Source organism: Streptomyces sp. CC208A (assembly GCF_030010625.1).
Taxonomy (GTDB): domain Bacteria; phylum Actinomycetota; class Actinomycetes; order Streptomycetales; family Streptomycetaceae; genus Streptomyces.
Genome location: NZ_JASCXN010000005.1, coordinates 57,672 through 115,342, shown reverse-complemented (window position 1 = coordinate 115,342; position 57,671 = coordinate 57,672). Strand labels below are relative to the sequence as shown.

Below are 57,671 nucleotides of genomic sequence, written 5' to 3'. Positions count from 1 at the left end.
CCGGGGCCATGATCACGACGAAGGCCACGTCCGCCCGGCGCCGCAGCTCCTCCGCGTACGGCTGGAGCGCGGCGGACGGGTCGGCCGAGCGGACCGCCGCCACCACGGACGGCGACCCGGCGACGGCCGTCGCGGTCGCCCTGGACTGCCGGCGCGCGGTCTCCTCGGCCTGCGCCCGGTCCGTGACGTACGCGAAGACCGCACAGCCCGCCACGACCGCGGCCATCAGCACGACCTGCACGGCGAAGAGCTGGCCGGCCAGGCTGCGGGGGCGGGGGAGGAGGCGGCGGAGCGGGGGGCGCATGCGAGCAAGTGTGCACGCCGGGGGCGGCTCCGGCGCCCGGCGTGCCCGAATCGTGCCCTCCGCTCCCGGCCCCGCCGGGCGGACGGGGTTTCGGCCATGAACGAAACGTACGCAACGGTGACCCCGGTCACAGGCTGGTGGATAGTCGCGGAGTCCACCGGGACGTGGACGCCCCCATCAGCGCGAGGAGGACCCCGTGGCCGCACGCCGGGACCGTACCCACTATCTGTATCTGGCCGTCATCGGCGCCGTCCTGCTCGGCATCGCCGTCGGTTTCCTCGCCCCGGGCGTGGCCGTCGAGCTGAAGCCGCTGGGCACCGGCTTCGTGAACCTGATCAAGATGATGATCTCGCCGATCATCTTCTGCACGATCGTCCTGGGCGTCGGCTCGGTCCGCAAGGCCGCCAGAGTCGGCGCCGTCGGCGGCCTCGCCCTCGGCTACTTCCTCGTGATGTCGACCGTCGCCCTCGCGATCGGCCTCGTCGTCGGCAACCTCCTGGAGCCCGGTTCGGGCCTCCACCTCACCGAGGAGCTGGCCCAGGCCGGGGCCAAGCAGGCGGAGGGCGCGAGCGAGTCCACGCAGGACTTCCTGCTCGGGATCATCCCGAAGACCCTCGTCTCCGCCTTCACCGCGGGCGAGGTCCTCCAGACCCTGCTCGTCGCCCTCCTCGCGGGCTTCGCGCTCCAGGCGATGGGCACGGCGGGCGAGCCGGTGCTGCGCGGCATCGGACACATCCAGCGGCTCGTCTTCCGCATCCTCTCCATGATCATGTGGGTGGCCCCGGTCGGCGCCTTCGGAGCCATCGCCGCCGTCGTCGGAGCGACCGGCGTGGACGCCCTGAAGTCCCTCGCCGTCATCATGATCGGCTTCTATCTGACCTGCGCGCTCTTCGTCTTCGTCGTCCTCGGCGCGCTGCTCCGCCTGGTCGCCGGGATCACCATCTGGTCCCTCCTGAAGTACCTGGGCCGCGAGTTCCTGCTGATCCTCTCGACCTCGTCCTCCGAGTCGGCGCTGCCCCGCCTGATCGCGAAGATGGAGCACCTGGGCGTCTCCAAGCCGGTCGTCGGCATCACCGTCCCCACCGGCTACTCCTTCAACCTCGACGGCACCGCCATCTACCTCACGATGGCCTCGCTCTTCGTCGCCGAGGCGATGGGCGACCCGCTCTCGATCGGCGAGCAGATCTCCCTCCTCGTCTTCATGATCATCGCCTCGAAGGGGGCCGCGGGCGTCACCGGCGCCGGTCTCGCCACCCTCGCGGGCGGCCTCCAGTCGCACCGCCCCGACCTGGTCGACGGCGTCGGCCTGATCGTCGGCATCGACCGCTTCATGAGCGAGGCCCGCGCCCTCACCAACTTCGCCGGCAACGCCGTCGCCACCGTCCTCGTCGGCACCTGGACGAAGGAGATCGACCGGACGCGGGTGACCGAGGTCCTGGCGGGGAAGTTCCCCTTCGACGAGAAGAGCTTCATCGACGACCACGCCGACCACGCCGGGGAAGCCCCGGCCGCCGTACCGGACCCGCGTGACCAGGGTGAGGAGCGCGCCCGCGCCGGCGTCTGACCCACCCCACCGAACCTCCTCCCGGGACCCGGGCCTTGAGCCGGATCCGGGCACCGGGAGGAACCCGCCTCACGGAGAACGCCCTCGGCATTCGTCGAGGGCGTTTCGGTGCGCGGAGACGCGGCGGCATACAAAAAACCCCGGCTGAATTGACAGTCGGGGTGGTGCGGCGCCTCTGGGTGAACCTGGTACGGCACTGCGGGCTGCTGCCCGGCGCGGACCATGTGATATTCTTGGAAATCGACTCGAAGGTGAAACCTGTCCACGGCTACGCCAAGCAGGGTGCCGCCTTCGGCTACCGGAATTCATTCGCAGTGGCACCGGCTTTCAGGCCGGTGGTGAAGCGAATTCCCATAGTGGTGATGCAGGGCGTCGCGGTAGCGTTCCTGCGGAGCAGGACAACGCCGTTCGCGCGTGATGGTGACAGCCCGTACGGACGTTCCCCGTAGTGCTGGCCCGGGGTGTGTTCGTACGATCAGCGGCATGCAGCTTCGGTACGCCTTCAGGTTGTACCCGGAGCCCGGTCAACGGGGTGCGCTGGCCAGGGCGTTCGGGTGCGCGCGGGTCGTGTACAACGACGCCGTGCGTGCCCGCCGCGACGCCCATGCGGCGAAGGAGCCCTACCCGAGCTCCAAGAGCCTGTCCCGTTCCCTGATCACCCGGGGCAAGCTCCGCCGGGACCGGTACTGGCTGGGCGAGGTCTCCGCCGTTGTCCTGCAACAGGCCCTGCGTGATGCCGACGCCGCCTACGGCAACTTCTTCGCCTCCCTCAAGGGCGAACGCCATGGCCCACGTGTGGGTGAGCCACGGTTTCGGTCGCGGAAGGATTCCCGGCAGGCGATCCGGTTCACCGCGAACGCCCGCTGGAAGATCACCGGGACGGGGCGGCTGCTCCTGCCGAAGATCGGCGAGGTGCGGGTGAAATGGTCGCGCCCACTGCCGACGGTGCCGTCCTCGGTCACCGTCGTCAAGGACTCCTCAGGGCGGTACTTCGCCAGCTTCGTCATCGAGACCGACCCCGACACCGATGCCACCGCCCTGCCCGACGCCGCACCCGGCTCCAGTGTCGGCATCGACCTGGGTCTCACCCACTTCGCTGTCCTGGACGACGGCGCGAAGATTGACTCCCCGCGGTTCCTGCGCCGTGCGGAGAAGAAGCTGAAGAAGGCGCAGCGGGAGTTGTCCCGCAAGGAGAAGGGATCGAGAAACCGGGCCAGTGCCCGGCTGAAGGTGGCCCGTGCCCACGCGAAGGTTGCCGACGCGCGCAAAGAGTTCTGCCATCAGCTCTCCACGAGGATCGTCCGCGAGAACCAAGTGGTCGTGGTGGAGGACCTGGCGGTGAACGGACTCGCGCGCACCAGGCTGGCCAAGAGCGTGTATGACGCGGGCTGGTCCATGTTCGTGGACATGCTGCGGTACAAGTGCGAGCGGTACGGGCGCCTGTTCGTGCAGATCGGCCGGTTCGAACCGACCAGCCAGACCTGCTCGGACTGCGGCCACCGGGACGGGCCCAAGCCCCTGGACGTACGGACCTGGACCTGCCCGGTCTGTCATGCCGTCCACGACCGGGACGTCAACGCCGCACGCAACATCAAGGCCGCTGGACTGGCGGCATCAGCCTGTGGAGCGCAGGTAAGCCCCCGATCCTCTCGGGGCGGGGCACAGCGCGACGAAGCAGGAAGCCACGGAATCCCACCCACGGCCTGTGCCGCGTAGCGGTACAGCACCAGGTGAAGGACGACCGGAATCCTCGGGCTTCAGCCCGAGGAGCATGTCAAATCGGCAACGTGCTGCCCTCGCTCGGCGAGACCGGTGTCCTCCTCGCCACCCCCGGGAAGCTGTACCCCGGCGTCCGCGCCACCGGTACGGCCCCCCCCGCGGGCCGCAGCCGACCGCACCTGGGCCTTCGGCCACATCATCGTCGACGAGGCGCAGGAGCTGTCCGCGATGCAGTGGCGGCTCCTGATGCGCCGCAGCCCCACCCGCTCGATGACCCTGGTCGGCGACCCGGCGCAGACCGGCGACCCGGCCGGCGTCGGTTCCTGGGAGCGGATCCTCACCCCGTACGTGGAGGACCGCTGGCAGCACGTGCGGCTCGGGGTCAACTACCGCACGCCCGCCGAGATCATGGCGGTCGCCGCCGCCGTCCGCCGGGAGGACGACCCCGCCTTCGAGCCGCCGGGATCGGTCCGCTCCACCGGCGTCGAGCCCTGGGAGCGGACCGCCGAGGACCCGGTGAAGGAGACCGCCGACGCGGTCGCGGCCGAGTCGCGCGCCGAGGGCCGGCTCGCCGTGATCGCCCCGGCGGAGCTGCTGCCCGCCCTGGCCGAGGCCCTCCCCGACGCCGCGCACGGCCGCGAGCCCGACCTCACCCGGCCGGTCGTCCTCCTCGACCCCCGGCAGGCCAAGGGCCTGGAGTTCGACACCGTCCTCGTCGTCGACCCGGACGGCATCCGGGCCGGCGCCCCGCACGGCACGAACGACCTGTACGTGGCGCTGACCCGGGCCACCCAGCGGCTCGGGATCGTCAGGCGGGCCTGAGCCAGACCGTCGCCAGCGGCGGCAGCGTCATCCGGACGCTCGCCGCCCGGCCGTGCCACGGCACCGACTCGGTCTTCACCGGGTCGGTGCGGGTCACGTCCGAACCGCCGTACCGGGCCGCGTCCGTGTTCAGCACCTCGCCCCAGGCGGCGAAGGACTCCGGCACCCCGATCCGGTAGTCGTGCCGGACGACGGGGGAGAAGTTGCAGACGGCGAGCAGCGGCGAACCGAAGCCGTCGTACCGCAGGAAGGCGAGGACGTTGTCGTTGGCGGCGTCCCCGGCCACCCACTCGAAGCCCTCCGGCGCGGTGTCCCGCTCCCACAGCGAAGGCGTCGCCGTGTAGACCCGGTTCAGGTCCCGCACCAGGTCCCGCACGCCCCGGTGGTCGGCCTCCGCCCCGTACTCCGGGTCGAGCAGCCACCACTCGGGACCGTGCTCCGCCGACCACTCCGCGCCCTGCGCGAACTCCTGCCCCATGAAGAGGAGTTGCTTGCCCGGGTGAGCCCACATGAAGCCCAGGTAGGCGCGGTGGTTGGCGCGCCGCTGCCACCAGTCGCCGGGCATCTTCGACACCAGGGCCCGCTTGCCGTGCACCACCTCGTCGTGCGAGATCGGCAGGATGTAGTTCTCGCTGTACGCGTACACCATCGAGAAGGTCATCTCGTGGTGGTGGTACTTGCGGTGCACCGGCTCCTTCTCCATGTACTGGAGCGAGTCGTGCATCCAGCCCATGTTCCACTTCATGCCGAAGCCGAGGCCGCCGAAGCCGCCGGGGCCCACCTGGTCGGTCGCCCGGGTCACCCCGTCCCAGGCCGTCGACTCCTCGGCGAAGGTGACGATGCCGGGACAGCGGCGGTAGACGGTGGCGTTCATCTCCTGGAGGAAGGCCACCGCGTCCAGGTTCTCCCGGCCGCCGTACTCGTTGGGCACCCACTCGCCGTACTCTCGCGAGTAGTCCAGGTAGAGCATCGACGCCACCGCGTCCACCCGCAGGCCGTCGATGTGGAACTCCTGGCACCAGTACACCGCGTTGGCGACGAGGAAGTTCCGCACCTCCTTGCGGCCGTAGTCGAACTCCAGGGTCCCCCAGTCCGGGTGGTGCGAGCGGCGCGGGTCCGCGTGCTCGTACAGCGGCCGGCCGTCGAACTCGGCCAGCGCCCAGTCGTCCTTGGGGAAGTGGGCCGGCACCCAGTCCATCAGGACGCCGATCCCGGCCCGGTGCAGCGCGTCCACCAGGAACCGGAAGTCGTCCGGGGTGCCGAGTCGGGCGGTCGGCGCGTAGAAGCCGGTGACCTGGTAGCCCCAGGAGCCGCCGAAGGGGTGCTCGGTGACCGGCATGAACTCCACGTGGGTGAAGCCGAGTCCGCTGACGTACGCGGGCAGCTCCTCGGCCAGCTGACGATAGGTCAACCCGGGTCGCCAGGACGGCAGATGGACCTCGTAGACGGAGATCGGCGCCTCGTGCGGCGGCCGGGCGCCGCGCCGCTCCATCCACTCCGCGTCGTCCCACTCGTAGTGCGACTCGGTGACGATCGAGGCGGTGTTCGGCGGGCACTCGGTGCGGCGGGCCATCGGGTCGGCGCGGAGGGTGTGCGAGCCGTCGGGCCGGGCGATGTCGTACTTGTACACCGCCCCCTCCCCGATGCCGGGCACGAACAGCTCCCACACGCCGCTGGAGCCGAGCGACCGCATCGGCAGGCCCGTGCCGTCCCAGCAGGTGAAGTCGCCGGTGACCCGCACGCCGCGGGCGTTCGGCGCCCACACGGCGAAGCGGGTGCCGGTCACCCCGCCATGGGTCATCACGCGGGAGCCGAGCGCCGTCCACAGCTCCTCGTGCCGGCCCTCCCCGATCAGGTGCAGGTCCAGCTCGCCGAGGGACGGCAGGTGCCGGTACGGGTCCTGGACGGCGGTCTCCTCGCCGTCGTACCGCACGCGCAGCTCGTACACCGGCACCTTGCGCAGCAGCGGCACGAGGGCCGAGAACAGGCCGTCGCCCTCGTCGCGCAGCTCGACCCGCCGCCCCTTCGGCAGCACGGCCGACACGCTCCGCGCCCAGGGCCGCAGCGCCCGGATGACGATCCCGCCCTTCACCGGGTGGGCGCCGAGCAGCGCGTGCGGATCGTGGTGCTCACCGGCGAGCAGCCGCGCCCGCTCGGCGGGGTCGATCGGGGGCGCCGTGCGGGGCGTCTTGGCGGTCACCGGAAGCCTCCTGAAACATTGAAAAGGGTACGAACAAGGCAACTCCCGCGCGGGGCGCCAGGAAACTCCGCCGAACGGGCCATCTCGCCTCCCGGGGGCCGCGCGCTCATCGGGGAGCGGTCAGACGCTGGATGGCGGACATCGGCACGGGGAGCCAGTCGGGGCGGTGGCGGGCCTCGTAGACGACCTCGTAGACCGCCTTGTCGGTCTCGTAGGCGCGCAGCAGCGCCGGATCCGTCCGGGGGTCGGCGCCCGACACCTCCGCGTAGCCCGTGCAGTACGCCGCCCGGCACCGCGCGGCCCAGTCCGCGTTCCAGGGGCGGTGGGTGCGGGCCGCGTAGTCGAAGGAGCGGAGCATGCCGGCGACGTCCCGGACGGTCGGCTGCGGGCGGCGGCGCTCGTCGAGGGGTTTCGCGGGCTCGCCCTCGAAGTCGATGACCGCCCACGCGCCGTCGGAGCCGCGCAGGGTCTGCCCGAGGTGCAGGTCGCCGTGGATGCGCTGGACCGCGCCCGCGCCCTCCGCGTCGCCGGCCGCCGCGAAGACGGCCCGAAGGCCGGGGACGTACGGCAGGAGGGCGGGGACGGCCTGGGCGGCGGCGTGCAGCCGCCGGTCCATCGCGGCCGCCAGGCCCTCGGTCTCGGCGCGCGGCAGGCGCTGGGTGGGCAGCGCCCGGGCGAGGGCGAGGTGCACCTCGGCGGTGGCCCGGCCGAGTTGCCGCGCCTCCGCGGTGAACTCCCGCCCCGCGGCCAGCGCGTCGAGCGCCAGCCGCCAGCCGTCCCGCGAGTCGCGCAGGTACGGCTGGAGGACGCCGAGCGTCGCCGCGCCCGCTTCGAGGCCCGACTCGAACCAGGCCACCGGCGCGGGGACGCGGGAGCACCCCGCCCGGTCGAGGGCGAGCGGCAGTTCCAGGTCGGGGTTGGCGCCGGGGCTGACCCGCCGGAAGATCTTCAGGATGTACGCGTCGCCGAACACCAGTGAGGAGTTGGACTGTTCGGCGTCGAGGACCCGGGGGGCGAGCGCCCCGGGCAGGGCGCGGGTGGCGTGGAAGCGGAGCGGTCCGGTGCGGCCGGGGGTGCGCAGCCGCTCGTACAGGAGCCCGGCGAGCCGCGGATCGCGCAGCCCCTCGTAGACGGCGCGGCCGGCCAGCGGGCCCTGCCGGACGCGTCCGATGAGGGCGGGGGCGAGGCGCGGCGGCAGCTGCGTCCGTACGCCGAGGAGGAGTTGGTAGCAGTCGGCGGGCGTGCCGGCCGGGTGGCCGGGCTGTTCGACCCGCAGGAGGAGATGGAGGAGTCCGGGTCCGGCGCCGTCCAGGGGCAGCAGCTCGGTGGCCGCGTCCAGCGTGAATCCGGTGACCCGGCGACCCTTGCCCGCGAACCAGCGCTGCCGGGGCAGCCATTCGTGGAGCAGGGGTGCGAGGGACGGAAGGAGGGCGTCCGGGGCCCGGGTGGTGGATGCGGTCTCCGGCATGGCATCGCGTCCTTTCCCCGGGGCGCGCAGTTGGCTGTCGTAGGCGTTCAAATGCGCAGATTGTCCCGGATGGCGGCTGGGGCTGTCCGGATGTGCGGGACGTGTCGGAAAGGGAAGATCCGTATGGATGGACCCGGATGGGGCTGAATCGTGTGTGGGACACAGTTCCCAGAGTGGGACGGCGGAAACCGTCCCACCCCGGCGGAGGCCTGAACGGCCTTCCGTCAGACCTTCTTCACGCCTTCTTCATGCGGAACCAGTAGAAGCCGTGGCCCGCCAGCGTCAGCAGGTACGGCAGTTCGCCGACGGCCGGGAACTCCACCCCGCCGATCAGCTCCACCGGCCGCATCCCGGCGAAACGCCGCAGGTCCAGCTCGGTCGGCTGGGCGAACCGCGAGAAGTTGTTCACGCACAGGACGAGATCGGCCTCGCCCCCCTTCACGGCGGGGGTCTCCCGCAGGAAGGCGAGCACCGCCGGGTTGGACGCGGGGAGTTCGGTGTACGTCCCCGTCCCGAAGGCGCGGTTCTGCTTGCGGATCTCGATCATCCGCTTCGTCCAGTGCAGCAGCGAGGACGGCGAGGCCATCCCCGCCTCCACGTTGGTCACCTGGTAGCCGTGGACCGGGTCCATGATGGCCGGCAGGTAGAGCCGGCCCGGATCGCAGGAGGAGAAGCCCGCGTTCCGGTCCGGGGTCCACTGCATCGGGGTGCGCACCCCGTCCCGGTCGCCGAGCCAGATGTTGTCGCCCATGCCGATCTCGTCGCCGTAGTACAGCACCGGGGAGCCCGGCAGCGAGAAGAGCAGCGCGGTGAACAGCTCCATCTGCTTGCGGTCGTTGTCGAGGAGCGGGGCGAGCCGGCGCCGGATGCCGATGTTGGCCCGCATCCGCGGGTCCTTGGCGTACTCGGCGTACATGTAGTCCCGTTCCTCGTCCGTGACCATCTCGAGGGTGAGCTCGTCGTGGTTGCGGAGGAAGATGCCCCACTGGCAGCCGGAGGGGATCTCCGGCGTCTTCGCCAGGATCTCCGAGACCGGGTGGCGCGACTCGCGCCGCACGGCCATGAAGATCCGCGGCATCACCGGGAAGTGGAAGGCCATGTGGCACTCGTCGCCGCCGGAGCGGAAGTCGCCGAAGTAGTCGACGACGTCCTCGGGCCACTGGTTCGCCTCGGCGAGCAGCACCGTGTCCGGGTAGTGGTCGTCGATCTCCTTGCGGACCTGCTTGAGGAAGGCGTGGGTGGCCGGCAGGTTCTCGCAGTTGGTGCCCTCCTCCTGGTAGAGGTACGGCACCGCGTCGAGCCGGAAGCCGTCGATCCCCAGGTCCAGCCAGAACCTCAGCGCCGACAGGATCTCCTCCTGCACCGCCGGGTTCTCGTAGTTGAGGTCCGGCTGGTGCGAGAAGAAGCGGTGCCAGTAGTACTGCTTGCGGACCGGGTCGAAGGTCCAGTTGGAGGTCTCGGTGTCGACGAAGATGATCCGGGCGTCGGCGTACTGCTTGTCGTCGTCGGCCCAGACGTAGTAGTCGCCGTACGGTCCTTCCGGGTCGCGCCGCGACTCCTGGAACCACGGGTGCTGGTCGCTGGTGTGGTTCATGACGAAGTCGATGATCACGCGCATCCCGCGCTGGTGCGCCGAGTCCACGAACTCCACGAAGTCGGCGAGGTCGCCGAACTCCGGGAGGACCGAGGTGTAGTCGGCGACGTCGTATCCGCCGTCGCGCAGCGGGGACTTGAAGAACGGCGGCAGCCAGAGGCAGTCCACGCCGAGCCACTGGAGGTAGTCCAGGCGGGACGTGATGCCCTTCAGGTCACCGACGCCGTCGCCGTTGCTGTCCTGGAAGGACCGGACGAGGACCTCGTAGAAGACGGCCCGCTTGAACCACTCGGGGTCGCGGTCCTTGGCGGGGGTGTCCTCGAAGGTGTCGGGGACGGGATCATTGACAGTCATGAGGTGGGTGACCCTCCGGTCTGCGGGGACGGTCGCAGGACGAGCACGTGCGCGGGCGCCACGCCCGGTTCCAGTCGCACGTAGGCGTTCCTGCCCCAGTGATAGGTGGAGCCGGTGAGCTCGTCGCGCACCGGCACGGTCTCGTGCCAGCCGAGGCCGAGTTCCGGCATGTTCAACGAGACCGTCGCCTCCTGGGTGTGGTGCGGGTCGAGGTTGACGACCACCAGAACGATGTTCGAACCCGACTTCTTCGAGTACGCGATCATCTGCGGGTTGGTGGTCTCGTGGAAGGTCAGGTTCCGCAGCCGGTGGAGAGCCGGGTGACGGCGCCTGATCCGGTTGAGGGAGGTGATCAGCGGAGTGATCGTCGCGCCCGAGCGCTCCGCCGACTCCCAGTCACGGGGCCGGAGTTGGTACTTCTCCGAGTCCAGGTACTCCTCGCTGCCCTCCCGCAGCGGGGTGTTCTCGCACAGCTCGTACCCGGCGTAGATCCCCCAGGTCGGCGAGAGCGTCGCCGCGAGCACCGCCCGCACCTCGAAGGCCGGCCGGCCGCCCTTCTGGAGGTAGGCGTGCAGGATGTCCGGGGTGTTCACGAAGAAGTTGGGCCGCATCTGCGCCGCCACGTCCCCGGACAGCTCGGTCAGGTACTCGGTCAGCTCGTCCTTGGTGTTCCGCCAGGTGAAGTACGTGTACGACTGCTGGAAGCCGATCGCGCCCAGCGTCCGCATCATCGCCGGCCGGGTGAACGCCTCCGCCAGGAAGATCACGTCCGGGTCCGCCGCGTTGATCTCCCCGATCACCCGCTCCCAGAACACCACCGGCTTGGTGTGCGGGTTGTCCACGCGGAAGATCCGCACCCCGTGGTCCATCCAGTGCCGCAGCACCCGCACGGTCTCCGCGACGATCCCGTCCATATCGGCGTCGAACGCGATCGGGTAGATGTCCTGGTACTTCTTCGGCGGGTTCTCCGCGTAGGCGATCGAACCGTCCGGCCGGTGGTGGAACCACTCCGGGTGCTTCTCCACCCACGGGTGGTCCGGCGAGCACTGGAGCGCGAAGTCGAGGGCGACCTCCAGGCGCAGCTCACGGGCGCGCGCCACGAAGGCGTCGAAGTCCTCGATCGTGCCCAGGTCCGGGTGGACCGCGTCGTGCCCGCCCTCCGGCGAACCGATCGCCCACGGCACGCCCACGTCGTGCGGGGCCGCCGACAGCGCGTTGTTGGGGCCCTTGCGGTGGGTCTCGCCGATCGGGTGGATCGGCGGCAGGTAGACCACGTCGAAGCCCATCGCCGCGATGGCCGGGAGCCGTTCGGCGGCCGTGCGGAAGTTCCCCGGCACCGTACGGCCCTTGACCTTCCGCACGCCCTCCGAGCGCGGGAAGAACTCGTACCAGGAGCCGTACAGCGCCCGCTCGCGCTCCACCAGGAGCGGGAACGCGGGGGAGGAGGTGACCAGTTCGCGCAGCGGGTACCGGTCCAGGGTCTCCGTCACCCTCGGCGCGAGCGCGGCGGCGAGGCGGGCGGCGGCCGGCCGGGACCCGTCGCGCAGCGCGTCCGCCGCCGCGAGCACCGCCTCCCGCCCGCCGCCCTTCTTCGGGACGCCCTTCGCGGCCCGCTCGTGCAGCTCCGCGCCCTCGGCCAGGACGAGTTCGGAGTCGATCCCGGCCGGGATCTTGATCTTCGCCGCGTGGCGCCAGGTCGCCAGCGGGTCGCTCCACGCCTCGACGGTGTACGTCCACAGGCCCTCGGCGTCCGGGGTGACCTCGGCACCCCAGCGGTCGGTGCCCTCGGCCAGCTCGCGCATCGGGGTCCACGGCCCCGGCCGGCCGGTCGGGCCGGTGAGTACGACATTGGCGGCGACCGCGTCGTGACCCTCGCGGAAGACGGTCGCCGACACCTCGAAGGTCTCGCCGGTCACCGCCTTCGCGGGGCGCCGGCCACAGTCGACCAGCGGGCGGACGTCCAGTACGGGAATGCGTCCCATGAGCGGATTCACAGCATCACCTGACGGGTTACGGGGGTGCGGGTGGTGGTGCGCTCTTTCTAGTGCCGCCGGGGGCCGGTGGGCCGCGGGCATCGCCGCGCCCCTCCGCGTTCACCCGGATGGCGGGTCCACGGGGATGAAGACGGATGCGAGGACGGGTACGGAGCCGGGGGGAGAGACGGTACGGAGACGGGGGCGGGACGGGGGTGAAGACGGGGACGGGGAGAACGGATTCGGGGATACCGGGGGAGAGCCTTCCCCAGGTTCTCGGGTGGGCAATCCGGCCCTTTGTTAACTACTAGGGCGTAGGGGGGCGGACAAGGGTCCGGCCCGGACAAGAAACCCACCCGGGCACACCGGGACACACCGGAACCTTCGTCCCCGCTCGTTACGCTGACACCGCGTCGTCACCGACCGCGGAAGGTGCGTGACCCATGGAAGCCGTCGCCGCGCGGGCCGTCCTCCACTACGTGCTCGCGGGCCGGTGCGGGCTCACCGTCACCGGGCTCCGCGCCCTCGAACTCGCCCGCGGCGACCTCGCGCTGCTGCCGACCGGCGCCCGCCACCGCCTCTCCGCGGGACCCGGCGACCCCGGTGTGCCACCCCCCGTCGGCCTGGCCGGATCCGCCTCCCTCGTCCACGAACTCGTCCACGAACTCGACGGCCCCGCACCGCCCGTGCGGCTCCTCAGCGCCCGCACCGGGCGCCCCGCCCCGCCACCCCTCGCCGCCGCCCTGCCCCGCGCCCTCGTGCTCGACCGCACCCGCGTCGAGGCGGCCCCGCTGCTCCGCGACACCCTCGCCCTGCTCGCCGCGCCCGGCCGGCGCCCGGGTCCCGGCGACCGGCTGCTCGCCCAGCGGGTGTTCGAGGCGGCACTCGCCCTCGCCGCCCCCGCGCCCCGCCCGCCGGACGGCCCGTACCGGCACCCCGGCATCGACCGCGTGCTCGCCGCCGTCGAGACCCGTTTCGCCGAGCCGTGGACCGTGGTGAGCCTCGCCCGCGAGGCCGGCATGTCCCGCTCCGCCTTCACCGCCGCCTTCCGCGAGACCGTCGGCACCTCCCCCGCCCGCCACCTGACGGCCCGCCGCATACGGGAAGCGGCCCGCCTCCTCGCCGAGACCGCCCTCCCCCAGTCGGCCGTCCCCGCCCGCGTCGGCTACCGCAGCCGGGTCGGCTTCCACCTCGCCTTCCGCACCGCCTACGGCACGACCCCGGGCGAGTACCGGGCCGCCGCCCCCCGCCCGGTACGCACCTCCGGACCGCACCGCCCCGCGTGAGCCCTCCGACGCGCCCCCGGTGCCCCGTCCGCGCCCCCGGGCGCCCCGCACGGGCCCGGGGACAGGTCCTACGCTCGGTGCGGCACGCCGGGCGCACAGCGTGGTGCGTCCGCTCCGTTCCGTCACCGGCCTGCGAAGGTGGGACACGTGAAGGCAATCCGTCGATTCACCGTGCGTCCTGTCCTCCCCGACACCCTCCGACCCCTCGCCGCCCTCGCGGCGAACCTGCGCTGGTCCTGGCACGAGCCGACCCGCGCCCTCTTCGACTCCCTCGCCCCCGAGGGGCTCCGGGGCGCCGACCCGGTGCGGGTCCTCGGCGCCCTGGAGGCCCCCCGGCTCGCCGCGCTCGCCGCCGACCGCGACTTCCTCGCCCGGCTCGCCGAAGCCGCCGAGGACCTCGACGCCTACCTCCACCGGCCCCGCTGGTACCAGCGGGAGAGCGGCGACGGCGGGGGTGAAGGACCCGCCGCCCTCGCCTACTTCTCGCCCGAGTTCGGCGTCGCCGCCGCCCTGCCCCAGTACTCCGGCGGGCTCGGCATCCTCGCCGGCGACCACCTCAAGTCCGCCAGCGACCTCGGCGTCCCGCTGATCGGCGTCGGACTCCTGTACCGCCACGGCTACTTCCGGCAGTCCCTCGGCCGCGACGGCTGGCAGCAGGAGCAGTACCCCGTCCTCGACCCCGGCGAGCTGCCCGTCACCCTGCTCCGCGAACCCGACGGCACCCCCGCCCGCATCACCCTCGCCCTGCCCGGCGGCCGCAGCCTCCACGCCCACCTGTGGACCGCCCAGGTGGGCCGGGTCCCGCTCCTTATGCTCGACTCGGACGTCGAGGAGAACGCCCCCGGCGAACGCACCGTCACCGACCGGCTGTACGGCGGCGGCAGCGAGCACCGGCTCCTCCAGGAGATGCTCCTCGGCATCGGCGGCGTCCGCGCGGTCCGTACGTACACCCGCCTCACCGGCCACCCCGAGCCCGAGGTCTTCCACACCAACGAGGGCCACGCCGGCTTCCTCGGCCTCGAACGGATCCGCGAACTACAGTGCAGGGGGCTCGACTTCGACGCCGCCCTGGAGACCGTCAGGGCCGGCACCGTCTTCACCACCCACACCCCCGTCCCCGCCGGCATCGACCGCTTCGACCGGGAGCTCGTCGCCCGCCACCTCGGCGACGACGGCGCCCTGCCCGGCCTCGACACGGCCCGGATCCTCGCCCTCGGCGACGAGACCCCGCTCGGCGGCGACCCCACCGTCTTCAACATGGCCGCGATGGGCCTGCGCCTCGCCCAGCGCGCCAACGGCGTCTCCACCCTGCACGGCTCCGTCAGCCGCGCCATGTTCGCCGGACTCTGGCCGGGCTTCGACGCCGAGGAGGTGCCGATCACCTCGGTCACCAACGGCGTCCACGCCCCCACCTGGACCGCCCCCGAGGTCGGCGCCCTCGGCCCCGACGCCTCCGACGTCTCCGACGGTGACCTGTGGGAACTGCGCCGCACCCTGCGCACCCGGCTCGTCGCCGACGTCCGCGAGCGGCTGCGGGCCTCCTGGCGGCAGCGCGGCGCGGCCGCCGCCGAACTCGGCTGGACCGACTCCGTCCTCGACCCCGAGGTCCTCACCATCGGCTTCGCCCGCCGGGTCCCCTCGTACAAGCGGCTCACCCTGATGCTCCGCGACAAGGACCGGCTGCGCGCCCTGCTGCTCCACCCCGAGCGGCCGGTGCAGCTGGTCGTCGCCGGCAAGGCCCACCCGGCCGACGACGGCGGCAAGAAGCTCGTGCGGGAGCTGGTCCGCTTCGCCGACGACCCGCGGGTCCGGCACCGGATCGTCTTCCTGCCCGACTACGGCATGGAGATGGCCCGCGGCCTCTACCCCGGCTGCGACGTCTGGCTCAACAACCCCCTGCGCCCCCTGGAGGCGTGCGGCACCAGCGGCATGAAGGCCGCCCTCAACGGCTGCCTCAACCTCTCCGTCCTCGACGGCTGGTGGGACGAGTGGTACGAGCCCGAGTTCGGCTGGGCCATCCCCACCGCCGACGGCGCCGCCGCGGCCGACGAGGAGCGCCGCGACGACCTGGAGGCCGCCGCCCTCTACGAGCTGATCGAGCGCCGGGTCGCCCCCCGCTTCTACGACCGCGGCGCCGACGGCGTCCCCGTCGCCTGGACCGCCATGGTCCGCCGCACCCTCACCGCCCTCGGCCCGAAGGTGCTCGCCGACCGGATGGTGCGGGAGTACGTGGAGCGGCTGTACGTCCCCGCCGCCGGCGCCCACCGGGCGCTGACCCCGGAACGGGCCCGGGAGCTCGCCGCCTGGAAGGCCCGGGTGCGGGCGGCCTGGCCGGGCGTCTCGGTGGACCACGTGGAGATCGGCGACGACCTCGCGGAGACCGCGGCCGAACTCGGTGCCACGCCGCTGGTCCGGGTCCGGGTCGCGCTCGGCGGCCTGACGCCCGACGACGTCGAGGTGCAGGCGGTGACCGGCCGGGCCGCCGCCGACGACACCCTCACCGACACCCGCACGGTCACGCTCAAGCCGGCCGGCGGCCCGGACCTGGACGGCCGGCAGCCGTACGCGGGCACCCTGGAGCTGAACCGCACCGGCCCCTTCGGCTGCACGGTCCGCGTGCTGCCCGCCCACCCCCTCCTCGCCCACCCCGCCGAACTCGGCCTCCTCGCCCTGCCGGAGGACCCGGGGAACGAGGGGGCGGGGGTGCTGATGCGGTAGGACGACAGGCGGGCGCCCGGAGGGGGGAAGTCCCTCCGGGCGCCCGCTGCATCCGCTTCCCGGTTTACGGGAAGGTCAGCTTGAAGCTGTTGATGTAGCCGGTGTCGTAGCTGGCCTTGTCCTGGACGCGGAGCTTCCAGACGCCGTTGGCGACCTCGGAGGAGGCGTTCACGGTGTAGGTCTGCTTGATGTTGTCGGCGCTGCCGCCGGAGCGGTTGTGGAGGTTGTAGACCGAGCCGTCGGGGGCGATGAGGTCGACGACGAGGTCACCGATCCAGGTGTGGACGATGTCCACGCCGACGGCCAGGTTGCTGGGCGCGTTGCCGCTGATGCCCGTGACGGTCACGGAGGAGGTCACCGCGGCGCCGGGGGAGTCCGGGATGGCCACGTCGGTGTCGTTGGTGAAGACCTTGCCGACGGGGTCGGGGTCGCCGCCGCCCGGACGGGAGCCGACGTTGACCCCGGCCCAGGCGTGCTGCACCGCGAGCACCTCGGGGCTGTTCGCGCCGTACAGCTCGGTGGCCACCGCGACGGTGCCCGTGCGGGCGCCGGCGTAGTTGGTGCTGGAACCGAACTTCGTGGTCAGCGCCTTGAACCAGATCAGGGACGCCTTGTCCCGGCCGATGCCGGTGACGGGCAGGCCGTCGGAGGTCGGCGAGTCGTAGTTCACGCCGTTGACGGTCTTCGCGCCGCTGCCCTCGGAGAGCAGGTAGTACCAGTGGTTCGCCGGACCCGAGGAGTAGTGGACGTCGACGTTGCCGATGCCCGAGTACCAGTAGTCCTTCGACGAGCCGTCCCGGCTCGGCTTGTCCATGTAGCGCAGCGGGGTGCCGTTGCCGCGGATGTCGATCTTCTCGCCGACGAGGTAGTCGCCCGGGTCGTTCGAGTTGTTGGCGTAGAACTCGACGGCCGCCGCGAAGATGTCGGAGGTGGCCTCGTTGAGGCCCCCGGACTCACCGCTGTAGACCAGGCGGGCGGTGTTGGAGGTGAGGCCGTGCGTCATCTCGTGCGCGGCCACGTCGATGGACGTCAGCGGCTTGGAGTTGTTGGCGCCGTCGCCGTACGTCATGCAGAAGCAGGAGTCCGACCAGAAGGCGTTGACGTACGCGTTGCCGTAGTGGACCCGGGAGTAGGCGCCGACGCCGTCACCGCGGATGCCGGAACGGCCGTGCACGTTCTTGTAGTAGTCCCAGGTGAGGGCGGCGCCGTAGTGCGCGTCCGCGCCCGCCGTCTCCATGTTGGACGGCAGCCCGTTGCCCCAGACGTCGGTGCTGTTGGAGAACAGCGTGCCGGTGCCGGAGGTGCCGCGGTTGAGGTTGTACGTCTTGTGGTTGCCGCGGCCGGTGTCGGTCAGGGTGTACGAGGGCGCGGTGCCGAGCGTCACCTGGCCGCTGTACATCGTGTTGCCGGTGCCGGTGTGGACCGCCTGCCACTCGTAGAGCTTCGCGCCGGTCTTCGCGTCCGTCACGACGTGCAGCTCGTTCGGGGTGCCGTCGTGCTGGAGGCCGCCGACGACGGTCTCGTACGCGAGGACGGGCGCGCCCTGGGCCATCCACACGACCTTGCGCGGGGCGCGGTCGGCGGCGGTCTTCTTCGAGCCCTCCGCGGCCGCGGCGCCCAGGGCCTGCTTCTCGGCGGCGGCCGGGGCCACGGTGGCGGCGAGGTCGACGTTCTTCAGTTCGGCGCGGGAGGACTTGGTGACCGACTGGGTGGCCCCGGCCCTGGACTCGGCGACGATCAGGTCGCCGCCGAGGACGGGCAGTCCGGCGTAGGTGCGCTCGTAGCGCGTGTGGGTCGTGCCGTCGCGGTCCTGGACCACGTCACGGACGACCAGCTTCTCCTGGGCGCCGAGGCCCAGCTCCTTGGCCGTCTCGGCGGTGTCGGCCTGGGCGGCCTTGATCAGCGCGGTGCGCTGGCCGGGGGAGAGGTCGGCGGGGAGCTTGCCGGGGTTGGCCTTGCCTGCGGACTGCGCCTGCGGGGCCGGCGCGAAGGTGTCGGCCGAGGCGGCGCCGGTCTGGACGCCGACGGCGATCATCGCCGCCGCGGCGATCAGGGCACCGGTCGCGGTGGCACGGCGGCTGGGCGTGGATCTCACACGGACTCCTTTTGCGAGGGGGGTACCGGGCCGCTGGGTGGGCGGACCGGGCGGAGCAAAAGAGCGGTGACGCACGAACGGGTGAGGTGACGAACGCGATTGCGAGGAACCGGGGAGAGACTGGCAGCTACCGGCGGTATCTGTCAGGACCGCGTCAACAACTTGGCCGGAAGTCGTCCGGTGCGCGTACGGACATGTTCGTTAACCGGACGTTTCATCGATCATGAACAGCCCGCCATCCCGCGTTCTCCGTGCGGGAATCCCGCCGCCGACGGATATGAGGACTCGCCTCCTCCGCCCGCTGTCCCGCCCCTCGGACGCCGGCCGCCTTTACCGAACCGATGGCTGGATCCGTACGGCGTGAACCGAGCCTTCCGCGTACGGCACCCCTCCCCGCGCGCCTCGGTCAGCCCGCCAACGAGTCGCGCCAGGCGCGGTGGAGGCCCGCGTAGCGACCCTCGCCGTCGACCAGGGCCGCCGGAGCGCCGTCCTCCACGATCCGGCCCGACTCCATCACCAGAACCCGGTCGGCCACCTCGACCGTGGACAGGCGGTGGGCGATGACCACCGCCGTGCGGCCCGCGAGGACGGTGTCCATCGCGTGCTGGACCGCCCGTTCGCCCGGGACGTCGAGCGAGCTCGTCGCCTCGTCCAGGATCAGGACCGCCGGATCCGCGAGCAGCGCCCGCGCGAAGGCCACCAGTTGGCGCTGGCCGGCCGAGATCCGGCCACCCCGCTTGCGTACGTCGGTGTCGTAGCCGTCCGGAAGGCCGGCGATGAAGTCGTGCGCGCCGATCGCCTTCGCCGCCCGCTCGATCTCCTCCCGGGTGGCGTCCGGGCGGCCGATCGCGATGTTCTCCGCGACCGTCCCGGAGAACAGGAACGCCTCCTGCGTCACCATCACCACCCCCCGCCGCAGCTCCGGCGTCGACAGCTCCCGCAGGTCCACGCCGTCGAGCAGCACCCGGCCCTCCGTCGGGTCGTAGAAGCGGGCGAGCAGCTTCGCCAGCGTCGACTTGCCCGCGCCGGTCGCCCCGACCACCGCCACCGTCTGCCCCGCCGGGATCCGCAGGTCGAAGCGGGGCAGCACCTCGCCGCCCGTCCGGTACGCGAACCGCACCCCGTCGAAGACGACCTCCCGGCCCGGCGCCGTACCCTCCCGCTCCGGCAGCGCGCGCGGCGCCGCCGCCTCCGGCACGCCCGGTTCCTGCGCGAGCAGCCCCGCGATCTTGGTGAGCGAAGCGGCCGCCGACTCGTACGAGTTGAGGAACATGCCGAGCCGGTCGATCGGGTCGTAGAGCCGCCGTACGTACAGCACCGCCGCCGCGAGCACGCCGAGCTCCATCGAGCCGTCCGCCACCCGGGAGGCGCCCCACAGACACATTCCGGCCACCGCCGTGTTGGCGACGAGCCGCGAGCCGACCACATAGCGGGCCATCTCCAGGAGCGCGCCGCCGTTGCTCCGCTCGTGCCGCCGGTTGAGCCCCGCGAACTCCGCGTCGTTCACCCGCTCCCGGCGGAAGGCCCGCACCGGCCGGATCCCGTTCATCGTCTCCGCGAACTTCACGATCACCCCGGCGATCGCCGTCGACCGCACCGCGTACACCGTCCCGGCCCGTCGCCGGTACTGCCGCACCAGCAGGTACAGCGGCCCGAACGAGGCCACCGCCACCGCCCCGATCCCCAGGTCGAGCCAGAGCAGCACCAGCGAGATCGACACGAACGACAGCACCACCCCGATCAGCTCCTGGAGCCCCTCCGACAGCAGCTCCCGCAGCGACTCCACGTCCGTCGTCGACCGCGAGATCAGCCGCCCCGAGGTGTACCGCTCGTGGAAGTCCACGCTCAGCACCTGCGCGTGCTGGAAGATCCGCCCCCGCAGGTCGAGCAGCACGTCCTGGTTGATCCGCGCCGAGCCCCGTACGAAGGCGTACTGGAGCGCCCCGGCGCCGACCGCGCACAGCAGATACCCGACCGCCACCGCGACCAGCGGCCCGTGGTCCCCGGCCCGGAAGGCCGGCACCCCCCGGTCGATCGCGTACGCCACGAGCAGCGGGCCCGCCTGGACCGCCGCCTCCTTCACCAGCAGCGTCACCGCCGCCACCGCCACCCGGAACCGGTGCGCGGCCAGCAGCGAACGCAGCAGCGCCCCGGTCGCCCCGCGCGGCGCGGGCAGATCGTCCCGGTCGAACGGATCGGCGGGACCGGACCCGTCCTTCCGCTCGTCCTCCGGGACGCCCTTCTCCGGCTCCGCGAGCGTGGTCTCCGTCATCGCTCCCCGTCTCCCTCGCCCGTGGGGCCGCCCGACATCAGCCAGGCGTACTCGGCGCTGCTCCGCAGCAGTTCCTGATGGGTGCCGACCGCCGCGATCCGGCCGCCCGACAGCAGCGCCACCCGGTCGGCCAGCATCACCGTCGACGGCCGGTGCGCCACGACCAGCGCCGTCGTCTCCTTCAGCACCTCGCGCAGGGCCGCCTCCACCCGCGCCTCGGTGTGCACGTCCAGCGCCGACAGCGGATCGTCGAGCACCAGGAAACGCGACCGGCCGACCACCGCCCGGGCCAGCGCGAGCCGCTGCCGCTGACCGCCCGACAGGCTCAGCCCCTGCTCGCCGACCTGCGTCCCGGCCCCCTCCGGCAGCCGCCCGACGAAACCGTCCGCCTGCGCGATGCCCAGCGCCCGGTCCAGCTCCGGCTCCCCGGCCGCCGGGCCCGCGCCCATCAGCACGTTCTCCCTGACGCTCGCGGAGAAGAGGGTGGGCTCCTCGAAGGCCACCGACACCAGCGTGCGCAGCCGCTCCCGCCCCATCAGGGCGATGTCCTCGCCGTCCAGGAGGATCCGGCCCCCGGTCGCCTCGTGCAGCCGGGGCACGAGCGCGGTCAGCGTGGTCTTGCCGGAACCGGTGGCCCCCACCAGGGCCAGCGTCTCGCCCGGCCGCACGTGCAGGTCGATGCCGTCCAGGACCGGCGGGGCGCCCTCCGGCGCGTCCGGGAAGCGGAACGACACGCCCTCGAACCGCAGCCCGTCGGCGGCCCCCTCCACCGGAGCCGGGGCGACCGCGTCCCGCTCCTCCTCCGCGTCCATCACCTCGAAGTACCGTTCCGTCGCCGTCACCGCCTCCTGGCTCATCGCCAGCAGGAAGCCGATCGAGTCCACCGGCCAGCGCAGCGCCAGCGCCGTCGACAGGAACGCCACCAGGGTGCCCGCCGAAAGGCCGCCGTCCGCGACCCGCACGGTGCCGAGCACCAGCGCGGCCCCGATCGCCAGCTCCGGCAGGACCGTGATCAGCGCCCAGATCATGGCAAGCAGCCGCGCCTTGGACAGCTCCGTCGAACGCAGCAGCCCCGCCAGCCGGCGGAAGGCCTCCGCCTGGCTGCGGTGCCGGCCGAAGCCCTTGACGATCCGGATGCCGAGGACGCTCTCCTCCACCACCGTCGTCAGATCGCCGACCTGGTCCTGCGCACGCCGCGCCACCACCCCGTACCGCCGCTCGAAGTACGAGCAGAGCACCACCACCGGCACCACCGGCGTCAGCAGCACGAGCCCCAGCGACCAGTCCTGGACGAGCAGCAGCACACAGCCCGCCACTATCGTCACCCCGTTGACCACCAGGAAGGTCAGCGGAAAGGCCAGGAACATCCGCAGGATCATCAGGTCCGTGGTGCCGCGCGAGAGCAGCTGCCCCGACGCCCACCGGTCGTGGAAGGCGATCGGCAGCCGCTGGAGCCTCCCGTACAGGTCCTCCCGCATCCGCGCCTCCACCGAGGACAACGGCCGGGCCACCAGCCACCGCCGCAACCCGAACAGCCCCGCCTCGGCCACGCCGAGCAGCAGCAGGTACAGCGCCCCCAGCCACACCCCACCGGGATCCCGCTCCGCGACCGGCCCGTCCACCAGCCACTTCAGGACGAGCGGGATGATCAGCGACAGACAGGAGGCGGCGATCGCGACGACGGCGGCGGTGAAGAACCGCGCCCGCACGGGCCGGACGTACGGCCAGAGCCGCAGCAGCACACGGACGGCGGAGGGGCGGGCGGGGCGGTCGTCGGGGGAGGCAGGTTTCTCGGGCATCAGGCCCGACCCTACGAGTCACCACTGACACCCCTCACCCGATTTTCGGACGGCCCGTAGGATTCCTGCCCAGTACACGCACCAGGGGTGGGGAAGACACATGAGGATCCGGAAGAGATGCCGCGCGGCCGTCGTCGCGCTGCCGCTGCTGCTGGCGGTCGTCGGCTGCGAGAGCGGCGCGGGCGCCGAGCGGGCGGGAGGCCCCGGCGACGACGGTGGGAGTCCGTCCGCCTCCCCGTCCCGCCTGTCCGTCTTCGACGTACCCGTGCGCAGGCAGCCCACCGCCGCGGGCGCCGCGCTCGCGGACAGCGGATCCGCCCGCTTCACCACGACCGTCACCTACGTCTCGGCCGGCAAGAGCGCCGTGGAACGGACTGACGGCGTCCTCGACTGGCGGAAGGACGCCGCCCGCGCGGAACGGGTTCTCCGGGTGCCGGCCGGTTTCCCGGCCGGCGCGGCGGAGGAACTGGGCCTCACGCCCGGCCGTACGGACCGGCAGAGCTACGCCGTCGAGGGCAACGAGGTCGCGTACCGCACGAAGGGAGGCACCTGGCTGCGGTACTCCGCCTCCGACTCCAAGAAGTTCGCCGACCGGGTCGGCGGCCTGCTGAACCAGGCGGGCGACGCCGCCCCGTGGGGGCGGACCCTCGCGGAGGTGCTGAAGGTCTCCTCCGCCGACGGCGGGTACGAGGCGCTGCCCGGCGGCGGGCGCCGGTACCGGGCGGCGGTCGACGGGTACGCGATGCGCGTCGCGCTGCCTTCAGCCGTCGGCCGGTACGTGGACGGGCGTGGCTCCCACCGGACGGTCGTCGTCGACCTCGACCGGGAAGGGCGGCTCGTCAGGGCGGAGGCCGACCTCAAGAGCCTGCTCGCGGAACTGCACGGGCAGGGGGAGCTGCGCGGGCTGACCGAGCTCCGCGTCGAGCTCTCCCTCACCGGACACGGCCGCCCGGTCACCGCTCTCGTCCCCTCGACCGAACGGTTCGAGGCCGCACAGAAGGTGCTCACGGCGCTCGACGAGGTCGAGCCGGGCTCCTGCGCGTCCATCGACACGGGCCTCGATCACCCCGGCCTCGTCCGCTCCGTTCCCTGCGGAAGCGGCGCGGACCTGCGGGTCTTCAGCCAGCAGCGGATCGACAAGACCGTCCGCGACACGAACCCCGAGGGGCTGGGGCGCCGGCTCGCCACCGAGGGATGCCGTCGGGACTTCCGCGAGGTCCCGGCCGCCTGGACCTCCGGGGCTCGGCCCGCCGGCGGCTATCAGATTTCCGGGAAGGAGAAGCTCAGCTACGCCTACACCGGCCCCGACGCCACCGTCCGCGGCGACTTCACCTGCTACGTGACCCTCCGCTGACGCCCCACCGCCCCCTCACCCCGCCACCCGCAGCAGCACCACCGACCGCGCCCCCACCGGCAGCACGGACCCGCCCGGGTGGAGCGTGCCCGGGGGCGTGGTCTGGTCGTCCGCCGCGGTGTCCAGGACACGTTCGTACGACTGGGCCCACGGCGGCCCCGGGAGGCGGAAGTCCAGGGGGGCGGGGCCCGCGTGCAGGACGGCGAGGAAGCTGTCGTCGAGGACCGGGGCGCCGCGCTCGTCGCGGCTCGGTATGTCGCGGCCCGACAGGTAGAGGGCGAGCGTGGCCGAGGGGGCGTACCAGTCCCGCTCGGTCATCTCGGTGCCGTCGGGGCCGAACCAGGCCAGGTCCCGCAGCCCGTCCGCGCCCTGCGGCCGGCCGGAGAAGAAGGCGCGGCGGCGCAGCACCGGGTGGCGGTGGCGCAGGGCGAGCAGACGGCGGGTGAGGGCGAGGAGCTGGGCGCGGCCGGGGTCGTCCGGCAGCGACCAGTCCAGCCAGCTCGTCTCGTTGTCCTGGCAGTACGCGTTGTTGTTGCCGCCCTGCGTGCGGCCCATCTCGTCGCCCGCGACGAGCATCGGCACGCCCGTCGACAGGAGCAGCGTGGTGAGCAGGTTGCGGAGCTGCCGCAGCCGCAGCGCGTTCACCTCCGGGTCGTCGGTCTCGCCCTCCGCCCCGCAGTTCCAGGAGCGGTTGTCGTGGGTGCCGTCCCGGTTGCCCTCCCCGTTGGCCTCGTTGTGCTTGCGCTCGTACGTCACGAGGTCCCGGAGCGTGAAGCCGTCGTGGGCGGTGACGAAGTTGACGGAGGCGTACGGGCGCCGGCCGCCCCAGGCGTACAGGTCGCTGGAGCCGGAGAGCCGGTAGCCGAGGTCGCGCACGTCGGGCAGGGCGCCGCGCCAGAAGTCCCGTACGGCGTCCCGGTAACGGTCGTTCCACTCGGTCCACAGCGGGGGGAAGGCGCCCACCTGGTAGCCGCCGTTGCCGACGTCCCACGGTTCGGCGATCAGCTTCACGCGGCGGAGGACCGGGTCCTGGGCGATGACCGCGAGGAACGGCGACAGCATGTCGACGTCGTGCATCGACCGTGCCAGCGCCGCCGCCAGGTCGAAGCGGAAGCCGTCGACGCCCATCTCGGTGACCCAGTACCGCAGGGAGTCGGTGATGAGGCGGAGCACCTGCGGCTGCACGACGTGGAGGGTGTTGCCGCAGCCGGTGTAGTCGGCGTACCGGCGGGCGTTGGACTGGAGGCGGTAGTAGCCGCGGTTGTCGATGCCCTTCAGCGACAGCGTGGGGCCCAGTTCGCCCGCCTCCGCCGTGTGGTTGTAGACGACGTCGAGGATCACCTCGATGCCGGCCGCGTGCAGCGCCCGCACCATCCGTTTGAACTCGCCGACCTGCTGGCCGGTGGTGCCGGACGACGAGTAGCCGGCGTGCGGGGCGAAGTAGCCGATCGAGTTGTAGCCCCAGTAGTTGCGCAGGCCACGCCGCAGCAGGTGGTCCTCGTGGGCGAACTGGTGGACCGGCAGCAGTTCGACCGCCGTCACCCCGAGCCGTACGAGGTGGTCGATCGCGGCCGGGTGGGCGAGGCCCGCGTAGGTGCCCCGCAGGTGCTCGGGGACGCCGGGGTGGCGGGCGGTGAAGCCCTTGACGTGCAGCTCGTAGATGACCGAGTCCGGCCAGGGCGTCTTGGGCCTGCGGTCGTCGGACCAGTCGTCGTCGTCCCGCACCACGACGCCCTTGGGGACGTACGGGGCGGAGTCCCGCTCGTCGCGGACGGTGTCGGCCACGTGCTGCTGCGGCCAGTCCCGTACGTGCCCGTACACCTCGGGCGGCAGCGTGCTGTAATCATTTCCTTTGGCGCCGTCGACGGCCCGCGCGTACGGGTCGAGGAGCAGCTTCGCCGGGTTCCAGCGGGCGCCGGTCCACGGGTCCCAGCGGCCGTGCACCCGGTAGCCGTACCGCTGTCCGGCGCCGACACCGGGCACGAAGCCGTGCCAGATCTCGTGGGTCAGCTCGGTCAGCGGCAGCCGGGTCTCGGTGCCGTCCGGCGCGAAGAGGCAGAGCTCCACCGCCTCGGCGCCGCCCGCCCACAGCGCGAAGTTGGTGCCGCGGGTCCCGTCGGGCCCGGTCCGGCAACGGGCCCCGAGGGGGGTGGGCGCCCCCGGCCACACCGGGGGCGCGGTCCGTCCCGGGGCATGCTCCGGTACCGCCTGCTGTTCGGCTGCGCTCGACACCGCCCTGGCCTCCCGCGGCTCCGGCGGGCCCGCGTGCCGGGGCGGAGGGCGTCCCTGCCCCGGCCCCGCGCGTCCTCCCGCACCCTCGTGTTCTCCCGGTCTTCTCTTTGTTGTGCCCGCGCGGCCGTCCCCCCAACATGGCCCGCACGCACGTTTCCCCTGGAGGGGGGTCGTCGTTGGGCCACGCGTGACACGTGTATGGAAAAGGGCCGGGCACCTCCTCGCGGTCGCGGGGCTCCTCGTGGGTCTCGCCGGCTGCACCGCGTCGGACGGGGGAGGCGGCGGCGGTCCGCTCCTTCCGGGCAAGGCACGGGCCCCCGGCGACGTGATCAGGGTCAGCCCGGAGGACGGCAGCAGGGGGGTGCCCGCGGAAGGCCCCCTGGAGGTACGGGTGGACAGCGGGCGCCTCGAAAAGGTGACCGTGACCCAGGTGGCGGACGGGAAGCGCTCGGCCGTGCCCGGCGTGTTCTCCGCCGACGGGCTGAGCTGGCGGCCCGCCGACGGCACCCGGCTCGCGCTCGCCGCGAAGTACAGCGTGGACGCGGTGGCGCTCGACGCGCACGGCCGGACCTCGGCCCGGCACACCACCTTCACCACGGTGGTGCCGGAGAGCCGGTTCATCGGCTACTTCACACCGGAGAACCGCTCCACGGTCGGCGCCGGCATGATCGTCTCCTTCGGCTTCAACCGCCCGATCGAGAACCGGGCCGCGGTCGAGCGGGCCATCCGGGTCACCGCCGACCCGCCGGTGGAGGTCGTCGGCCACTGGTTCGGCAAGGAGCGGCTCGACTTCCGCCCCGCCGAGTACTGGGCGCCCGGCACGAAGGTGACGGTCGAGCTGGGGCTGCGGGACGTCGAGGGCGCACCCGGCGTCTACGGCATCCAGCGCAAGACGGTCGGCTTCACCGTCGGCCGCTCCCAGGTCTCCCTGGTGGACGCCGCAGCCCACACCATGGAGGTGCGGCGGGACGGGCGGCTGCTCGCCACCCTGCCGGTCACCGCGGGCGCGCCGAAGACCACCACGTACAACGGGAAGATGGTGGTCACCGAGCTGTACGACGTGACCCGGATGAACGGGGCCACCGTCGGCTTCGGCGGCGAGTACGACATCAAGGACGTGCCGCACGCGATGCGGCTCACCGACTCCGGCACCTTCATCCACGGCAACTACTGGGCCGACCCCGCCACCTTCGGCTCGGCCAACGTCAGCCACGGCTGCGTGGGGCTGCGGGACGTGAAGGGCGGCGGCTCCGACACCCCGGCGGGCTGGTTCTTCGACCGGAGCCTGATCGGCGACGTCGTCGAGGTGGTCAACTCCAAGGACCGGAAGGTCGCTCCGGACAACGGCCTCGGCGGCTGGAACCTGGACTGGGCGGGCTGGAAGGCGGGTTCCGCGCTCCACTGACCCGCTTCCTGAGCTCGCCGCCCCGTTTCCCGCCCCTGCCCCCGTCCCCGTTCCCGTGTCCGTCCCAACTGGGACTGAACGGTGACATTCGCGTGGAACTTTCGTGTCTTCCGGTGTGATTATCTAGCGCCGTATGCGCGGGAGGTGCGTACGGGGGTGGGGCCCGGCCGGACGCCGGGTCGTGCGAGGGGAGAAGGCCATGGTGAACGGGCAGCCGACAGCGGGGACGCCGGCGCGGCGGCGGAGCGTCCGCCTCGGGGCGCTGGCCACGGGGGCGCTGCTCCTCGTCCTGACCGCCTGCGGCGGCGAGGAGCCGTCCGCGACCGCCCCCGGCACCGGGAAGGGGGGCGCGGGCCAGGCCACCACCGCCCCCGAGAACGCCGCCTCCCAGGCGGTCGTGACGGTCCTGCCGAAGGACGGCGCCGACTCGGTCGCCACCAGCGGGGCCCTCAAGGTCACCGCCGAGCAGGGCAAGCTGACGACGGTCACCGTCACCGACTCCGAGGGCGCCCCGGTCGAGGGGAAGGTCTCGGCGGACGGCGCCAGCTGGGAGCCGCTGGCCCACCTGTCGGCCGGCACCCAGTACAAGGTCCACGCGATCGCGAAGGACGCCGAGGGCCGCGAGTCGGCGAAGGACACGACCTTCACCACCCTGGTCCCGAAGAACACCTTCATCGGCCACTACACGCCGGAGGCCGACACGACCGTCGGCGTCGGCATGCCGGTCTCCATCAACTTCACCCGGGGCATCACCGACCCCGAGGCCGTGGAGAAGGCCATCAAGGTGACGGCCGAGCCGGCCGTCGAGATCGAGGGCCACTGGTTCGGCAACGACCGCCTCGACTTCCGCCCGAAGGAGTACTGGAAGGCCGGGACGAAGGTCACCGTCGCGCTCAACCTGGACGGCGTCGAGGGCCGCCCGGGCGTCTACGGCAAGCAGAAGAAGACGTACTCCTTCACCATCGGCCGCCGCCAGGTCTCCACGGTCGACGCCAGCGCCAAGACGATGAAGGTCGAGCGTGACGGGCAGATCATCAAGACCCTGCCGATCACCGCGGGCGCCCCGTCCACGACCACGTACAACGGCCAGATGGTCATCAGCGAGAAGTACAAGGTGACCCGGATGAACGGGGCCACCGTCGGTTTCGGCGGCGAGTACGACATCAAGGACGTGCCGCACGCCATGCGCCTGTCCACCTCCGGCACCTTCGTGCACGGCAACTACTGGGCCCCGAAGTCCACCTTCGGCTCCCAGAACGTCAGCCACGGCTGCGTCGGCCTCTCGGACACCCGGGGCGCGGGCGACAGCTCCACGCCGGCCGCCTGGTTCTACGACCGCTCGATCATCGGCGACGTCGTCATCGTGAAGAACTCCAAGGACAAGCAGATCAAGCCGGACAACGGCCTGAACGGCTGGAACATGAGCTGGGAGGAGTGGATCGCGTAGGTCCGCTTCCCGCGAGGGGGCCCGGTGCCGGTCGCTCTGTGAGCAACGGCACCGGGCCCCCTCGCGTTAACGGACACTAACCTTCCCTCCATGACTGTGAACCTCGAAGTCGCCGACGGCGTCGGCACCATCCGTCTCGACCGTCCCCCGATGAACGCCCTGGACATCGCCACCCAGGACCGGCTGCGCGAGCTGGCCCAGGAGGCCACCGACCGCGACGACGTGCGGGCCGTCGTCCTCTACGGCGGCGAGAAGGTCTTCGCGGCCGGCGCGGACATCAAGGAGATGCAGGTCATGGACCACGTGGCCATGGTCGAGCGGTCGCGCGCGCTCCAGGACTCCTTCACCGCCGTCGCCCGCATCCCCAAGCCGGTCGTCGCCGCGATCACCGGCTACGCCCTCGGCGGCGGCTGCGAGCTCGCCCTCTGCGCCGACTACCGGATCGCCGGCGACAACGCGAAGCTGGGCCAGCCCGAGATCCTGCTCGGCCTGATCCCCGGCGCGGGCGGCACCCAGCGGCTCTCCCGCCTGGTCGGCCCCTCGCGGGCCAAGGACCTCATCTTCACCGGCCGGATGGTGAAGGCCGACGAGGCCCTCACCCTCGGCCTGGTCGACCGGGTCGTCCCGGCCGCCGAGGTGTACGAGCAGGCGCACGCCTGGGCCGCGAAGCTCGCCCAGGGCCCGGCGGTGGCGCTGCGCGCCGCCAAGGAGGCGATCGACCAGGGCCTGGAGACCGACATCGACACCGGTCTCGCCCTCGAACGGACCTGGTTCTCCGCGCTGTTCGCCACCGCGGACCGCGAGACCGGCATGCGCAGCTTCGTCGAGGAGGGCCCGGGCAAGGCGAAGTTCGCCTGACACGCACCGATCCGACGGTCCGTCACGGCGACACGCCGTCCCTCGGGGGTCATTCCACCGGAACGGCCCCCGCGGGGTGCCTCCTGCGTCCATGATGGAGGGCATGGCGGGCCTGGAGAGCAGGGAACAACCACGGCAGGGTGTCCTCCCCGCCGCACGGTGGACACCGACCGCGGAGGACGAAGAGGCCCTCAAGGCGATGGACGTGTACGGCAACCCGTCGGAGACCGATGTCCGCCTGCCGTCGCTGCCCCAGTCCGCGCGGATCGCCCGGCGGATGACCCAGTACGTGGTGCTCCGCCAGTGGGGCCTCGGCCCGACCCTCGCCGAACACGCGGTCCTGCTCGTCTCCGAACTGGTCGGCAACGCGGTCCGGCACACCGGAGCCAGGGTCTTCGCACTGCGCGTCCAGCGGCGCCCCGCCCGGATCAGGATCGAGGTGCGCGACCCCTCGCGCGGGCTGCCCTGTCTGATGCCGGTGAGCGAGCTCGACGTCAGCGGCCGCGGCCTCTACCTCGTCGACAAGCTCTCCGACCGCTGGGGCGTGGACCTCGGGCCGCGCGGCAAGACGACCTGGTTCGAGATGCGGGTCACCGACCGCTGACCGGCTGCTGACCGGCCGTGGACTGGCTGCGAACGGGCTGCGAACTGGCTGCGGACGCACGGAAGCCCCCGTGCGCCGTGGTGGGGCGAGCTGGGGGCTTCCGTGTGAGGCGCCGTGGACGGGGGGGGGTGTATCCACGGCCGCTTGGACGACCTGGCCCGGGTCAATGGGGGTCGTGACACCGACTATGACAGACGGCGGCCCTCGCCGCCAAATGCCCATACCGGACTAAATGGGGCAGAAGGTCGCACTTTCACTGTGAATCGTTGGTGACGTGTGGCACTCACCTTGCAAACCATGAATGACTATGCGGTTCACCGGCTGTTTCCCTCGATCATCCACATGATGGACGGCCTCAAGAGGCTCACCGTGCGATGAGCAGCGCCTCCGACGCCACCGGCCGGTACCCCGCCGCCTGGAAGGTCCGCACGCTCCGCGCGTTGCCCGGCGACTGCTGCGCCCACACCACCGGGCCCGGGGTCAGATGACGCGCCGCCGTCGCCAGCGCCCGGCCCAGACCCCGGTGCCGCACCTCCTCCTCGACCTCGATCGCCGCCTCCCAGCGGCCTGCGACCCTGCGCCCCAGGATCAGCACGCTGCCGTCCGCCGCCCACACCCGTACCTCGTCGCGGTACTTCAGCGCCCGCGCCACCCGCGGGTGCCCCGGGTCCTCGATCTCCCGCAGCTCCACCGGCGGCGGGCCCGGCAGGGCGTCGGCGACCGTCAGCAGGTCGACGGTGTTCATCGCCCGCCCGGTCCGCTCCATCAGCCGCACCAGGAAGCGGGGGTTCATGCTCGCCGCGAGCGGATCGCTCCCGGTCGCCGCCAGCTCGGCCCGTACCCACTCCGGATCGACGTCGGCGAAGACCACCGAGTGGGCGGTGAAGGCCAGCACACCGGCGTCCCGCCGGTTCGGCGCCGGGACCACCGCCGTTCCCCCGTCCATCGCGGGGAACTCCCCGCGTGCCGCCGCCGCCAGGATCCGTGTCACGTCACTGCTCATACCGCAATGATCCGGCAGCCGCCGGCCAAGCTAATCTGACCCCCGTCAGAACAGCACCGAGAAGGGGCGGAAGCAGTGGCGGACATCGAGTCGGCACGCACGGCATTCAACCGGTACGACGTGGACGGGGACGGCTACATCACCGCCGCGGAGTACAAGAGCGTCATGGCCCAGCTGGGCGACTTCAACGTCACCGAGACGGTGGCCGAGGCCCTCATCAAGCAGCGCGACGACAACGGCGACGGCCGCCTGTCCTGGGACGAGTTCTGGTCCCACCTGAGCAAGGCGTGACCCTGCCCTGACCTGCGGGGACCGGGACCGGGCGGCGCTCACCCCGAGTTGCCGCCCGCCCCGGGCCCGGTGACGATCGTCCGGTGACGCTTCCCGGACCCCTCGGCACCCCGAGCCGTCGAGGCGCCGCGGCCCTCGCGGCCGCCGCCGTCCTCGCGGTCGCCCTCCTCGGCACCGGCGGACTCCTGATACCGGCGGTCGGCACCCCGGCCTTCCTCAGGGCCCTTCTCCTCGCCGGTCTCGCCGTCGCCGTCGGCGAACTCGCCGGCACCCGGCTCGCAGGCCCCGGCCCCCTGCCGCAGCCCCTGGCCACCCCCGGCGCCCTGCTCGCCGCGGCCGCCACCGCCGGCCTCCCGCTCCTCCCCGCCGCCGTTCACGGGCCCCGCGAGAACCGCCTGCTGCTCGTCACCGCGTACGCCTGCCTGCTCGCCGCGGTCTGCGCCGCCTCCCGGCGCCCAGCCCTCGCCGCCCTCCCGCTCACCGCCGCGATCGTCGCCGAGGCACTGCGCGCCCACCCCGAGACCGCCGGCTTCGGCATCGGCACCGGCCTCACCGTCGTCCACCTCACCGCCGCCTCGCTGTGGACGGGCACCCTGCTGTACGTCCTCCGGGTGCTGCGGCTGCGCGGCGGCGGACGCGAGGTCCTCCTCCGCTACGCCAGGATGGCCGCCTGCGCCTACGCGGCCCTCGCCGCCACCGGCACCGCCTCCACACTCCGCCGCCTCCCCCCGGAGGCCGCGCTCGCCACCGCCTACGGCAGGATCCTGCTGCTGAAGCTCGCCCTCTTCGGCGGCGCCAGCCTGCTGGCCCTGGCGGCCCGCTCCCGCCTGACCTCCGGCACCGACGCCCGCCCCCCGGCCCGAGTGGAACTCGCCGTCCTCGCCGCGATCGTGGCCCTCTCGGCCCTGCTCACCGTGGTGCCGACCCCGTAGGCCGCGTCAGCACTCGATGATGTTCACCGCGAGCCCGCCGCGCGCGGTCTCCTTGTACTTGACGCTCATGTCGGCGCCCGTCTCCTTCATGGTCTTGATGACCTTGTCGAGGGAGACCAGGTGGCTGCCGTCGCCGCGCATCGACATCTTCGCCGCCGTGACGGCCTTGACCGCCGCCATGCCGTTGCGCTCGATGCAGGGGATCTGGACCAGGCCGCCGACCGGGTCGCAGGTCAGGCCCAGGTTGTGCTCCATGCCGATCTCGGCCGCGTTCTCCACCTGCTCGGGGGAGCCGCCCAGGACCTCGGCGAGGGCGCCCGCCGCCATCGAGCAGGCCGAGCCGACCTCGCCCTGGCAGCCGACCTCGGCGCCGGAGATCGAGGCGTTCTCCTTGAAGAGCATGCCGATCGCGCCCGCGGCGAGGAGGAAGCGGACCACACCGTCCTCGTCGGCACCGGGGACGAAGTTCATGTAGTAGTGCAGGACGGCGGGGATGATGCCGGCCGCGCCGTTGGTGGGGGCCGTGACGACCCGGCCGCCGGCCGCGTTCTCCTCGTTCACCGCCATCGCGTAGAGGGTGATCCACTCCATGGCGTGCGCCGCCGGGTCGCCCTCGGAGCGCAGCTTGCGGGCGGAGGTCGCGGCCCGCCGGCGGACCTTCAGGCCGCCGGGCAGGATGCCCTCGCGGGACATGCCGCGCGAGACGCAGGAGCGCATGACCCGCCAGATCTCCAGGAGCCCGGCGCGGATCTCCTCCTCGGTGCGCCACGCCTTCTCGTTCTCCAGCATCAGCGAGGAGATCGACAGACCGGTCTCCTTGGTGAGGCGGAGCAGCTCGTCACCGGTGCGGAAGGGGTACTTCAGGAGGGTGTCGTCCGGGACGATCGGGCTCTGGCCCTCCACCGCGTCCTCGTCCACGACGAAGCCGCCGCCGACGGAGTAGTACGTCTTCTCCAGGACGGACCCGCCCTCGGCGTCGTACGCGAAGACCGTCATGCCGTTGGCGTGGTACGGCAGCGCCTTGCGGCGGTGCAGGACCAGGTCGTCGTCGAAGGAGAACGGGATCTCGTGCGTCCCGAGCAGGCTGATCCGGCCGCTCGCCTTGATCCGCTCGACCTCGTCGTCCGCCGTCTCCACGTCCACCGTGCGCGGCGAGTTCCCCTCCAGGCCGAGCAGGACCGCCTTCGGGGTGCCGTGGCCGTGGCCGGTGGCGCCCAGCGAGCCGTACAGCTCAGCCCGGACCGAGGCGACCCGGTCGAGGAGCCCCTCGTTCCGCAGCCGGCGGGCGAACATCCGGGCCGCGCGCATCGGGCCCACCGTGTGGGAGCTGGACGGGCCGATGCCGATCGAGAACAGGTCGAAGACCGAGATGGCCACGGGGGACTCCTTGTGGGGCTAGACGCCGTTGTCTGCCGGGGTGGTGCAGAAACAAGCAGGAAGAAGCAGGACGGGGAGGTGCGGGAAGGACGGGAAGGACGGGACAAAGGGGCGGGGCACCGCGCTCACTGTCCAGTGTGCGCGGTGCCCCGGAAGCTTCGTACGAACAAAAGCGTACGAAATTACTTCAGGCCGGGGTACAGCGGGTGCTTGTCGGCCAGAGCGGTCACCCGGGCCTTCAGCGCCTCGGCGTCGAAGCCCGGCTTCAGCGTCTCGGCGATGATGTCGGCGACCTCGCGGAAGTCCTCGGCCTGGAAGCCGCGGGTGGCGAGGGCCGGAGTGCCGATGCGCAGACCGGAGGTGACCATCGGCGGGCGCGGGTCGTTCGGGACCGCGTTCCGGTTGACCGTGATGCCGACCTCGTGGAGACGGTCCTCGGCCTGCTGGCCGTCCAGCTCGCTGGCGCGCAGGTCGACCAGGAGCAGGTGCACGTCGGTGCCGCCGGAGAGCACGGAGACGCCGTGCTCCTTGACGTCGTCCTGGACCAGGCGCTCGGCGATGATCCGCGCGCCCTCCAGGGTGCGCTGCTGGCGCTCCTTGAACTCCTCCGAGGCCGCGACCTTGAAGGAGACGGCCTTGGCCGCGATCACGTGCTCCAGCGGGCCGCCCTGGAAACCGGGGAAGACCGAGGAGTTCAGCTTCTTCGCGAACTCCTTCTTCGCCAGGATGATGCCGCCGCGCGGGCCGCCGAGCGTCTTGTGCGTGGTGGAGGTCACCACGTCCGCGTACTCGACCGGGTTCGGGTGCAGACCGGCCGCGACCAGGCCCGCGAAGTGGGCCATGTCGACCCACAGGTACGCCTCGACCTCGTCGGCGATCCGGCGGAACTCCGCGAAGTCCAGCTGACGCGGGTACGCCGACCAGCCGGCGATGATCACCTTCGGGCGGTGCTCCTTGGCGAGGCGCTCGACCTCGGCCATGTCCACCAGGCCGGCCTCGTCCACGTGGTACGCGACCACGTTGAACTGCTTGCCCGAGAAGTTCAGGCGCATGCCGTGGGTGAGGTGGCCGCCGTGCGCCAGGTCGAGACCGAGGATCGTGTCGCCCGGCTGGGCGATCGCGAAGAGCGCGGCCTGGTTGGCGGAGGCGCCGGAGTGCGGCTGCACGTTGGCGTACTCGGCACCGAACAGGTCCTTGATCCGGTCGATCGCGATCTGCTCGGCCACGTCGACGTGCTCGCAGCCGCCGTAGTAGCGGCGGCCCGGGTAGCCCTCGGCGTACTTGTTGGTGAGGACGGAGCCCTGGGCCTCCATGACCGCGACCGGAGCGAAGTTCTCCGAGGCGATCATCTCGAGGGTGGACTGCTGGCGGCGGAGCTCGGCGTCGACGGCGGCGGCGACGTCCGGGTCCAGCTCGTGGAGGGGAGTGTTCAGAAGCGACATGAAGCGATCCCTAGGGGGTCTCGGTCAGCCTGCGGTGAAGGCGGTGTACTCGTCGGCGGTGAGCAGGTCGCCCGGCTCCTCCGCGATGCGCACCTTGAACAGCCAGCCGCCCTCGAACGGAGCGGTGTTGACCAGCGCCGGGTCGTCCACGACGTCCTGGTTGGCCTCGACGACCTCGCCCGAGACGGGGGAGTACAGCTCGCTCACGGACTTGGTCGACTCCAGCTCGCCGCACTCCTCGCCCGCGGTGACGGTGGCGCCGACCTCGGGGAGCTGGACGTACACGATGTCGCCGAGCGCGTTCGCCGCGTGCTCGGTGATGCCGACGGTCGCGACGCCGTCAACGGCGTCCGTCAGCCACTCGTGCTCCTTGCTGTAGCGAAGCTGCTGGGGGTTGCTCATGGCCTGATTCTCCTGGATCGGGGGAGTGCTGATGTACGTGGTCTTACGGGGTGAGACGCGTCCTGATACGGATGTGTCACTTCTGCGTCACTTGCGGCGCTTGCGGCGCGTCACTTCTGCCGCTTGTAGAACGGCAGCGCGACGACCTCGTACGGCTCGTGGGAGCCGCGGATGTCCACCCCTACACCCTCGGTGCCGGGGGCCGCGTGCGACGCGTCGACGTACGCCATCGCGATCGGCTTGCCGATCGTCGGGGACGGGGCGCCGGAGGTGACCTCGCCGATGACCTCGCCGCCGGCGACGACCGCCATGCCGGCGCGCGGGACGCGGCGGCCCTCGGCGACCAGGCCGACCAGCTTGCGCGGCGGGGCGGTCTCGGCGCGCTCGGCGGCGGCCTCCAGCGCCTTGCGGCCGACGAAGTCGCCCGGCTTCTCGAACTTCACGACCCGGCCGAGACCGGCGTCGAAGGGGGTGAGGGAGGTGGTGAGCTCGTGCCCGTACAGCGGCATGCCCGCCTCCAGGCGGAGCGTGTCGCGGCAGGACAGGCCGCACGGGATCAGGCCGACGCCCGCGCCCGCCTCGGTCAGCGCCTTCCACACGCCCTCGGCGTGCTCCGGCTTCAGGAAGAGCTCGAAGCCGTCCTCGCCGGTGTAGCCGGTGCGGGCGATGAGCGCGGGGACGCCGGCGACGGTGCCGGGGAGGCCCGCGTAGTACTTCAGACCGTCCAGGTCGGCGTCGGTGAGCCGCTTCAGGATGCCGGGGGACTCGGGGCCCTGCACGGCGATCAGGGCGTACGCGTCGCGGTCGTCGCGCACCTCGGCGTCGAAGCCCTCGGCGCGGGCCACCAGGGCGTCCAGGACGATCTGGGCGTTGGAGGCGTTGGCGACGACCATGTAGTGAGAAGACGCAGCCTCCGTCTCGCCGAGGCGGTAGACGATCAGGTCGTCGAGGATGCCGCCGTCCTCCTGGCAGATCATCGTGTAGCGCGCGCGGCCGACGCCGATCGTGGAGATGTTGCCGACCAAGGCGTAGTCGAGCAGTTCCGCGGCCTGCGGGCCGGTGACGGTGATCTCGCCCATGTGGGAGAGGTCGAAGAGGCCGGCCTTGGTGCGGACGGCGTTGTGCTCGTCGCGCTCGCTGGCGTACCGCAGCGGCATGTCCCAGCCGGCGAAGTCGGTCATGGTCGCGCCCAGGGAACGATGCAGGGCATCGAGGGCGGTCAGGCGGGGGGCAGTGCTCATTGGAAGGTGGCTCCCGGGTCCCAAGGGCGTGATCGGTGACGAAAACACATGACGGGCGAGGACGTCCTCCCCATCTGTCATGGAACCTGAGAGGTTCACCGGGGGCATCCCCAGCTTGCACCTTGGGTGGGACCGCGACGACGCGGTCCGCTTTTCAGATCTGCCTCATCCGCGCGGTACGGGGCCTGAGAGATTCAAGGGAGGGTCTTGCTCCTTCGGCGCCCGGACGGCCGAAGGGGCCGGTCCGGAACTCTCCCGCGCGGATTCGAGCGGCCGGTATGCGGTTGTACGGCGCGGAACGCGCCTGGCGCGCACATCATTGCACGCGGTGTCGGCGCCGCAAATCGCTTGTCTCGGATTACCGTTTCTTTACACTCCGTGGGCAAGGGTCTCCTGAGGTCTCCCAAGACGTCCGCGGGGGCCCGAGGGGGGAGCAGCGATGAGGATCCAGCACACCGGCGTCTTCGCGACCGACGCCGCCATACCCGCCCAGCCGACCGAACGTGCCCGCGCCCGGACCCGTGCGCACGCGCGCGTGGTGCGGGACCTGCGCGAGCGCGGCGGGCGCGGCCCGCGCGCCCTGCTCTTCGCGGCCGGTGACGTCGTGGTCGTCTCCGGCCTGCCCGGCAGCGGCAAGTCCACCCTGCTGCGGCGGGCGGCCGAGGGCGGCGGCATCGACTCCCAGGACGTCCGGGAGCGCTGGGAGGCCCGGATGCCCCGCCTCCTGCCGTACGCGCTCTACCGTCCGCTGGTCCGGATCGCGCACTACGCCGGGCTGTACCGGGCCCTGCGCTCCGGCGCCGGGGTCGTCGTCCACGACTGCGGCACCCAGTCCTGGGTCCGCGGCTGGCTCGCCCGCTCCGCCGCCCGCCGCGGCCGCGCCCTCCACCTGGTGCTCCTCGACGTCGACCCGGCCACCGCCAGGGACGGACAGCGCGAGCGGGGCCGGGGGGTGTCCGCGTACGCCTTCGCCCGGCACCGCCGCGCCGTCGGCCGCCTGGTCGCCGCCGTCGAGGCGGGCCGCCCGCCGCGCGGCTGCGCCTCCGCGACCCTCCTCGACCGGGAAGCCGCCGCCGCGCTGCGCCGTATCGGCTTCCGCCAAGCCGCCTGAGGGCCGTCTGAGGGGCGGGTTCTGGTCACGGGCGGGTCGGGGCGGCGTTAGGGTGCTGCGGGACGGCCGGGACCGGGGCCGATGGGCCGGTGCCGTACGGCCGATGGGCCGGTGCCGTACGAGAAGGGGCCGTACGAGAATTGGGGACGGAAAGCACCGTGGACGTGACGTGGCCGGGCAACGAGCTGGAAGAGGCGCTCGTCGCCGCGCTCGGGGAGCCCGCCGCCGGGGGCCGGCTCATCGAGGTGCTCGGCCGCAGCCAGGTCTGGGTCCCGCTGCCCAACGGCGGCGGCCCCGACAGCGCCGACCTGGACCTCGCCACCATGGAGATCGGCGGCGCCGCCTACGTCCCCGTCTACAGCTCGCAGGAGCAGTTCCTCGCCTGCGTCGGCACCCACATGTCCTTCGCCGTCGCCCCCGCCCGTGACTTCGCCCGCGGCCTGCCGCCGCAGCTCGGGATCGCCGTGAACCCCGGCGGCACCGTCGGCGTCCCGCTGCCCCCGCCCGCCGTCGCCGAGCTGTGCCGGGTCGGCCGCACCGCCCTCGACGGGCCCGCGAGCGGCGGCCGGGTCCGGCTCTTCGAGCCCGACTGGCAGGACGACCCGGTCGACTTCCTCGCCGCCGCCTCCGCCGAGTTCGAGGCCACCGGCGTGGTCGCCACCGCCCGCCGCACCCTCGCCAGCGTCGAGGGCACCGAACCGGCCCTCTTCATCGGCGTCCAGCTCACCGGCTGGGACGGCGTCGACCGCAACGCGCCGCTGGACGCCCTCGGCCGCGCCCTCGGCCGGGTCGAGGTCGCCTGGCCGGTCAACCTGATCCTCCTCGACATGGCCCAGGACCCGGTCGGCGACTGGATGCTGGAACAGGTGCGCCCCTTCTACCAGCGCGCCACCGGATGACCGCGGGCCCTGCCCGAGCCGTCGGCCCTGTCTAAGCTGGACCGACCGAGACCGAACCACCGAACCGAGCCGTACGACACAGAGGACAGAGGGGCGGGACCAGGGTGAGCGCGTCAGGCGGCGCCACGACCGGCCAGGTCGAGCACATGCTGCGCCAGGTGGCGCCCGGACGCTACGACGCGTACGAGGGCCTGCTGCACGCCCTGGCCGACGGAGAGCTGTACATGCTGCTCTGGCAGGGCGGCCCCGGCTCGCCGGAGGCCCAGTACGGCAACATGGAGGTCGACGGGTACGGCTACGCCCCCTGCGTCACCTCCGCCGGCGAGCTCGCCGCCTCCGGCTGGCAGCGCGCCCACGAGCGCGTCACGGGCCGCGAGATCGCCCGTGCCCTCTACCCCGAGCGCTGGGGCGTCTGGCTCAACCCGCACGCCCCCGGCGGCGGCGTCGGCATCCCCTGGGCCGATCTGCGCCGGATCGCCACCGGCCTCGACCGGATGCCCGCAGGACCGCTCCGGGTCTCCGAACCCGCCCTGGAACTCCCGCAGTTCTACGCCCAGCTCACCCAGAACGCGCACCGGACCCCGGCCGTCCGCTCGCTGCGCCGCGGCTGGGTGCAGCCCGCGCTCGGGACCCCGTACCTGGTCATCGGGCTCGACCTGTACGACGGCTCGGCGGCGACCGTCGACGAGGTGCGGGCGATGATGCGGCAGTCGATCGGCGCCGTGCCCGAGGGGCTGCCCGTCTCGACGGTCGCGCTCTCCGATGCGTACGACCCGGTGGCGCTCTGGCTGCGGGCCCACGCCCGCCCCTTCTACGACCGCGAGGCCCACGGCGCCCCGTCCCAGCATGCGGGATCCCACCGTCCGGGATACGGCTACCCGTCGGTGCGGCCCCTCTGACGCCCCCTTCCCCCACCCCGGTCGAAATGGCTTGCCAGGGTGGGGTTTTGCGTCCGCTTTGGGCCCGCTCCCGCCACCGATGTCCGGCATCGGACCGATTTGGTGAGTGTCCGGGTCTCAGGTTGGTATCACCGCTATGCGGACTGTTCTCAGTACCGTCACTCGCCAGTAGCGTTCGGCCGGTCAAGACCACACATGGCGACCCAGGGGTGGACGCATGCGCATACTCAATTCCCGGTCGACCCGGGCTCTGACGGCGGCCCTCACGGTCGGCCTCATCGCCACGGGCTGCGCGAGCGACCGGGACAAGGACGAGAACAAGTCCAAGGCCAAGGACACCTTCGTGTTCGGCGCCCCGGGCGACCCGGCCTCTCTCGACCCGGCCCTCGCGAGCGACGGCGAGACCTTCCGGGTCACCCGCCAGGCGTTCGAGGCGCTCCTGGAGCACGAGTCGGGCGGCAGCGAGCTGGTCGGCGGGCTCGCCGAGAAGTGGTCGAGCAACCCCGAGGGCACCGTCTGGACCTTCAACCTCCGCCAGGGCGTGAAGTTCCACGACGGCGAGACCCTGAACGCGGCGGCGGTCTGCGCCAACTACGACTACTGGTTCAACTGGAAGGGCACCTACCAGTCGAGCGCGGTCTCCTACTACTGGCAGACCATCATGGGCGGCTTCAAGGCCAACGAGGACAAGGAAGCCCCCAAGCCGAACTACAAGTCCTGCACCGCCAAGGACGAGAACACGGCCGTCATCGAGGTCCTCGAGCCCTCCGCCAACCTGCCGGGCGGCTTCTCGCTGCAGGCCCTCGCGATCCACTCGCCGAAGGCGCTGCAGGAGTACGCGAAGCAGGAGGCGACCGCCAAGGGCGACGCCATCACGTACCCCAAGTACAGCCAGGAGGCCGGCACGGTCGCCGGCACCGGCCCGTACAAGATCACGAAGTGGAACAAGGGCAACAAGGAAGTCACCCTTGAGCGCTTCGACGACTACTGGGGCGACAAGGCCAAGGTGAAGAACCTGGTCTTCCGCACGATCGACACCGAGAGCAGCCGCCGTCAGGCGCTGCAGGCCGGTGACATCGACGGCTACGACCTGGTCGCGCCCGCCGACATCAAGACCCTGGAGAGCGCGGGCTTCAACGTCCCGACCCGTGACGTCTTCAACCTGCTCTACCTCGGCATGTCGCAGGAGGCCAACGCGGCGCTGAAGAAGCCCGCCGTCCGCCAGGCCATCGCGCACGCCGTCGACCGCGAGAACATCGTCAAGACCCAGCTGCCCGAGGGCGGCAAGGTCGCGACCCAGTTCATGCCCGACACGGTCGCCGGCCACTCGGACAAGGTGAAGACGTACGCCTTCGACACCGCCAAGTCCAAGGAGCTCCTCGCCTCCGCCGGCGAGTCCAAGCTCGCGGTCGACTTCTGCTACCCGACCGAGGTCACCCGCCCGTACATGCCCGCCCCGCAGGACATCTTCGAGCTGATCAAGGCCGACCTGGAGAAGGCCGGCATCAAGGTCAACCCGAAGCCGGCCAAGTGGAACCCGGACTACCTGGACGCGGTCGAGGCCGGCTCCTGCCCGCTGCACCTGCTCGGCTGGACCGGTGACTTCAACGACGGCTACAACTTCATCGGCACCTGGTTCGCCGGGTACGACAAGCAGTGGGGCTTCAAGGACGAGGCGCTCTTCGGCAAGGTGAAGGCCGGCTCGCTCCAGGGCGACCCGACCAAGCGCACCGACCTCTACAAGGCCGCCAACGAGGCGATCATGGAGTACCTGCCGGGTCTCCCGCTGTCCTCCTCCCCGCCGGCCATCGCGTTCGGCAAGAACGTCGTCCCGCCGAAGGTCTCCCCGCTGACGCAGGAGAACTTCGCCGAGGTCTCCTTCAAGTAACACACCCGTAAGCGGTCCGCCCGGTCACGCGTTCCTCTCGTGGCCGGGCGTCCGCGCATCCGACTCCTGACCAACGCAAGAAAGGGGCATGCGGGGTGTTGCGACTCGTCGTACGACGACTTCTCCAGCTCATACCCACCCTGCTCGGCCTGTCGGTTCTGCTCTTCATCTGGCTGAACCGGCTGCCCGGCGGACCCGCCTCAGCGATCCTGGGCGAGCGGGCGACCGAAGCCGATGTGGCGCGCATCAACCGCGCGCTGGGACTCGACCAGCCGATCCACGTCCAGTACGGACGTTTCCTCAAGCGGCTCATCGACCTCGACCTGGGCACCTCGGTGCAGACCGGGCAGCCCGTCTGGGACGAGTTCGTGCTGCGCTTCCCCGCCACGGTCGAACTCAGCCTCGCGGCCATGTTCCTGGCCGTCGTCGTGGGCGTCCCGCTCGGCTACCTGGCGGCCCGCAACCGCGGCGGCTGGCTGGACGTGGCCTCCGTCTCCGGCTCCCTGGTGGGCATCTGCATCCCGGTCTTCTTCCTGGCGGACCTGCTCAAGGGCGCCTTCGGCGGGATCTTCGGCACCTTCGGCCGCCAGTCCACCGGCATCGACGCCACCAGTGTGACCGGCTTCGCCGTCCTCGACGGCATCCTCACCGGCGAGTTCGACGCCTCCTGGGACGCCCTCATGCACCTGGTGCTGCCCGGCATCGCCCTGGCTTCCATCCCGCTCGCCGTCATCGTCCGCATGACCCGCGCCAGCGTCCTGGAGGTGCTCGGCGAGGACTACATCCGCACCGCCGAGTCCAAGGGCCTGGAGCGCCGGGTCGTCCGCGGCCGGCACGTCCTGCGCAACGCGCTGCTGCCCGTGGTCACCGCCGTCGGCCTGCTCACCGGCAGCCTGCTCTCCGGCGCCGTGCTCACCGAGTCGGTCTTCTCCTTCGGAGGCATCGGCTCCTTCATCCGCACGGCCATCGACGCCCGCGACTACCCGGTGCTCGTCGGCTTCATCATGTTCATCGCGATGATCTACGTGCTGATCAACATGCTCGTCGATCTCGCGTACAGCGTCATCGATCCGAGGGTGCGGGTGCACTGATGAGTCTGATCAACACCGCTTCCAAGGTCGACCGGCTCGCCCAGCTCACGGCGAGGACCGAGACCGCCAGCGGCGCCAGCCTGTGGCGCGAGGCGATGCGCCGGCTGCGCGCCAGCAAGATGGCGATCATCGGCGCCGTGATCATCGCCGGGTTCGTCCTGCTCGCCGTCGTCGGCCCGTGGATCGCCCCCCACGCCCCGACCGACCAGGCCTGGCGCGGCGAGGTCTTCCCCAACCGGGGAGAGTTCGTCGGCGCGCGCGGCGAGAACTGGTTCGGCCTCGACCACCTGGGCCGCGACGTCTTCTCCCGCATGCTCGTCGGCGCCCGCCAGACCCTGCTCGTCGGCGTGGTCTCCATGCTCATCGGCCTGCTGATCGGCGCCCTCATCGGCATCGTGTCGGGCGCGGCGGCCACGCTCGGCGGCCGCATGGGACGCCGGATCGACGACGCCGTCATGCGCGTCACCGACATCATGCTGGCGCTGCCCTCGCTGCTCCTCGCCGTCTCCGTCGCCGCCGTGCTGGGCCAGTCGCTCACCACCGTGATGATCGCCGTCGGTGTGGTGCAGATCCCGATCTTCGCCCGGCTGCTGCGCGGTTCGATGCTCGCCCAGGGCGGCAGCGACTACGTCCTCGCGGCCCGCTCGCTCGGCATCCGCAAGCGGCGGATCGTCTTCACCCAGATCATGCCGAACTCGCTGAGCCCGGTGATCGTCCAGGCCACCCTGAGCCTGGCCACCGCCATCATCGAGGCGGCCGCCCTCTCCTACCTCGGACTCGGCAACCCCGACCCGTCGGTCCCCGAGTGGGGCGTCATGCTCTCGCAGGCGGAACGCTTCTTCGACAACGCGCCGATGATGTCCATGTATCCGGCGGTCGCCATCATCATCACCGCCCTCGGCTTCACCCTGCTCGGCGAGGCCATGCGCGAAGCCCTCGACCCGAAGCTGCGAGGTTGACGTCATGCCACTCCTCACCGTGGACGAACTCACCGTCACCTTCGGCGGCCGCGGCCGCAAGGACGTCCGGGCGGTCAACGGCGTCTCCTTCTCGGTCGACCAGGGCCAGGTCGTCGGCCTGGTCGGCGAGTCGGGCTGCGGCAAGTCCGTGACCTCGCTCGCCCTCATGGGACTGCTGCCCCGCAAGGGCGTCACCCTCGGCGGCCGCGCCGACCTCGACGGCACGGACCTGCTGTCGCTCTCCCCGTCCAAGATGCGCGACCTGCGCGGACGCGACATGGCGATGATCTTCCAGGACCCGCTGTCCTCGCTGAACCCGGTCGTCCCCATCGGCGTCCAGGTCACCGAGATCCTCCAGCGCCACCGCGGCCTGAAGGGCGAGGCCGCCCGCAAGGAGGCCGCACACCTGCTCGACCGGGTCGGCATCCCCGACCCGGACCGACGCCTGAAGGAGTACCCGCACCAGCTCTCCGGCGGCATGCGGCAGCGCGCGCTCATCGCCATGGCGGTCGCCTGCGCCCCCCGCCTGCTCATCGCCGACGAGCCGACCACCGCGCTCGACGTCACCATCCAGGCCCAGATCCTCGAACTCCTCAAGGAACTGGTCGACCAGGAGGGCACCGCGCTGCTGATGATCACCCACGACCTGGGTGTCGTCGCCGGCCTGTGCGACCAGGTGAACGTCCTCTACGCGGGCAAGGTCGTCGAATCGGCCGGCCGGCGCGAGCTGTTCGCCCACCCGACGCACCCGTACACCCACGGCCTGCTCGGCTCCATCCCCCGGCTCGACGCCCCGCGCGGCGAACCGCTCCACCCCATCCGCGGGTCCATCAACGACCAGATCGCCTGGGCCGACGGCTGCGCCTTCGCCCCGCGCTGCGACCGGTACGAGATGGAGTGCCTGACCGGCACGCCCGAACTGACCGAACCGCGCGCGGCCGGCCACCGCGCCCGCTGCGCCAACCCGGTCCTCGCCACGACGGAGGTCCCGGCATGAGCCTGCTCGAACTCGACGGCGTGAAGGTCCACTTCCCCGTCAAGAAGGGCGTCCTCTTCAATCGCACCGTCGGGCACGTCTACGCCGTCGACGGCATCTCGCTGTCGGTCGAGGCGGGCCAGACGTACGGCCTGGTCGGCGAGTCGGGCTGCGGCAAGACGACACTGGGCCGCGCGGTGCTGCGCCTGGTCGACATCACCGACGGCTCGGTCGTCCTCGACGGCACCGACGTGGCCAAGCTGCCGGAGAAGGAGCTGCGTTCCTTCCGCCGCCGGCTCCAGATGGTCTTCCAGGACCCGCTGGGCAGCCTCAACCCGCGCCAGAACATCGAGTCGATCCTCAGCGAGGGCATGGCCGCGCACGGGATCGGCGCGGACCAGGACGAGCGCCGGGAGAAGATCCGGGAGATCCTCGCCAAGGTGGGCCTGCCCGCCAACGCCCTCTCCCGCTACCCGCACGAGTTCTCCGGCGGCCAGCGCCAGCGCATCGGCATCGCCCGCGCCCTGGTCCTGGAGCCGGACCTGATCATCTGCGACGAGCCGGTCTCCGCGCTCGACGTCTCCATCCAGGCCCAGGTGATCAACCTCCTGGAGGAGCTCCAGGAGTCGATGGGCCTGACCTACCTGGTCATCGCCCACGACCTCGCCGTGGTCCGGCACATCTCGGACGTCATCGGCGTGATGTACCTGGGCGCGCTGGTGGAGGAGGCGCCGAGCGACACGCTGTACGAGGAGCCGCTGCACCCGTACACCAAGGCGCTCATGTCGGCGGTGCCGGTGCCGGACCCGGAGGTCGAGGACCGGCGCGAGCGGATCCTGCTCCACGGCGACCTGCCCTCCCCGGCGAACCCGCCGTCGGGCTGCCGCTTCCACACCCGCTGCCCGTGGGCGCAGGACCGGTGCGGCAAGGAGCGGCCGGAGCTGACGGACGCGGGCGGCGGCCACAAGGTGGCCTGCCACTTCGCCCGGGAGATCCAGGACGGCACCCTCCGCCCGGCGGGCGAGGAGAGGCCGGAGATCCCCGCACAGGCGAAGCCTGAGGAGTCCGAGGAGCCCAAGGGGGAGCCCAAGGGGGAGTGATCCCGCACCGAAAGGTCCCGGCCATCACATGATGGCCGGGACCTTTCCGTACAGGCGGCACAATTGCCCGGTGCTCCACGATCTGTTCAGTCCGTCGGTCCAACACACGCTCGACCTCATCGGCATCTTCGTCTTCGCCATCTCCGGCGCCCTCCTCGCCGTCCGGAAGAACTTCGACGTCTTCGGCATGGCCGTGCTCGCCGAGGTCACCGCGCTCGGCGGCGGCCTCTTCCGCGACCTGGTGATCGGAGCCGTACCCCCGGCCGCCTTCACCGACCTCGGCTACTTCCTCATGCCGCTGGTCGCCACCGCCCTCGTCTTCTTCCTCCACCCGGAGGTGGAGCGCACCCAGACCGCCGTGAACGTCTTCGACGCGGCCGGCCTCGGCTTCTTCTGCGTGACCGGGACGACGAAGGCGTACGACTACGGGCTCGGCCTCACCTCCTCGGCGGTGCTCGGCCTCGCCACGGCCGTCGGCGGCGGCGTGCTGCGCGACGTGCTCGCCAACGAGGTGCCCTCGCTGCTCCGCTGGGACCGCGACCTGTACGCCGTCCCCGCGATCGTCGGCGCGACCATGATCGTCCTCTTCATCCGCTTCGACGTGCTGAACGCCTACACCAGCAGCGCCGCCGTGCTCACCGCCTTCCTGCTGAGGCTGCTCGCCCTGCGCTACCACTGGCGCGCGCCGCGCGCCTGGAACCGCAGGTCCTCGGCGCGCGAGGAGCCCGAAAAAGCTACCGCTCAGTAATCTTCTGTTGTACCGTCGGTCCATGAGCACGAGCACCGAGACGAGCCCCGCGCCGACGGCCGGAGCACGCAGCGAGTTCGACCGGGACACCGCCGTCACCCTCCGCGAGCCGGGGGTCTACGACGCCGAGCTCTCGGCCGGCTGGACGATCATCCACGCGGTCAACGGCGGCTACCTCCTCGCCCTGCTCGGCCGCGCCCTCGGCGACCACCTGCCGCACCCGGACCCGTTCACCGTCTCGGCGCACTACCTCACGCCGTCGGTGCCGGGCCCCGCGGTCATCCGGACCGAGACCGTCCGCACCGGCCGGACCCTCTCCACCGGCACCGCCTCCCTCTACCAGTACGCCGAGGACGGCACCGAGGTCGAGCGGATCCGCGTCCTCGCCTCCTACGGCGACCTCGGCGCCCTCCCGGACGACGTCCGCACCAGCGCGGTCCCGCCCGCCTTCGCCCCGATCGAGCAGTGCTTCAGCGCCGCCGACAACCCGGCGCCCAGGATCCCCGGCTCCTCCGCGATCGCCGACCGGCTCGACCTCCGCCTCGACCCCGCCTGCGTCGGCTGGGCGCTCGGCGCCCCCTCCGGCAAGGGCGAGATGCGCGCCTGGTTCGGCCTCGCCGACGGCCGCGAGCCCGACGCGCTCTCCCTGCTCCTCGCCGTCGACGCCCTGCCGCCGACCGCCTTCGAGCTGGGCCTGACGGGCTGGACGCCGACCGTGGAGCTCACCACCCACGTCCGCTGCCGCCCCGCCCCCGGCCCGCTGCGGGTCTCCATCACCACCCGCAACTTGGCCGGCGGCTTCCTGGAGGAGGACGCCGAGGTCTGGGACACCGCCGGCCGCCTCGTCGCCCAGTCCCGCCAGCTCGCCCGCGCCCCACGCGACTGAGCCGGTACGCCCCCCGGCGGCTGAGCCTCGCGCCCCACGCGGCCGAGCCGGTACGCCCCCGGCGGCGCGGCCCGGTTCGGGTCGGCCGCCGGAGAGCCGGAGCGGGCCCTTCGAGGAAGCTCCACCCGGGCTCGTAGAATCGACCCACCATGGCTTACCTCGACCACGCCGCGACCACGCCCATGCTTCCCGAGGCGATCGAGGCGATGACCGCCCAGCTCGCCGTCACGGGCAACGCCTCCTCCCTGCACGCCGCGGGGCGCCGCGCCCGGCGGACCGTCGAGGAGGGCCGCGAGACCCTCGCCGCCGCGCTCGGCGCCCGGCCCAGCGAGGTCGTCCTCACCTCCGGCGGCACCGAGGCCGACAACCTCGCGGTCAAGGGCCTCTACTGGTCCCGCCGGGACGCCGACCCGCGCCGCACCCGCGTCCTCGCCAGTCCCGTCGAGCACCACGCCGTCCTCGACGCCGTCGACTGGCTCGCCACCCACGAGGGCGCCGACGTCGAGTACCTGCCGGTCGACGCGTACGGCCGCGTCCACCCCGAGGCGCTGCGCGAGGCCATCGCCCGCGACCCCGACTCCGTCGCCCTGGCCACCGTGATGTGGGCCAACAACGAGATCGGCACCGTCATGCCGGTCCGCGCCCTCGCCGACGCCGCCGCCGAGTTCGGCGTCCCGCTGCACGCCGACGCCGTCCAGGCCGTCGGCCAGCTCCCCGTCGACTTCGGCGCCTCCGGGCTCGCCGCCATGACCGTCTCCGGCCACAAGATCGGCGGCCCCTACGGCATCGGCGCCCTGCTCCTCGGCCGCGAGCACACCCCCGTCCCCGTCCTGCACGGCGGCGGCCAGGAGCGGCACGTCCGCTCCGGCACCCTCGACGTCCCCGCCGTCGCCGCCTTCGCCACCGCCGCCCGCATCGCCACCGACGAGCAGGAGGACTTCGCCCGCGAGATCGGCGCCCTGCGCGACGCCCTCGTCACCGCCGTCCGCACCTCCGTCCCCGACGTGATCCTCGGCGGCGACCCCGTCGACCGGCTCCCCGCCAACGCCCACTTCACCTTCCCCGGCTGCGAGGGCGACTCCCTGCTCCTCCTCCTCGACGCCGCCGGGATCGCCTGCTCCACCGGCTCCGCCTGCACCGCCGGCATCGCCCAGCCCAGCCACGTCCTGCTCGCCACCGGCACCGACCCCGACCTGGCCCGCGGCACCCTCCGCTTCTCCCTCGGCCACACCTCCACCGCGGACGACGTGAAGGCCGTCGCCGAGGCCATCGGCCCGGCCGTGGAACGCGCCCGCACCGCCGGCCTCAGCTGAGCCGGACTCGTACAGCCGGACTCACCCCAGCCGCGCCCGCTCCTTCCGTACGAGGGTCAGGTACCGGTCCCAGTCCCAGTGCGGGCCGGGATCGGTGTGGTCGGTGCCCTCGACCTCCACGTGCCCGATGATGTGCTCCCGGTCCACGGGTATCCCGTACCGCCGGCAGATGTCCGCCGTCAGCCGCGCCGACCCCGCGTACATCTCCGCCGTGAAGTCCTGCGGCCGGTCCACGAAGCCCTCGTGCTCGATGCCGATGCTCCGCTCGTTCATGTCCCGGTTCCCCGCGTGGAAGGCCACGTCGAGCTCCCGGATCATCTGCGCCACGTGCCCGTCCTTGCGGACCACGTAATGGGTGGCCGCCCCGTGCAGCGGATTCCGGAAGACCCGCAGCGCCGTCGCGTACGAGCCCTGCACCACGTGGATCACCACCCGGTCGATCGTGTAGTCGTCCGGCCGGTCCGCCCGCCGCCAGTTCGCCTGGTGCGCCGCCGTCCACTCGGCCGGCTTGTGGTCCAGCTCCCCGTCCGTCCTCGGCTTCTCCATCCACGGCAGCCGCCACCAGGCCCGCGCCAGATCCTCGCGCGCGAGCACCGCCGTGCCCACCACGGCCGCTCCGCCGCCGAGCAGCACCGCGCGCCGCCCGACCCCCCGCTTCTTCCCGTTCTCGCTCCCCATGCCCGTCACAACGCCCACATTCGCGGCGGCGGTTCCCGCCCGCGACCCCGATCCGTCCCGGAGCCGACCCCGATCCGCCCCGGAGGGAACCCCGACCCGGAACGGCCCCGTACCCTGGTAGGGCTATGACTGAGACCGCGCCCCAGCGCCCCCGCACCCGTCCGCTCCAGGTCCTCGCCGCCATGTCGGGCGGGGTGGACTCCGCCGTCGCCGCCGCCCGGGCCGTCGAGGCCGGGCACGACGTCACCGGCGTGCACCTCGCGCTCTCCGCGAACCCGCAGTCCTTCCGCACCGGAGCCCGCGGCTGCTGCACCATCGAGGACTCCCGGGACGCCCGCCGGGCCGCCGACGTCATCGGCATCCCCTTCTACGTGTGGGACCTCGCCGAGCGCTTCCGCGCCGACGTGGTCGACGACTTCGTCGCGGAGTACGAGGCCGGCCGCACCCCCAACCCGTGCCTGCGCTGCAACGAGAAGATCAAGTTCGCCGCGCTCCTCGACAAGGCGCTCGCCCTCGGCTTCGACGCCGTCTGCACCGGCCACTACGCCACCGTGGTGCTGCGCGAGGACGGCACCCGCGAGCTGCACCGCGCCTCCGACATGGCGAAGGACCAGTCGTACGTGCTCGGCGTCCTCGACGAGCAGCAGCTCGCCCACGCGATGTTCCCGCTCGGCGACACCCTCACCACCAAGGACGAGATCCGGGCCGAGGCCGAACGGCGCGGCCTCGCCGTCGCCAAGAAGCCCGACAGCCACGACATCTGCTTCATCGCCGACGGCGACACCCAGGGCTTCCTCGCGACCCGCCTGGGCAGGGCGGAGGGCGACATCGTCGACGAGTCCGGCACGAAGCTCGGCACCCACGAGGGCGCGTACGGCTTCACCATCGGCCAGCGCAAGGGCCTGCGCATCGGCCACCCGGCCCCCGACGGCAAGCCCCGCTACGTCCTGGACATCTCGCCCGTGAACAACACGGTCACCGTCGGCCCCGCCGAGTCCCTCGACGTCACCGCCCTCACCGCGATCAAGCCCCGCTGGTGCGGCACCGCCCCCGAGGGCCCCGGCCGCTACACCGCCCAGCTCCGCGCCCACGGCGGCGAGACCGAGGTGAGCGCGGCCCTGGAGGACGGCGAACTGAAGGTCACCTTCGACGAGCCCGTCCGCGGCGTGGCCCCCGGCCAGGCGATCGTCCTCTACGACGGCACCCGCGTGGTCGGCTCGGCCACGATCGCGACGACGGTACGCCGCACGGCGACGGCCCCCGCCTAGGGAGCCGCCCGACGGCCGGGCCGACCCGGGGCGGAGCCGTCCGGGGGCGAGGCCGTCCGGGGCGGGGCTCACGCCACCTCCACCGCCTCCGTGACCTCCGTCACGAACTCCGCGAGCACCGGCGCCAGCACATGCGGCGCCACCTCGTGGATCTGCCCCGTCAGCGTCCGGTGCCGGCCCCGGGGCAGGGACGCCGCGAGCGCCCGCGCCGCCCGCCGGACCGGCGCCGGGCTCGCCCCGCCGTCGACCACGAGCACGGGCGCCGCCGCATCCTCCAGAGGGAGCGCGGGCATCGCGTACGGCGGCTCGAACACCGACACCGCCCCCACCGGCAGCCCCGCCGCCGCGGCGGCCAGCGCCAGCACGCCGGGACCCGCCGCCTCCAGCACCGCCGCCAGGCCCTCCAACTCCCGCTCCACCGTGTACGGCCCCGCGCTGCCACCGCCGTACACGAACACGGGGAAGCTCCGGGCCAGCAGCCGGGCGAGCGGCACCTCGCCCACCAGCACCACCGCGGGCCCGCGCCCGGCCCCCGTTCCGTGCCCCTCGTACCGCTCGTACACGATGGTCGTCCCGTCCCGCGAGACGACCGTCCTCACCTCGTCCATGGCAGGGCAGACCGACGGCCCCGCCGGAACTCATCGCCGCAGCGGGGGATGTCCCCAAGCATCCAGGAACCCGCAGATCAGGGCCTACGGTGTCGGCATGAACATCTGCGTCTTCCTCTCCGCCGCCGACCTCGACGAGCGGTACACCGCCCCCGCCCGCGAGTTCGCCGCCCTCCTCGGCAAGGCCGGCCACACCCTGGTCTGGGGCGGCTCCGACACCGGCCTGATGAAGGTCGTCGCGGACGGCGTGCAGGAGGCGGGGGGCCGGCTCGTCGGCGTCTCCGTCGACTTCCTCGCCGCCAAGGCCCGTCCGAACGCCGACGAGATGACCATCACCAAGGACCTCGCCGAGAGGAAGGCGCTCCTCCTCGCCAAGTCCGACGCGATCGTCGTCATGGTCGGCGGCACCGGCACCCTCGACGAGGCCACCGAGATCCTGGAGCTCAAGAAGCACGGCAAGCACACCAAGCCGGTCGTCGTCCTCAACACCGCCGGCTTCTACGACGGCCTCAAGGTCCAGTTCCAGCGCATGGACGACGAGGGCTTCCTGCCCCGTCCCCTCTCCGAACTCGCCTTCTTCGCCGAGGACGGGCGCACCGCCCTCGCCCACCTGGAGAACGAGATCGCCGCCCGCTGATGGGACCATGGTGACCATGGCTACTCATGTGATCACCGGGGCAGGTTCCGGCATCGGCGCCGCCGTCGCGCGGCGGCTGCACGCGCGCGGGGACGACCTCGTGCTGCACGCGCGCGACGCGGGGCGGGCCAAGGAGCTGGCGGCCGAGTTCCCCGGCGCCCGCACCCTCGTCGGGGACCTCGCGGATCCGGACCGGCTCTCCTGGGCGTTCTCGCACCAGAGCCTGCCGGACAGGGTCGACTCGCTGCTGCACATCGCCGGGGTCGTCGACCTCGGCGCCGTCGGGGAGCTCACCCCGAAGTCCTGGCACCACCAGCTGAACGTGAACCTGGTCGCCCCCGCCGAACTGACCCGGCACTTCCTGCCGCAGCTCCGCGTCTCCCAGGGGCACGTCGTCTTCGTGAACTCCGGCGCCGGACTCGCCGCGCACGCGGAGTGGAGCGCGTACGCCGCCTCCAAGCACGGCCTCAAGGCCCTCGCCGACTCGCTGCGCCACGAGGAGCACGCCAACGGCGTCCGGGTCACCTCCGTCTACCCCGGTCGCACCGCCAGCCCCATGCAGGCCAAGGTGCACCAGCAGGAGGGCAAGGAGTACGACCCCGCGCGGTGGATCGATCCCGAGTCCGTGGCCACCACCATCGTCATGGCCCTCGACCTGCCGCGCGACGCCGAGGTCAACGACCTGACGGTCCGTCCGGGACGGTAGGGCCATGAGCGAGATCCAGCAGTGGGGCCCGGCCACCGGCGTCGGGTCCCTGCCCGGGGGCGACGCCCGCGAGGCCGCCAAGACGGTCACCGGCACCTTCGAGGACTTCCCCTTCCTCGCCGAACTCCCCGCCCGCGGCCCCGGCGCCGACATGATCGGCCGCACCCTCGGGATGCTCGTCGACCTGTACGCGCACGTGGAGCCCAGCGGCTGGCGGATCAGCGACCGGCCGGGCCGCGACACCCGCCGCGCCCGCTCCTGGCTCGGCGAGGACCTCGACGCCCTGGAGGAGTTCACCCAGGGGTACGAGGGGCCGCTCAAGGTCCAGGCCGTCGGCCCGTGGACCCTCGCCGCCGCCCTCGAACTCCGCGGCGGCGAGGCCGCCCTGAGCGACGCCGGGGCCTGCCGCGATCTCGCCGCCTCCCTCGCCGAGGGCCTGCGCGGCCACCTCGCCGAGGTGGCCAAGCGCGTCCCCGGCGCCCGGATCGTGCTCCAGCTCGACGAGCCCTCGCTCACCGCCGTCCTCCTCGGCCAGGTCCGCACCGCCAGCGGCTACCGCACCCACCGGGCCGTCGACCGGCAGGTCGTGGAGGCCGCCCTGCGCGAGGTGATCGCCGCCCACGACGGGCCCGTCACCGTCCACTCCTGCGCCCCCGGCGTGCCCTTCGCACTGCTGCGCCGCGCCGGAGCCGCCGGTGTGTCGTTCGACTTCGGGCTGCTCACCGACCGTGACGAGGAGCCGATCGGCGAGGCCGTGGAGGCCGGGACGAAGCTCTTCGCCGGTGTGGTGCCCTCCACGGACACGGCATTGTCGGACCCGGGCGGTAGCGTCATGGGTGTCAGGACGCTGTGGCGCAGGCTGGGGCTGAATCCGGGGACTCTCGCCGAGTCCGTGGTCGTCACCCCCACCTGCGGGCTCGCCGGCGCCTCGCCCGCGTACGCCCGGGCGGCGCTCGCCCACTGCGTCCGGGCGGCGAGATCACTCGCGGACAACCCAGAGTGACCGGGGCCGGAAGCACGGGAGGACGAACGAAGGTGGCAGTCGAACAGGGGGCCCTGCCCGACGGACAGGGCACGGTGCCCGCCGAGGCGCGGGAGAAGCACGCCGAACTGGCCGAGCAGGTCGAGGAGCACCGCTTCCGGTACTACGTGAAGGACCAGCCGGTCGTCAGCGACGCGGAGTTCGACCGGCTCCTGCGCGCCCTGGAGGCGCTGGAGGAGGAGTACCCGGAGCTGCGCACGCCCGACTCGCCGACCCAGAAGGTGGCGGGGCAGTACGAGACCGAGTTCACCGCCGTCCAGCACCGCGAGCGCATGCTCTCGCTGGACAACGCCTTCGACGAGGAGGAGCTGACGACCTGGGCCGAGCGCGTCGCCCGGGACGTCGGCACCCCCGACTTCCACTTCCTGTGCGAGCTCAAGGTCGACGGCCTCGCCGTCAACCTCACCTACGAGCACGGCCGGCTCACCCGCGCCGCCACCCGCGGCGACGGCCGCACCGGCGAGGACATCACGCCCAACGTGCGGACCATCGCCGACGTCCCCGAGCGCCTCCAGGGCGACCGGATCCCGGAGCTCGTCGAGATCCGGGGCGAGGTCTACTTCCCCATGGAGGCCTTCGAGGCGCTCAACGCCCGCCTGGTGGAGGCCGGCGACAAGCCCTTCGCCAACCCGCGCAACGCGGCCGCGGGCTCGCTGCGCCAGAAGGACCCCAAGGTCACCGCCACCCGGCCGCTCCACATGGTGGTCCACGGCATCGGCGCCCGCGAGGGCTTCGAGATCGCCCGCCTCTCGGAGGCGTACGAGCTGCTGCGCGAGTGGGGCCTGCCCACCTCCGGGCACACCAAGGTGGTCGACTCCCTCGGCGAGGTGCGCGAGTTCATCGCGCACTACGGCGAGCACCGGCACTCCGTGGAGCACGAGATCGACGGCGTCGTCGTCAAGCTCGACGAGATCCCGCTCCAGGGCCGGCTCGGCTCCACCGCGCGCGCCCCCCGCTGGGCCATCGCCTGGAAGTACGCGCCGGAGGAGGTCAACACCAAGCTCGTCGACATCAAGGTCGGCGTCGGCCGCACCGGCCGCGTCACCCCGTACGCGCAGGTGGAGCCCGTCACCGTGGCCGGCTCCGAGGTCGAGTTCGCCACCCTCCACAACCAGGAGGTGGTGAAGGCCAAGGGCGTCCTCATCGGCGACACCGTCGTGCTCCGCAAGGCCGGTGACGTCATCCCCGAGATCCTCGGCCCGGTCGTCGACCTGCGGGACGGCACCGAGCGGGAGTTCGTGATGCCCGCCGAGTGCCCCGAGTGCGGCACGGCGCTGAAGCCGATGAAGGAGGGCGACATCGACCTCCGCTGTCCGAACGCCCGGACCTGCCCGGCCCAGCTGCGCGAGCGGGTCGAGTTCCTCGCCGGACGCGCCTGCCTCGACATCGAGAAGTTCGGCGCGGTGGCCGCCGCCGCCCTCACCCAGCCCCTGGAGCCGGCCGAGCCGCCGCTCAAGGACGAGGGCGACCTCTTCGACCTCACCATCGAGCAGCTGCTGCCGATCAAGGCGTACGTGCTCGACGCCGACAGCGGACTGCCCAAGCGGGACCCGAAGACCGGCGAGGAGAAGATCGTCACCGTCTTCGCCAACCAGAAGGGCGAGCCGAAGAAGAACGCGCTCGCCATGCTGGAGAACATCGCGGCCGCGAAGACCCGCCCGCTCGCCCGCTTCATCAACGGTCTCTCCATCCGCCACGTCGGCCCCGTCGCCGCCGAGGCGCTCGCCCGCGAGTTCCGCTCCCTGGAGCGGATCGAACAGGCCACCGAGGAAGAGCTCGCGGCGGTCGACGGCGTCGGCGGCATCATCGCCGCCGCCGTGAAGCAGTGGTTCTCCGAGGAGTGGCACCGCGAGATCGTGCGGAAGTGGCGCGCCGCCGGCGTCACCCTGGAGGACGAGGGCGCCGGGGAGGACGAGGGCCCCCGCCCGCTGGAGGGCCTGACGGTCGTCGTGACCGGCACCCTGGAGCGCTTCACCAGGGATGGCGCAAAAGAATCGCTCCAGAGCCGCGGAGCCAAGGTCACCGGTTCCGTTTCGAAGAAGACCTCCTTCGTCGTCGTGGGGGAGAACCCCGGCTCCAAGTACGACAAGGCGATGCAGCTGAAGGTTCCGGTTCTGGACGAGGAGGGGTTCCAGATCCTGCTCGAACAGGGTCCCGAGGCTGCTCGCGAGGCCGCACAGCCGATCGAGGAGCCGGCGGAGGAGTGACCCCGGGGCGCCCTCTCCGGGAGCGCGGAAGCTCACCCGTTCGGCGCATACCAGATGGTTAGGGGTGGCCAGGTCGCATTCGGGCAAGAGAGGGAGAGCGCTGCCCCTCGGCGCCCTCCGCGGCCTACTGTGGTGAGCGTGCGTCTCGTCCCGCACCGCCGCGCGAGGGTTCTGCGCGGCCGTGCGCCAGGACGAACGGCCCCGCGCCATGCGCCCCGCCCCGAAGCCGGCGGGGCGCGCGACCGGCGGCCGGACGCCACCACGGCCGCCTCGCCGCGGCCCATCGGACAGCGACGGCACCGCCGCCTGCGAGAGGGACGGGAATGGAACCGACCGAGAGTGCCGCCCCGGTGCCACGGCCGCGTGGCCGGGTGCTCCCCACGGGCTTCACCGGCCTGCCCGCCGCCGTGGTGGGCACCGCCGCCGCCGTGCTCGTCACCGGCCTCCAGCGGGCCCTGACCGCCGGCCATCCGCTCTTCCCCGGCGGCGTCGCCGGCTGGGCCCTCGCCGTCCTCACCGGCCTCATCGTCGGCCACCTCGTCGCCCTCGGCCGCGAGCGCTGGTGGGGCGGCACCGGCTCCGGCGCCGCCCTCACCCTCGCCGTCCTCCTCCTGTACGGCTGGGTCCCCGCCGGACTCGTCTCGCTCACCGTCGTCGTCCTCGTCAGCGCCGCCCGACGGCACCGTTGGAGACAGGGCCTCCTGCACGGCGCCGCCGACGTCCTCGGCGTCGCCGCCGCCGCCCTCGTCCTCGCCGTCTTCGGCGACGTCCCCGGCGTCGACGACCCCTGGAACCCCCTCGACTGGACGATCGCCGACGCCCCGGAGATCGTCCTCGCCGCCGGGGTCTACCTCCTCGCGACCCGGCTCCTGCTGTGGTACACGCTCGCCCCGCCCGGCCGCGGCCTGCCCACCGTCGCCCGCACCGCCCTGCTCCGCCAGGGCCTCGTCGCCGTCGCTCTGCTCGGCATCGCCCCGCTGATCTGCGTCGTCGCCGCCGCCTTCCCGGTCCTCCTGCCGCTCTTCGCGATCCCGCTCATCGCCCTCGACTCCACCCTCTGGATCGCCCGCGCCCGCGCCGAGGAACAGCTCCGCGACCCGCTCACCGGCCTCCCCAACCGCCAGTGGCTCCTGGAGCGCACCTGGACCGCCCTGGAGGCCGCCGAGGACGGGCAGACCCGCGTCGCCCTCGTCCTCATCGACCTCGACCGCTTCCGCTCGGTCAACGACACCCTCGGCCACCTCGCCGGCGACCGGCTCCTCCTCCAGATCGCCGAACGGCTCCGCCTCGCCCTGCCCCGCGGCGCCGAGGCCGCCCGGCTCGGCGGCGACGAGTTCGCCGTCCTGCTGCCCGTCGCCTACTCCACCACCAGCGCCCAGCGGGTCGCCCGCCACCTCGTCGCCGCCCTCTCCTCCCCGCTCGACCTCGACGGCCTCACCCTCGTCCTGGAGGCCAGCGCCGGCGTCGCCGTCCACCCCGACCACGCCGCCGACGCCGAGGGCCTGCTGCGCCGCGCCGACGTCGCCATGTACCAGGCCAAGCGCGACCGCACCGGCGTCGAGGTGTACGAGTCCAAGCGCGACTCCAACACCCCCGACCGGCTCGGCCTCCTCGGCGACCTGCGCCGCGCCCTCGACGCCGGCGAGGTCGAACTCCACTACCAGCCGAAGGTCCGCTTCGACGGCCAGGTCGCCGGTCTGGAAGCCCTCGTCCGCTGGGTCCACCCCGAGCGCGGAAAGGTTCCGCCGGACGAGTTCATCGCCATCGCCGAGTCCTCCGGACTGATGCCGCACCTCACCGAGTACGTCCTGGAGACCGCCCTCGCCCAGGTCGCCCGCTGGCGCGCCCAGGGCCTGGAGGTGCCCGTCGCCGTCAACGTCTCGCCGCGCGACGTCCACA

At 72.4% G+C, this 57,671-nt stretch carries 42 protein-coding genes, 2 pseudogenes and 1 riboswitch (2 of these 45 cut by a window edge); of the genes and pseudogenes, 29 read left to right on the top strand and 15 right to left on the bottom strand.

Annotation, left to right across the window (positions count from 1 at the left end; genetic code table 11):
- Positions 1–304 carry the start of a sensor histidine kinase gene (locus tag QK442_RS08315; protein WP_282693224.1) on the bottom strand. 1,313 nt of this gene lie to the left of the window's left edge, so the window shows 304 of its 1,617 coding nt (coding positions 1–304); the start codon lies at positions 302–304; the stop codon falls past the left edge of the window.
- A gap of 196 nt (positions 305–500) precedes the next feature.
- On the opposite strand from QK442_RS08315, the gene QK442_RS08310 reads away from it, so the two are divergent.
- The 3 genes and pseudogenes from QK442_RS08310 to QK442_RS08300 all read left to right on the top strand — a co-directional run.
- Positions 501–1,868 (top strand): cation:dicarboxylase symporter family transporter, encoded by a 1,368-nt coding sequence (locus tag QK442_RS08310; RefSeq protein WP_282693223.1) that lies wholly within the window; start codon positions 501–503, stop codon positions 1,866–1,868.
- Positions 1,869–2,351: 483 nt separating this feature from the next.
- Complete coding sequence (locus QK442_RS08305; protein WP_282693222.1) at positions 2,352–3,584, top strand: RNA-guided endonuclease TnpB family protein; 1,233 nt, start codon at positions 2,352–2,354, stop codon at positions 3,582–3,584.
- A gap of 162 nt (positions 3,585–3,746) precedes the next feature.
- Positions 3,747–4,409 (top strand): annotated as a pseudogene (locus QK442_RS08300) (ATP-binding domain-containing protein); the annotation flags it as partial.
- Here QK442_RS08300 and glgB read toward each other — a convergent pair.
- From glgB to QK442_RS08280, 4 genes are all read right to left on the bottom strand, one after another.
- A complete protein-coding gene (glgB, locus tag QK442_RS08295) occupies positions 4,396–6,609 on the bottom strand; it encodes a 1,4-alpha-glucan branching enzyme (protein WP_282693221.1) in 2,214 nt (737 codons plus the stop codon). The pseudogene QK442_RS08300 and the gene glgB overlap by 14 nt on opposite strands.
- Before the next feature lie 106 nt (positions 6,610–6,715).
- Entirely contained in the window at positions 6,716–8,077 is a 1,362-nt protein-coding gene (locus tag QK442_RS08290; protein WP_282693220.1) for a maltokinase, read from the bottom strand.
- Between the two features lie 235 nt (positions 8,078–8,312).
- The gene (gene treS, locus QK442_RS08285) at positions 8,313–10,025 is read right to left on the bottom strand and encodes a maltose alpha-D-glucosyltransferase (RefSeq protein WP_282693219.1); all 1,713 of its coding nucleotides are present in this window, start codon (positions 10,023–10,025) and stop codon (positions 8,313–8,315) included.
- Complete coding sequence (locus tag QK442_RS08280; protein ID WP_282693218.1) at positions 10,022–12,007, bottom strand: alpha-1,4-glucan--maltose-1-phosphate maltosyltransferase; 1,986 nt, start codon at positions 12,005–12,007, stop codon at positions 10,022–10,024. The genes treS and QK442_RS08280 overlap by 4 nt, the downstream gene beginning before the upstream one ends.
- A 434-nt stretch (positions 12,008–12,441) precedes the next feature.
- On the opposite strand from QK442_RS08280, the gene QK442_RS08275 reads away from it, so the two are divergent.
- Both QK442_RS08275 and glgP read left to right on the top strand, forming a co-directional pair.
- A complete protein-coding gene (locus QK442_RS08275; protein ID WP_282693217.1) occupies positions 12,442–13,284 on the top strand; it encodes an AraC family transcriptional regulator in 843 nt (280 codons plus the stop codon).
- A 147-nt stretch (positions 13,285–13,431) separates the two neighbouring features.
- Positions 13,432–16,002, top strand: a complete 2,571-nt coding sequence (glgP, locus tag QK442_RS08270) for an alpha-glucan family phosphorylase (protein WP_282693216.1) — start codon at positions 13,432–13,434, stop codon at positions 16,000–16,002.
- A gap of 64 nt (positions 16,003–16,066) precedes the next feature.
- On the opposite strand, the gene QK442_RS08265 is transcribed toward glgP, so the two are convergent.
- Both QK442_RS08265 and QK442_RS08260 read right to left on the bottom strand, forming a co-directional pair.
- Positions 16,067–18,097 (bottom strand): M4 family metallopeptidase, encoded by a 2,031-nt coding sequence (locus tag QK442_RS08265; RefSeq protein WP_282693215.1) that lies wholly within the window; start codon positions 18,095–18,097, stop codon positions 16,067–16,069.
- A 406-nt stretch (positions 18,098–18,503) separates the two neighbouring features.
- Positions 18,504–22,168, bottom strand: a pseudogene (locus QK442_RS08260) (ABC transporter ATP-binding protein).
- A gap of 100 nt (positions 22,169–22,268) precedes the next feature.
- Here QK442_RS08260 and QK442_RS08255 point away from each other — a divergent pair.
- Positions 22,269–23,522 carry a hypothetical protein gene (locus QK442_RS08255; RefSeq protein ID WP_282693214.1) on the top strand — a complete coding sequence of 418 codons (1,254 nt, stop codon included), beginning with the start codon at positions 22,269–22,271 and terminating at the stop codon, positions 23,520–23,522.
- Positions 23,523–23,537: 15 nt separating this feature from the next.
- Here QK442_RS08255 and glgX read toward each other — a convergent pair whose 3' ends face one another.
- Complete coding sequence (gene glgX, locus QK442_RS08250; RefSeq protein WP_282693213.1) at positions 23,538–25,754, bottom strand: glycogen debranching protein GlgX; 2,217 nt, start codon at positions 25,752–25,754, stop codon at positions 23,538–23,540.
- 187 nt (positions 25,755–25,941) lie between these two features.
- On the opposite strand from glgX, the gene QK442_RS08245 reads away from it, so the two are divergent.
- From QK442_RS08245 to QK442_RS08230, 4 genes are all read left to right on the top strand, one after another.
- Entirely contained in the window at positions 25,942–27,159 is a 1,218-nt protein-coding gene (locus QK442_RS08245; RefSeq protein WP_282693212.1) for an Ig-like domain-containing protein, read from the top strand.
- Between the two features lie 199 nt (positions 27,160–27,358).
- Positions 27,359–28,606: an Ig-like domain-containing protein gene (locus QK442_RS08240; RefSeq protein WP_282693211.1), complete on the top strand. Its 1,248-nt coding sequence runs from the start codon at positions 27,359–27,361 to the stop codon at positions 28,604–28,606.
- Between the two features lie 90 nt (positions 28,607–28,696).
- On the top strand, positions 28,697–29,464 hold the full coding sequence (locus tag QK442_RS08235) for an enoyl-CoA hydratase-related protein (protein ID WP_282693210.1): 768 nt from the start codon (positions 28,697–28,699) through the stop codon (positions 29,462–29,464).
- A gap of 91 nt (positions 29,465–29,555) precedes the next feature.
- Entirely contained in the window at positions 29,556–30,068 is a 513-nt protein-coding gene (locus tag QK442_RS08230) for an ATP-binding protein (RefSeq protein WP_282693209.1), read from the top strand.
- A gap of 364 nt (positions 30,069–30,432) precedes the next feature.
- Here the strand turns inward: QK442_RS08230 and QK442_RS08225 are convergent, their stop codons facing one another.
- Positions 30,433–31,071: a GNAT family N-acetyltransferase gene (locus tag QK442_RS08225; protein WP_282693208.1), complete on the bottom strand. Its 639-nt coding sequence runs from the start codon at positions 31,069–31,071 to the stop codon at positions 30,433–30,435.
- A 75-nt stretch (positions 31,072–31,146) separates the two neighbouring features.
- On the opposite strand from QK442_RS08225, the gene QK442_RS08220 reads away from it, so the two are divergent.
- Both QK442_RS08220 and QK442_RS08215 read left to right on the top strand, forming a co-directional pair.
- Positions 31,147–31,362 (top strand): EF-hand domain-containing protein, encoded by a 216-nt coding sequence (locus QK442_RS08220; RefSeq protein WP_282693207.1) that lies wholly within the window; start codon positions 31,147–31,149, stop codon positions 31,360–31,362.
- Between the two features lie 83 nt (positions 31,363–31,445).
- Positions 31,446–32,294, top strand: coding sequence for a CopD family protein (locus QK442_RS08215; RefSeq protein WP_282693206.1), 849 nt, complete (start codon positions 31,446–31,448; stop codon positions 32,292–32,294).
- Positions 32,295–32,300: 6 nt separating this feature from the next.
- Here the strand turns inward: QK442_RS08215 and QK442_RS08210 are convergent, their stop codons facing one another.
- The 4 genes from QK442_RS08210 to gcvT form a co-directional block, all read right to left on the bottom strand.
- Positions 32,301–33,671, bottom strand: coding sequence for an L-serine ammonia-lyase (locus tag QK442_RS08210; RefSeq protein ID WP_282693205.1), 1,371 nt, complete (start codon positions 33,669–33,671; stop codon positions 32,301–32,303).
- Positions 33,672–33,853: 182 nt separating this feature from the next.
- Positions 33,854–35,113: a serine hydroxymethyltransferase gene (glyA, locus tag QK442_RS08205; RefSeq protein ID WP_282693204.1), complete on the bottom strand. Its 1,260-nt coding sequence runs from the start codon at positions 35,111–35,113 to the stop codon at positions 33,854–33,856.
- Between the two features lie 24 nt (positions 35,114–35,137).
- Positions 35,138–35,515: a glycine cleavage system protein GcvH gene (gene gcvH / locus QK442_RS08200; RefSeq protein ID WP_282693203.1), complete on the bottom strand. Its 378-nt coding sequence runs from the start codon at positions 35,513–35,515 to the stop codon at positions 35,138–35,140.
- Between the two features lie 110 nt (positions 35,516–35,625).
- Positions 35,626–36,756 (bottom strand): glycine cleavage system aminomethyltransferase GcvT, encoded by a 1,131-nt coding sequence (gcvT, locus tag QK442_RS08195; protein WP_282693202.1) that lies wholly within the window; start codon positions 36,754–36,756, stop codon positions 35,626–35,628.
- A 164-nt stretch (positions 36,757–36,920) separates the two neighbouring features.
- A riboswitch (glycine riboswitch) is annotated at positions 36,921–37,024 on the bottom strand.
- A gap of 171 nt (positions 37,025–37,195) precedes the next feature.
- Between gcvT and QK442_RS08190 the strand changes: the two genes are divergently transcribed.
- The 11 genes from QK442_RS08190 to QK442_RS08140 all read left to right on the top strand — a co-directional run bounded on the left by QK442_RS08190 (position 37,196) and on the right by QK442_RS08140 (position 48,626).
- The gene (locus QK442_RS08190; RefSeq protein ID WP_282693201.1) at positions 37,196–37,867 is read left to right on the top strand and encodes an AAA family ATPase; all 672 of its coding nucleotides are present in this window, start codon (positions 37,196–37,198) and stop codon (positions 37,865–37,867) included.
- Positions 37,868–38,025: 158 nt separating this feature from the next.
- Positions 38,026–38,766: an enhanced serine sensitivity protein SseB gene (locus tag QK442_RS08185; RefSeq protein WP_282693200.1), complete on the top strand. Its 741-nt coding sequence runs from the start codon at positions 38,026–38,028 to the stop codon at positions 38,764–38,766.
- Between the two features lie 104 nt (positions 38,767–38,870).
- Positions 38,871–39,665 carry an enhanced serine sensitivity protein SseB C-terminal domain-containing protein gene (locus tag QK442_RS08180; protein WP_282693199.1) on the top strand — a complete coding sequence of 265 codons (795 nt, stop codon included), beginning with the start codon at positions 38,871–38,873 and terminating at the stop codon, positions 39,663–39,665.
- Between the two features lie 217 nt (positions 39,666–39,882).
- Positions 39,883–41,553, top strand: coding sequence for an ABC transporter substrate-binding protein (locus tag QK442_RS08175; protein ID WP_282693198.1), 1,671 nt, complete (start codon positions 39,883–39,885; stop codon positions 41,551–41,553).
- 95 nt (positions 41,554–41,648) lie between these two features.
- Positions 41,649–42,644 (top strand): ABC transporter permease, encoded by a 996-nt coding sequence (locus QK442_RS08170; protein WP_282693197.1) that lies wholly within the window; start codon positions 41,649–41,651, stop codon positions 42,642–42,644.
- Positions 42,644–43,603, top strand: a complete 960-nt coding sequence (locus tag QK442_RS08165; protein ID WP_282693196.1) for an ABC transporter permease — start codon at positions 42,644–42,646, stop codon at positions 43,601–43,603. Before QK442_RS08170 ends, QK442_RS08165 begins: the two co-directional genes overlap by 1 nt.
- A 4-nt stretch (positions 43,604–43,607) precedes the next feature.
- A complete protein-coding gene (locus QK442_RS08160; RefSeq protein ID WP_282693195.1) occupies positions 43,608–44,600 on the top strand; it encodes an ABC transporter ATP-binding protein in 993 nt (330 codons plus the stop codon).
- Positions 44,597–45,679, top strand: coding sequence for an oligopeptide/dipeptide ABC transporter ATP-binding protein (locus QK442_RS08155; protein WP_282693194.1), 1,083 nt, complete (start codon positions 44,597–44,599; stop codon positions 45,677–45,679). The genes QK442_RS08160 and QK442_RS08155 overlap by 4 nt, the downstream gene beginning before the upstream one ends.
- Before the next feature lie 70 nt (positions 45,680–45,749).
- The gene (locus QK442_RS08150) at positions 45,750–46,427 is read left to right on the top strand and encodes a trimeric intracellular cation channel family protein (protein ID WP_282693193.1); all 678 of its coding nucleotides are present in this window, start codon (positions 45,750–45,752) and stop codon (positions 46,425–46,427) included.
- 22 nt (positions 46,428–46,449) lie between these two features.
- Complete coding sequence (locus tag QK442_RS08145; RefSeq protein ID WP_282693192.1) at positions 46,450–47,313, top strand: thioesterase family protein; 864 nt, start codon at positions 46,450–46,452, stop codon at positions 47,311–47,313.
- A gap of 149 nt (positions 47,314–47,462) precedes the next feature.
- Positions 47,463–48,626 (top strand): cysteine desulfurase family protein, encoded by a 1,164-nt coding sequence (locus QK442_RS08140; protein WP_282693191.1) that lies wholly within the window; start codon positions 47,463–47,465, stop codon positions 48,624–48,626.
- A 21-nt stretch (positions 48,627–48,647) separates the two neighbouring features.
- Here the strand turns inward: QK442_RS08140 and QK442_RS08135 are convergent, their stop codons facing one another.
- Entirely contained in the window at positions 48,648–49,304 is a 657-nt protein-coding gene (locus QK442_RS08135) for an N-acetylmuramoyl-L-alanine amidase (RefSeq protein ID WP_282693190.1), read from the bottom strand.
- A gap of 125 nt (positions 49,305–49,429) precedes the next feature.
- Here QK442_RS08135 and mnmA point away from each other — a divergent pair, with 125 nt between their 5' ends.
- A complete protein-coding gene (gene mnmA, locus QK442_RS08130; protein WP_282693189.1) occupies positions 49,430–50,572 on the top strand; it encodes a tRNA 2-thiouridine(34) synthase MnmA in 1,143 nt (380 codons plus the stop codon).
- A 68-nt stretch (positions 50,573–50,640) separates the two neighbouring features.
- Here mnmA and QK442_RS08125 read toward each other — a convergent pair whose 3' ends face one another.
- Positions 50,641–51,180, bottom strand: coding sequence for a hypothetical protein (locus tag QK442_RS08125; RefSeq protein ID WP_282693188.1), 540 nt, complete (start codon positions 51,178–51,180; stop codon positions 50,641–50,643).
- A 97-nt stretch (positions 51,181–51,277) separates the two neighbouring features.
- Between QK442_RS08125 and QK442_RS08120 the strand changes: the two genes are divergently transcribed.
- The 5 genes from QK442_RS08120 to QK442_RS08100 all read left to right on the top strand — a co-directional run.
- Entirely contained in the window at positions 51,278–51,817 is a 540-nt protein-coding gene (locus tag QK442_RS08120) for a TIGR00730 family Rossman fold protein (RefSeq protein ID WP_282693187.1), read from the top strand.
- Positions 51,818–51,824: 7 nt separating this feature from the next.
- Positions 51,825–52,523 (top strand): SDR family oxidoreductase, encoded by a 699-nt coding sequence (locus QK442_RS08115; protein ID WP_282693186.1) that lies wholly within the window; start codon positions 51,825–51,827, stop codon positions 52,521–52,523.
- A 4-nt stretch (positions 52,524–52,527) separates the two neighbouring features.
- Positions 52,528–53,526 carry a methionine synthase gene (locus QK442_RS08110; RefSeq protein WP_282693185.1) on the top strand — a complete coding sequence of 333 codons (999 nt, stop codon included), beginning with the start codon at positions 52,528–52,530 and terminating at the stop codon, positions 53,524–53,526.
- A gap of 32 nt (positions 53,527–53,558) precedes the next feature.
- A complete protein-coding gene (gene ligA, locus QK442_RS08105; protein ID WP_282693184.1) occupies positions 53,559–55,772 on the top strand; it encodes an NAD-dependent DNA ligase LigA in 2,214 nt (737 codons plus the stop codon).
- A 323-nt stretch (positions 55,773–56,095) separates the two neighbouring features.
- Positions 56,096–57,671 carry the 5' portion of a bifunctional diguanylate cyclase/phosphodiesterase gene (locus QK442_RS08100; protein WP_282693183.1) on the top strand. The gene runs 512 nt beyond the window's last position, so 1,576 of the gene's 2,088 nt are visible here — the first part of the coding sequence; its start codon is at positions 56,096–56,098; the stop codon falls past the right edge of the window.

Bases quoted from the DNA above. Each gene is read 5' to 3' on its own strand.
- QK442_RS08305 (WP_282693222.1), top strand. From the start codon at position 2,352: ATGCAGCTTCGGTACGCCTTCAGGTTGTACCCGGAGCCCGGTCAACGG.
- QK442_RS08290 (WP_282693220.1), bottom strand. From the start codon at position 8,077: ATGCCGGAGACCGCATCCACCACCCGGGCCCCGGACGCCCTCCTTCCG.
- treS (WP_282693219.1), bottom strand. From the start codon at position 10,025: ATGACTGTCAATGATCCCGTCCCCGACACCTTCGAGGACACCCCCGCC.
- QK442_RS08280 (WP_282693218.1), bottom strand. From the start codon at position 12,007: ATGGGACGCATTCCCGTACTGGACGTCCGCCCGCTGGTCGACTGTGGC.
- QK442_RS08275 (WP_282693217.1), top strand. From the start codon at position 12,442: ATGGAAGCCGTCGCCGCGCGGGCCGTCCTCCACTACGTGCTCGCGGGC.
- QK442_RS08255 (WP_282693214.1), top strand. From the start codon at position 22,269: ATGAGGATCCGGAAGAGATGCCGCGCGGCCGTCGTCGCGCTGCCGCTG.
- QK442_RS08240 (WP_282693211.1), top strand. From the start codon at position 27,359: ATGGTGAACGGGCAGCCGACAGCGGGGACGCCGGCGCGGCGGCGGAGC.
- QK442_RS08235 (WP_282693210.1), top strand. From the start codon at position 28,697: ATGACTGTGAACCTCGAAGTCGCCGACGGCGTCGGCACCATCCGTCTC.
- QK442_RS08230 (WP_282693209.1), top strand. From the start codon at position 29,556: ATGATGGAGGGCATGGCGGGCCTGGAGAGCAGGGAACAACCACGGCAG.
- QK442_RS08225 (WP_282693208.1), bottom strand. From the start codon at position 31,071: ATGAGCAGTGACGTGACACGGATCCTGGCGGCGGCGGCACGCGGGGAG.
- glyA (WP_282693204.1), bottom strand. From the start codon at position 35,113: ATGTCGCTTCTGAACACTCCCCTCCACGAGCTGGACCCGGACGTCGCC.
- gcvH (WP_282693203.1), bottom strand. From the start codon at position 35,515: ATGAGCAACCCCCAGCAGCTTCGCTACAGCAAGGAGCACGAGTGGCTG.
- gcvT (WP_282693202.1), bottom strand. From the start codon at position 36,756: ATGAGCACTGCCCCCCGCCTGACCGCCCTCGATGCCCTGCATCGTTCC.
- QK442_RS08190 (WP_282693201.1), top strand. From the start codon at position 37,196: ATGAGGATCCAGCACACCGGCGTCTTCGCGACCGACGCCGCCATACCC.
- QK442_RS08175 (WP_282693198.1), top strand. From the start codon at position 39,883: ATGCGCATACTCAATTCCCGGTCGACCCGGGCTCTGACGGCGGCCCTC.
- QK442_RS08165 (WP_282693196.1), top strand. From the start codon at position 42,644: ATGAGTCTGATCAACACCGCTTCCAAGGTCGACCGGCTCGCCCAGCTC.
- QK442_RS08160 (WP_282693195.1), top strand. From the start codon at position 43,608: ATGCCACTCCTCACCGTGGACGAACTCACCGTCACCTTCGGCGGCCGC.
- QK442_RS08155 (WP_282693194.1), top strand. From the start codon at position 44,597: ATGAGCCTGCTCGAACTCGACGGCGTGAAGGTCCACTTCCCCGTCAAG.
- QK442_RS08145 (WP_282693192.1), top strand. From the start codon at position 46,450: ATGAGCACGAGCACCGAGACGAGCCCCGCGCCGACGGCCGGAGCACGC.
- QK442_RS08140 (WP_282693191.1), top strand. From the start codon at position 47,463: ATGGCTTACCTCGACCACGCCGCGACCACGCCCATGCTTCCCGAGGCG.
- QK442_RS08135 (WP_282693190.1), bottom strand. From the start codon at position 49,304: ATGGGGAGCGAGAACGGGAAGAAGCGGGGGGTCGGGCGGCGCGCGGTG.
- mnmA (WP_282693189.1), top strand. From the start codon at position 49,430: ATGACTGAGACCGCGCCCCAGCGCCCCCGCACCCGTCCGCTCCAGGTC.
- QK442_RS08125 (WP_282693188.1), bottom strand. From the start codon at position 51,180: ATGGACGAGGTGAGGACGGTCGTCTCGCGGGACGGGACGACCATCGTG.
- QK442_RS08120 (WP_282693187.1), top strand. From the start codon at position 51,278: ATGAACATCTGCGTCTTCCTCTCCGCCGCCGACCTCGACGAGCGGTAC.
- QK442_RS08115 (WP_282693186.1), top strand. From the start codon at position 51,825: ATGGTGACCATGGCTACTCATGTGATCACCGGGGCAGGTTCCGGCATC.
- QK442_RS08110 (WP_282693185.1), top strand. From the start codon at position 52,528: ATGAGCGAGATCCAGCAGTGGGGCCCGGCCACCGGCGTCGGGTCCCTG.